The organism is Bradyrhizobium sp. 149 (assembly GCF_023073915.1).
Classification (GTDB): Bacteria; Pseudomonadota; Alphaproteobacteria; order Rhizobiales; family Xanthobacteraceae; genus Bradyrhizobium.
Map to the genome: position 1 here is coordinate 2,024,945 of NZ_JADPKK010000022.1, position 57,671 is coordinate 2,082,615.

General features: G+C 63.1%; 48 protein-coding genes and 1 tRNA gene (2 of these 49 running past the window's edge). 22 read left to right on the forward strand and 27 right to left on the reverse strand.

From position 1 onward, the window contains the following. Positions 1 to 1,343: the 3' portion of a KAP family NTPase gene (locus IVA88_RS27410; RefSeq protein ID WP_247500249.1), read on the forward strand. It extends 361 nt beyond the left edge of the window; 1,343 of the gene's 1,704 nt are visible here — the last part of the coding sequence; its start codon lies off the left edge, out of view; it ends in the stop codon at positions 1,341 to 1,343. 154 nt (positions 1,344 to 1,497) lie between these two features. Here the strand turns inward: IVA88_RS27410 and IVA88_RS27415 are convergent, their stop codons facing one another. The 3 genes from IVA88_RS27415 to IVA88_RS27425 all read right to left on the reverse strand — a co-directional run bounded on the left by IVA88_RS27415 (position 1,498) and on the right by IVA88_RS27425 (position 2,942). Beyond that, on the reverse strand, positions 1,498 to 1,872 hold the full coding sequence (locus IVA88_RS27415; protein ID WP_247500251.1) for a hypothetical protein: 375 nt from the start codon (positions 1,870 to 1,872) through the stop codon (positions 1,498 to 1,500). Continuing rightward, positions 1,862 to 2,410 (reverse strand): hypothetical protein, encoded by a 549-nt coding sequence (locus tag IVA88_RS27420; protein ID WP_247500252.1) that lies wholly within the window; start codon positions 2,408 to 2,410, stop codon positions 1,862 to 1,864. Before IVA88_RS27420 ends, IVA88_RS27415 begins: the two co-directional genes overlap by 11 nt. 455 nt (positions 2,411 to 2,865) lie before the next feature. Next, a tRNA-Met gene (locus IVA88_RS27425) sits at positions 2,866 to 2,942 on the reverse strand. Between the two features lie 313 nt (positions 2,943 to 3,255). On the opposite strand from IVA88_RS27425, the gene IVA88_RS27430 reads away from it, so the two are divergent. Then, complete coding sequence (locus IVA88_RS27430) at positions 3,256 to 4,725, forward strand: coniferyl aldehyde dehydrogenase (protein WP_247500254.1); 1,470 nt, start codon at positions 3,256 to 3,258, stop codon at positions 4,723 to 4,725. 152 nt (positions 4,726 to 4,877) lie between these two features. Here IVA88_RS27430 and IVA88_RS27435 read toward each other — a convergent pair whose 3' ends face one another. Beyond that, positions 4,878 to 5,639: an SDR family oxidoreductase gene (locus IVA88_RS27435; RefSeq protein WP_247500258.1), complete on the reverse strand. Its 762-nt coding sequence runs from the start codon at positions 5,637 to 5,639 to the stop codon at positions 4,878 to 4,880. 129 nt (positions 5,640 to 5,768) lie between these two features. Here IVA88_RS27435 and IVA88_RS27440 point away from each other — a divergent pair, with 129 nt between their 5' ends. After that, the gene (locus IVA88_RS27440; RefSeq protein ID WP_247500259.1) at positions 5,769 to 6,281 is read left to right on the forward strand and encodes a CvpA family protein; all 513 of its coding nucleotides are present in this window, start codon (positions 5,769 to 5,771) and stop codon (positions 6,279 to 6,281) included. 128 nt (positions 6,282 to 6,409) lie between these two features. Further along, positions 6,410 to 7,192: an SDR family oxidoreductase gene (locus IVA88_RS27445; RefSeq protein WP_247500260.1), complete on the forward strand. Its 783-nt coding sequence runs from the start codon at positions 6,410 to 6,412 to the stop codon at positions 7,190 to 7,192. 50 nt (positions 7,193 to 7,242) lie between these two features. Here IVA88_RS27445 and IVA88_RS27450 read toward each other — a convergent pair whose 3' ends face one another. Continuing rightward, entirely contained in the window at positions 7,243 to 7,719 is a 477-nt protein-coding gene (locus IVA88_RS27450) for a DUF3775 domain-containing protein (RefSeq protein ID WP_247500261.1), read from the reverse strand. A 124-nt stretch (positions 7,720 to 7,843) separates the two neighbouring features. Between IVA88_RS27450 and IVA88_RS27455 the strand changes: the two genes are divergently transcribed. The 8 genes from IVA88_RS27455 to IVA88_RS27490 all read left to right on the forward strand — a co-directional run bounded on the left by IVA88_RS27455 (position 7,844) and on the right by IVA88_RS27490 (position 15,638). After that, positions 7,844 to 8,692, forward strand: coding sequence for an MBL fold metallo-hydrolase (locus tag IVA88_RS27455; protein ID WP_247500262.1), 849 nt, complete (start codon positions 7,844 to 7,846; stop codon positions 8,690 to 8,692). Positions 8,693 to 8,821: 129 nt separating this feature from the next. Next, positions 8,822 to 9,664: a fumarylacetoacetate hydrolase family protein gene (locus tag IVA88_RS27460; RefSeq protein WP_247500263.1), complete on the forward strand. Its 843-nt coding sequence runs from the start codon at positions 8,822 to 8,824 to the stop codon at positions 9,662 to 9,664. A gap of 137 nt (positions 9,665 to 9,801) precedes the next feature. After that, positions 9,802 to 10,413 carry a glutathione S-transferase family protein gene (locus tag IVA88_RS27465; RefSeq protein ID WP_247500264.1) on the forward strand — a complete coding sequence of 204 codons (612 nt, stop codon included), beginning with the start codon at positions 9,802 to 9,804 and terminating at the stop codon, positions 10,411 to 10,413. A gap of 15 nt (positions 10,414 to 10,428) precedes the next feature. Next, positions 10,429 to 11,298, forward strand: a complete 870-nt coding sequence (locus IVA88_RS27470) for an MBL fold metallo-hydrolase (RefSeq protein ID WP_247500265.1) — start codon at positions 10,429 to 10,431, stop codon at positions 11,296 to 11,298. Positions 11,299 to 11,425: 127 nt separating this feature from the next. Further along, on the forward strand, positions 11,426 to 12,571 hold the full coding sequence (locus IVA88_RS27475) for an alpha/beta hydrolase (protein ID WP_247500266.1): 1,146 nt from the start codon (positions 11,426 to 11,428) through the stop codon (positions 12,569 to 12,571). 67 nt (positions 12,572 to 12,638) lie between these two features. Next, the gene (gene mbfA, locus IVA88_RS27480) at positions 12,639 to 13,610 is read left to right on the forward strand and encodes an iron exporter MbfA (protein ID WP_247500267.1); all 972 of its coding nucleotides are present in this window, start codon (positions 12,639 to 12,641) and stop codon (positions 13,608 to 13,610) included. Positions 13,611 to 13,758: 148 nt separating this feature from the next. Then, complete coding sequence (locus IVA88_RS27485; RefSeq protein WP_247500268.1) at positions 13,759 to 15,231, forward strand: amidase; 1,473 nt, start codon at positions 13,759 to 13,761, stop codon at positions 15,229 to 15,231. A 53-nt stretch (positions 15,232 to 15,284) separates the two neighbouring features. Next, on the forward strand, positions 15,285 to 15,638 hold the full coding sequence (locus tag IVA88_RS27490) for a nuclear transport factor 2 family protein (RefSeq protein ID WP_247500269.1): 354 nt from the start codon (positions 15,285 to 15,287) through the stop codon (positions 15,636 to 15,638). Positions 15,639 to 15,697: 59 nt separating this feature from the next. Here the strand turns inward: IVA88_RS27490 and IVA88_RS27495 are convergent, their stop codons facing one another. Further along, positions 15,698 to 16,180 carry a CinA family protein gene (locus IVA88_RS27495; RefSeq protein ID WP_247500270.1) on the reverse strand — a complete coding sequence of 161 codons (483 nt, stop codon included), beginning with the start codon at positions 16,178 to 16,180 and terminating at the stop codon, positions 15,698 to 15,700. Between the two features lie 168 nt (positions 16,181 to 16,348). Here IVA88_RS27495 and IVA88_RS27500 point away from each other — a divergent pair, with 168 nt between their 5' ends. The 4 genes from IVA88_RS27500 (at position 16,349) to IVA88_RS27515 (ending at position 20,565) form a co-directional block, all read left to right on the forward strand. Next, complete coding sequence (locus IVA88_RS27500) at positions 16,349 to 17,407, forward strand: amidohydrolase family protein (protein ID WP_247500271.1); 1,059 nt, start codon at positions 16,349 to 16,351, stop codon at positions 17,405 to 17,407. A gap of 24 nt (positions 17,408 to 17,431) precedes the next feature. Next, positions 17,432 to 18,541, forward strand: a complete 1,110-nt coding sequence (locus tag IVA88_RS27505; protein WP_247500272.1) for an amidohydrolase family protein — start codon at positions 17,432 to 17,434, stop codon at positions 18,539 to 18,541. After that, a complete protein-coding gene (locus IVA88_RS27510; RefSeq protein ID WP_028149261.1) occupies positions 18,541 to 18,954 on the forward strand; it encodes a Rieske (2Fe-2S) protein in 414 nt (137 codons plus the stop codon). The genes IVA88_RS27505 and IVA88_RS27510 overlap by 1 nt, the downstream gene beginning before the upstream one ends. Positions 18,955 to 19,479: 525 nt before the next feature. After that, a complete protein-coding gene (locus IVA88_RS27515; RefSeq protein WP_247500273.1) occupies positions 19,480 to 20,565 on the forward strand; it encodes an alpha/beta hydrolase in 1,086 nt (361 codons plus the stop codon). A 56-nt stretch (positions 20,566 to 20,621) separates the two neighbouring features. Here the strand turns inward: IVA88_RS27515 and IVA88_RS27520 are convergent, their stop codons facing one another. Further along, positions 20,622 to 21,101, reverse strand: a complete 480-nt coding sequence (locus IVA88_RS27520; protein ID WP_247500274.1) for a MarR family transcriptional regulator — start codon at positions 21,099 to 21,101, stop codon at positions 20,622 to 20,624. A gap of 504 nt (positions 21,102 to 21,605) precedes the next feature. Here IVA88_RS27520 and IVA88_RS27525 point away from each other — a divergent pair. Next, complete coding sequence (locus tag IVA88_RS27525; protein WP_247500275.1) at positions 21,606 to 23,189, forward strand: porin; 1,584 nt, start codon at positions 21,606 to 21,608, stop codon at positions 23,187 to 23,189. 141 nt (positions 23,190 to 23,330) lie between these two features. Here IVA88_RS27525 and IVA88_RS27530 read toward each other — a convergent pair whose 3' ends face one another. Together IVA88_RS27530 and IVA88_RS27535 are read right to left on the reverse strand one after the other, a co-directional pair. Next, on the reverse strand, positions 23,331 to 24,668 hold the full coding sequence (locus IVA88_RS27530) for an MFS transporter (protein WP_247500276.1): 1,338 nt from the start codon (positions 24,666 to 24,668) through the stop codon (positions 23,331 to 23,333). Between the two features lie 135 nt (positions 24,669 to 24,803). Further along, positions 24,804 to 25,703 carry a transcriptional regulator GcvA gene (locus tag IVA88_RS27535; protein ID WP_247500277.1) on the reverse strand — a complete coding sequence of 300 codons (900 nt, stop codon included), beginning with the start codon at positions 25,701 to 25,703 and terminating at the stop codon, positions 24,804 to 24,806. A gap of 110 nt (positions 25,704 to 25,813) precedes the next feature. On the opposite strand from IVA88_RS27535, the gene IVA88_RS27540 reads away from it, so the two are divergent. Both IVA88_RS27540 and IVA88_RS27545 read left to right on the forward strand, forming a co-directional pair. Then, positions 25,814 to 26,017 (forward strand): DUF1127 domain-containing protein, encoded by a 204-nt coding sequence (locus IVA88_RS27540; protein WP_247500278.1) that lies wholly within the window; start codon positions 25,814 to 25,816, stop codon positions 26,015 to 26,017. Between the two features lie 81 nt (positions 26,018 to 26,098). Then, positions 26,099 to 26,722 carry a GNAT family N-acetyltransferase gene (locus tag IVA88_RS27545; protein WP_247500279.1) on the forward strand — a complete coding sequence of 208 codons (624 nt, stop codon included), beginning with the start codon at positions 26,099 to 26,101 and terminating at the stop codon, positions 26,720 to 26,722. A 102-nt stretch (positions 26,723 to 26,824) separates the two neighbouring features. Here the strand turns inward: IVA88_RS27545 and IVA88_RS27550 are convergent, their stop codons facing one another. Both IVA88_RS27550 and IVA88_RS27555 read right to left on the reverse strand, forming a co-directional pair. Beyond that, positions 26,825 to 27,655 carry an enoyl-CoA hydratase gene (locus IVA88_RS27550; protein WP_247500280.1) on the reverse strand — a complete coding sequence of 277 codons (831 nt, stop codon included), beginning with the start codon at positions 27,653 to 27,655 and terminating at the stop codon, positions 26,825 to 26,827. Positions 27,656 to 27,778: 123 nt separating this feature from the next. Beyond that, complete coding sequence (locus tag IVA88_RS27555) at positions 27,779 to 28,480, reverse strand: SDR family NAD(P)-dependent oxidoreductase (RefSeq protein WP_247500281.1); 702 nt, start codon at positions 28,478 to 28,480, stop codon at positions 27,779 to 27,781. A 232-nt stretch (positions 28,481 to 28,712) separates the two neighbouring features. Between IVA88_RS27555 and IVA88_RS27560 the strand changes: the two genes are divergently transcribed. Together IVA88_RS27560 and IVA88_RS27565 are read left to right on the forward strand one after the other, a co-directional pair. Further along, entirely contained in the window at positions 28,713 to 30,497 is a 1,785-nt protein-coding gene (locus IVA88_RS27560; RefSeq protein ID WP_247500282.1) for an acyl-CoA dehydrogenase family protein, read from the forward strand. 44 nt (positions 30,498 to 30,541) lie between these two features. Beyond that, positions 30,542 to 31,630 (forward strand): Zn-dependent alcohol dehydrogenase, encoded by a 1,089-nt coding sequence (locus IVA88_RS27565; RefSeq protein WP_247500283.1) that lies wholly within the window; start codon positions 30,542 to 30,544, stop codon positions 31,628 to 31,630. A 29-nt stretch (positions 31,631 to 31,659) separates the two neighbouring features. Here the strand turns inward: IVA88_RS27565 and IVA88_RS27570 are convergent, their stop codons facing one another. From IVA88_RS27570 to IVA88_RS27635, 14 genes are all read right to left on the reverse strand, one after another. Further along, the gene (locus IVA88_RS27570) at positions 31,660 to 33,117 is read right to left on the reverse strand and encodes a hypothetical protein (protein WP_247500284.1); all 1,458 of its coding nucleotides are present in this window, start codon (positions 33,115 to 33,117) and stop codon (positions 31,660 to 31,662) included. Positions 33,118 to 33,451: 334 nt separating this feature from the next. Then, complete coding sequence (locus IVA88_RS27575; RefSeq protein ID WP_247500285.1) at positions 33,452 to 33,727, reverse strand: DUF1488 family protein; 276 nt, start codon at positions 33,725 to 33,727, stop codon at positions 33,452 to 33,454. A 156-nt stretch (positions 33,728 to 33,883) separates the two neighbouring features. Further along, the gene (locus IVA88_RS27580) at positions 33,884 to 34,489 is read right to left on the reverse strand and encodes a tetratricopeptide repeat protein (RefSeq protein WP_247500286.1); all 606 of its coding nucleotides are present in this window, start codon (positions 34,487 to 34,489) and stop codon (positions 33,884 to 33,886) included. 154 nt (positions 34,490 to 34,643) lie between these two features. Beyond that, positions 34,644 to 36,122 carry an AMP nucleosidase gene (locus IVA88_RS27585; protein WP_247500287.1) on the reverse strand — a complete coding sequence of 493 codons (1,479 nt, stop codon included), beginning with the start codon at positions 36,120 to 36,122 and terminating at the stop codon, positions 34,644 to 34,646. Positions 36,123 to 36,297: 175 nt separating this feature from the next. Then, positions 36,298 to 37,632, reverse strand: coding sequence for an HlyD family type I secretion periplasmic adaptor subunit (locus IVA88_RS27590; protein ID WP_247500288.1), 1,335 nt, complete (start codon positions 37,630 to 37,632; stop codon positions 36,298 to 36,300). After that, positions 37,629 to 39,374: a type I secretion system permease/ATPase gene (locus IVA88_RS27595; protein WP_247500289.1), complete on the reverse strand. Its 1,746-nt coding sequence runs from the start codon at positions 39,372 to 39,374 to the stop codon at positions 37,629 to 37,631. The genes IVA88_RS27590 and IVA88_RS27595 overlap by 4 nt, the downstream gene beginning before the upstream one ends. Positions 39,375 to 39,634: 260 nt before the next feature. Then, on the reverse strand, positions 39,635 to 39,904 hold the full coding sequence (locus tag IVA88_RS27600) for a GlsB/YeaQ/YmgE family stress response membrane protein (RefSeq protein WP_247500290.1): 270 nt from the start codon (positions 39,902 to 39,904) through the stop codon (positions 39,635 to 39,637). Between the two features lie 96 nt (positions 39,905 to 40,000). Next, a complete protein-coding gene (locus IVA88_RS27605) occupies positions 40,001 to 40,978 on the reverse strand; it encodes an ABC transporter ATP-binding protein (RefSeq protein ID WP_247500291.1) in 978 nt (325 codons plus the stop codon). Continuing rightward, on the reverse strand, positions 40,975 to 42,390 hold the full coding sequence (locus IVA88_RS27610; RefSeq protein ID WP_247500292.1) for an amidase: 1,416 nt from the start codon (positions 42,388 to 42,390) through the stop codon (positions 40,975 to 40,977). Before IVA88_RS27610 ends, IVA88_RS27605 begins: the two co-directional genes overlap by 4 nt. Continuing rightward, complete coding sequence (locus IVA88_RS27615; protein ID WP_247500293.1) at positions 42,387 to 42,584, reverse strand: hypothetical protein; 198 nt, start codon at positions 42,582 to 42,584, stop codon at positions 42,387 to 42,389. Before IVA88_RS27615 ends, IVA88_RS27610 begins: the two co-directional genes overlap by 4 nt. Continuing rightward, a complete protein-coding gene (locus IVA88_RS27620; protein WP_247500294.1) occupies positions 42,581 to 43,642 on the reverse strand; it encodes an ABC transporter ATP-binding protein in 1,062 nt (353 codons plus the stop codon). The genes IVA88_RS27615 and IVA88_RS27620 overlap by 4 nt, the downstream gene beginning before the upstream one ends. A 183-nt stretch (positions 43,643 to 43,825) precedes the next feature. Then, positions 43,826 to 44,728, reverse strand: coding sequence for an ABC transporter permease (locus tag IVA88_RS27625; protein WP_247500295.1), 903 nt, complete (start codon positions 44,726 to 44,728; stop codon positions 43,826 to 43,828). 2 nt (positions 44,729 to 44,730) lie between these two features. Next, positions 44,731 to 45,684, reverse strand: coding sequence for an ABC transporter permease (locus IVA88_RS27630; RefSeq protein WP_247500296.1), 954 nt, complete (start codon positions 45,682 to 45,684; stop codon positions 44,731 to 44,733). 194 nt (positions 45,685 to 45,878) lie between these two features. Next, on the reverse strand, positions 45,879 to 47,537 hold the full coding sequence (locus tag IVA88_RS27635; protein WP_247500297.1) for an ABC transporter substrate-binding protein: 1,659 nt from the start codon (positions 47,535 to 47,537) through the stop codon (positions 45,879 to 45,881). Positions 47,538 to 47,748: 211 nt separating this feature from the next. On the opposite strand from IVA88_RS27635, the gene IVA88_RS27640 reads away from it, so the two are divergent. Continuing rightward, entirely contained in the window at positions 47,749 to 49,344 is a 1,596-nt protein-coding gene (locus tag IVA88_RS27640; protein WP_247500298.1) for an ABC transporter substrate-binding protein, read from the forward strand. A gap of 95 nt (positions 49,345 to 49,439) precedes the next feature. Here the strand turns inward: IVA88_RS27640 and IVA88_RS27645 are convergent, their stop codons facing one another. Next, positions 49,440 to 51,671, reverse strand: coding sequence for an adenylate/guanylate cyclase domain-containing protein (locus IVA88_RS27645; protein ID WP_247500299.1), 2,232 nt, complete (start codon positions 51,669 to 51,671; stop codon positions 49,440 to 49,442). Positions 51,672 to 51,814: 143 nt separating this feature from the next. Continuing rightward, positions 51,815 to 57,671, reverse strand: the 3' portion of a protein-coding gene (locus IVA88_RS27650; RefSeq protein WP_247500300.1) for a VCBS domain-containing protein. Its footprint extends 3,140 nt past the window's final position; the window shows 5,857 of its 8,997 coding nt (coding positions 3,141–8,997); its start codon lies beyond the right edge, outside the window; the stop codon is at positions 51,815 to 51,817.

A 57,671-nucleotide genomic window follows, 5' to 3' on the forward strand; every position in this document is an offset into this window, starting at 1 on the left:
GTGATGCAACATCACTAGTATCTTTTATGACCATTCGCGATCAAATCATCTGCATTGACGATCTGGAGCGCAAAGGTCAAAAACTTGATATTAGCGACGTTCTCGGCCTGATTTCCTATCTAAGAGAACAACGTAACTGTAAGGTCGTTCTAATCCTCAATGATGAGAAACTGGACGGAGATGCAAAAAAGACGTTCGGCAACAATCTTGAGAAAGTCGTCGATATTTCCTTGGTCTATCGCCCGCCTGCGGTCGAAGCTGTCAAAATTGCAATTTCCGAAACCGATGACATCAGTAGGTTCATTGCCGAAAAGTGCGTAGCGCTTGGCATAACAAATATCCGAGTGATTAGGCGCATTGTACGATCTGTTCGCGACATCGAGCCAATGCTAAATGAATTTGATCCTGAAGTTTTCAGAATGGTTGTTGCGTCCATAGCTCTCTTCTGCTGGTCGCACGATCAACCGGAAGAAGCACCGCCTCTCGAATTTCTTGAAAATAGGACACGGGATAAGTTTGGTCTTCGGAAGCGCGCTGAAATCCCCCCAGCCGAAGCGGCATGGAATGCTCTTCTGGATTCCTATGCGTACACGTGGACCGACGAATTGGATGTTGAACTGATAGGAGGAATACGTGCTGGATACTTCGATCCGGATGAAATCAAAAAAAGGGCCGGCCTGCTGAACGAGAAGATACTGGCGACCAGAGCGGACGGGTCCTTCGAGTCAGCGTGGCGCCGTTATCACGACTCGTTTGGGAACGACGAACCCCAAGTACTCGACGAGTTGCGAGCATCCTTTATGAAGAACGTAAAGTATATCACTCCGACCAACTTGAGCGGTACGGTCTCGCTCTTCAAAGAGCTTGGGCGACCTGAAGATGCAAAGGAAATGCTGGAATTCTATATGTCAGAACGGAACGAGCCGCGCGATTTCTTTGATCTGGAGGATCACCCGTTCGGTGCCCATGTCGAGGACCTCGATGTTCGCTCAGCTTTCAAGCAGAAATTCGAGCACTTGGAAGAACAGCGAGATATTCCTGCGATGCTTCGAAGCTCAGACTGGAGCCAAGACACCATCGCTGCACTCTCAGTGCTTCCAGTCGCGGACTATTACAAAGCCTTCAAATCCACATCTGGGAGCGACCTACGCAAGATTCTATCTAACGTCTTCCAGTTCGACCGGGTTGTGAACGCATCGGAATCAATGCGCGAGATCGCTTCCCGGGCACGGCAGGCGTTAAAGCTAGTTGGAGAAGAGTCTGCGATCAATAAGCGTCGCGTTTCTCGCTATGGTGTCAAGTTCGACGATGCTGACGGCATGGACGACGTAGTTCCTGAGTGATTCCGTAGCGATCAAGGCCGATATTGGCGGGCGCAGAAAGTCGGGTCGACGCAACTGGCGCTGCCGGGCTGCGATTTGCGGCCTAGCAACCTTCGCACTGAATTCCACCGGGAAGCTACATTCAGTCGAAATTTGTTGAGCAGCGGCAGCGACCTCAGAATGGAGCTCTTAATTGAAGCAGAATTTCATCAATTATCTTATCTGCACCCGAGGCCTGCCTGCGTGCTAGTTCGAACAGATTTTCCATGGCTTTGAAAGGCGGGCTGGCCCCTTCCGGAAAAGGTCCACAAGAGTGGTAGAGTTCGACATCGCTGAATGACTCGGCGACCACGCCGTCTTCGTTAATAAGAGATATAACGAAATCGGGATCTCTTGAATTGCTTTCCGAAACTTTCGACAGCAGTAGCGAATAGTTCCGGAATGAAACCTGAAACGCGTCATCCGCAGCAGTCGGTTTCCATGTGACGTCACCTGCCTCTGTTCGCTCGACCAAAAGTCGGACCATTTCCCACTGCTTTTCAAGCGCCATTGTGGCTCACTCCGATCCTGGAGGCTTTTAGTTCGGCCAGAACCGTCAAAAGCCGATCGATATCTGACGATATCATAGCGTTTATCTTTGGCGTCTTTGGCAAGGTTTGTCCTGCAAGCGCTCGTTCAACCGTTGTTTCAATCGAGTAAAGGTTCGCAAGCGCTTCTTGAACAACGGTTTGCTGCATATCGGTCAGCATTAAGCTCGACGATCGCAAAATAACCAGCACCTTTCGAATTGACGCATACCGGTCGGGAAGGAGGGCCCAATTCGCTTGTCGGTGCAGACGTTTGATTTCTTCGAGAGTAGATATCGCAGTAGAAAAATCGACGACGGTATCAAGCAAACGTATGGCGTCTCGCGTCTCTCGCGCCGCTTTTTCAGCACGTTCCGCAGCACTCTTTGATCGCAGCATGCCAATAACGGTTACCGTAAAGCCGATCAGGGAGATCGAAATACCAGCAATACCGGTGATATCGCCAATACGGTTTGCTTCCATCCAGGAGAGAAAAGCAGCGTATTGACCAGCCGAACTCATCCAAAATCCCAATAACCGATGCGCTGTCCCGTGACGTCGGCCACAAGTGCTTCTTTGCGGCTAGGAGCCTGCCAGAACGATGCCATCATGAAGATCTAACTTTCCGCAGAGACAGCAAAAACGCAAGTGAGTCTATACGTCTACTGCACAGAGCAACTGTCAGTTGATGCCAAAGACCCTAAGGGGTCAGAGAGGCTTTGGTTCATTTGCGCTTGAGTGGCTCTGTTTCCTTCATCGTCCGTGCGCGAGCGCCCGAATAAGCCGTGCCAGCGCTTCCTGTGCTTAAGCCGATAGCTCTGCCAAAGTCTTTCGGATTTGCTTAGGAGGGCGCAACCGCGGCAAGGAAAGAAGCTTTTGCGCTACTGCATTCGTCGCCGCCTTATCGGCCGCCGGCTCAGGGTATAAGAACAAAAAGCCCTCGAAATCTGAATGATTTCAAGGGCTCAATGCTTACTTGGTTGCGGGGATAGGATTTGAACCTATGACCTTCAGGTTATGAGCCTGACGAGCTACCGGGCTGCTCCACCCCGCGTTAAACCGTGCTTTGCCTTCGTGAAAGTGCCGGGGACGGTGAATAAAGGGCCGGCGCTGCTCGCGTGGCTTGCTTCGTCCGTCCCAAAGGCTTCCTTGGAAGGCAACCCCGGGCAAAGCCCATTGGGTGCGGGCGGTATGTACCAACCCGGGGTGCCTTTGGAAAGGGCTGCGGGGACGTTTTTTTCGACTTTATGACAGCGGGCCGGGCCGGTTTCCGGCCCATTTGGCGCGCCCTTGCCAGAAGTTCCACAAAGGGCCAGCTTGCGCCGACAAAAACCAGGCAAAAACGCCACTTGAAGGGGGAGAACGCCATGGACCACGGCTTGGAGCGCTCCGTGGACCGATCCTTGGACAAATCCCCGACGAGCGGCCCGCTTCGGGCCCTCGAGGAAAACTTCCATGCCATGCTCGCGCGGTCACGGGCCGAGCCGGCGCCTGGCCTCGCCGACCGGCTCGACCGGCTGGCACGGCTGCGCGCCGTGGTCGCCGACAACGAGGAGCGCTTCCGGCAGGCGATCTCGGCCGATTTCGGCCACCGCTCGGCGGTCGAGACCACCATCGCCGAGACCATGATGGTGTTCTCCGAGATCCGTCATGCCACCAAGCACCTCAAGAACTGGATGGCGCCGCAGCGCATCGCCACCGCGCTGCAATTTTTGCCCGCGCGCAACCGGCTGCTGCCGCAGCCGCTCGGCGTTGTCGGCATTATCGCGCCCTGGAATTATCCGCTGCAGCTGACGCTCGCGCCCGCAATCGGCGCGCTCGCCGCCGGCAACCGTGTCATCATCAAGCCGAGCGAGTTCGTGCCGCACTTCGCAGGCCTGCTGAAGGAGACGGTCGCAGCGCGGTTCAATGCCGCGGAGTTGCTCGTCACCGGCGTCGAGGACGAGATCGCAAAGGCTTTCGCACACCTGCCGTTCGATCATCTCGTGTTCACCGGCTCGACCCGGGTCGGGCGGCTGGTGGCGGAGGCCGCGGGACGCAATCTGACGCCCGTCACGCTCGAGCTCGGCGGCAAGTCGCCGGCGATCATCGACGCCTCGGCCGATCTCGAAGAGGCCGCCGAGCGCATCGCCTACGGAAAGCTGCTCAACGCCGGGCAGACCTGCATCGCGCCGGATTACGTGCTGGTGCCCGAGCGCTCGTTGCAGGCCTTCGCCGAAAAAGTGCGTGCGCAGATGCGGCGCATGTTCGGCACCGATCCCTCGAACAAGGACTACACCTCCGTGATCTCCGACCGGCATTATGCGCGGCTGGAAAATCTCGTCGCGGATGCGGCAAGTCGCGGCGCAAAGATTTTGCAGCCGGCGAAGCCTGACGATCCGAACTGGAAGGCACACCGCAAATTCCCGCCGACGCTGATCGTCGGCGCGACCGAAGACATGGCGGCAATGCAGGAGGAGATCTTTGGACCGGTACTGCCGGTGCTCGGCTATCGCGATTTCGCCGACGCCATCGCCTTCGTCAATGCCCGCGACCGGCCGCTGGCGCTGTACTGGTTCGGCAAGGACCGCATCGCGCGCGACGAGGTGCTGGCGCGCACGGTGTCCGGCGGCGTCACCATCAACGACTGCCTGTTCCACTTCGCGCAAATCAACCAGCCGATGGGCGGCGTCGGCGCGTCCGGCACCGGCGCCTATCACGGCGAATGGGGCTTTCGCACCTTCAGCAAGCTGAAGCCGGTGTTCTATCGCTCGAAATTCAACCGCCTTGCCGACCTCTATCCGCCCTATGGCGGCAAGATCGCACGGCTGGAGAAGATGATGCGATTCATGTCGTAAGCACCCGTCATTGCGAGGACGGCGGAGCTAGACCCTCACCCCTCGATCATGCCGACGCTGATCGGCGGCAACACCAACGCGCCGACCATCATGATCGGCTAGAAGGCGGCGGATATGATCCGGGCGGAGATGCGTTAGCTCGACCTCGACAGCTAGTTCAACAAGAACCCGCCGTCCACCGTCACCACACTTCCCGTCATGTACCGCGAGGCCTTTGAGGCCAGCAGCAAAATCGCGCCGTCGAGATCGGACTCGGCGCCGATGCGGCGCTGGGGGATGCGCTTGGTCAGGCGCTCGCCCGGCGGCGTCGACCAGAACGCGTGGTTCATCTCGGTGTCGATGTAGCCGGGCGCCAGCGCGTTGATACGGATGTTTTGTCCCGCGAGCTCCAGTGCCATCGCCCTGGTCGCCTGGATGATGCCGGCCTTGGAGATAGCGTAAGGCGATACCGCCTTCAGCACGCCGGTGCCGAGCACGGAGGCGATGTTGACGATGTTGCCTTCCTGCTTGCGCGCGATCATGCGGCGCGCGATCTCGGTCGCAAGGAAATAGGCGCCCTTGAGATTGGCGCCGATCACGGCGTCCCAATCGGCCTCGGTCTGCTCGGTCGCGAGCTTTTCGATGGCGATGCCGGCATTGTTGATCAGCACCGTGACCGGGCCGAGCGCGGCTTCCGCGGCATCGATGGCCCCGGCGATCGATGCGGTGTCGGTGACGTCGAGCGCGACGGCGGCTGCGCGGCCGCCCTTGCCGCGGATCTCTTCTTCCAGACTCTTCAGCTTGTCGGTCTGCCGCGCCGCGAGCGCGACGGCCGCGCCATGCGCCGCCAGCACCCGGGCAAATTGCCGCCCCAGCCCCTGGCTCGCGCCTGTTACGAGGATGGTTTCCTGACTGACGTCGAACAGGTCTGACATGACACTTTCCTTGACGTGTTCTTTGGGGCGCGATCCCTGAGCTTTGGGCCATCAATACAGACGATTTTAACGATCTGAAACCGGAATGATCGGTTCTGCGTTCACTCGTTCCATGGCAGGGTCCCGCGCATGAACAGTTTCGATCTCGCCGTCTATGCGGTACTCGCGATCGCGATCGGCTTCGGCTTCAGGACCGGCCTGCTCGGCAGCGCCATGACGATCCTCGCCTATCTCCTCGCCGCCCCCATCGCCGTCGCGCTGATGCCGCTGATCGTCCCGCAAATCGCGGGCAATCCGAATTCGCCGCTGCTTCAGAACTGGATCTGGCTCTTCGGCATCTTCGTGGTGGTCGGCATGCTGTTCGGCCATATCGGCCGCATCGCGCTCAACGACACGATCGGCGAGACCGGCATCGGCGACCGGCTCGGCGGCGCCGCGCTCGGCGCCGTCAGGGTCGGCCTCGTCGCCACCACCTTGGTGCTGGTGTTCGACCAGATCGTGCCGGCCAACCGCCAGCCGCCCTTCCTCACCGGCTCGCATCTGCGGCCGCTGTTCTCGGCCGCGGGACAGATGGGCTTCAAGTCGCTGCCGCCGGACGCCGCCGCCGCGATCGACCGTCTCAAGCAGGAGCGGCGCATCTGATCAGGCGCATTTGCATCGCCGCGCAAGCGCGCATGCATTTTGATGCGAGCCCGTCCCTTATCAGCGGCGCCAAGGTTGGCTACAATAGCGGCTCTAAAAACCTGCATGACATTTACGGGAGTGAAACAGTGGATCTTGGGATCAAAGGTCGCCGCGCCATCGTCTGCGCATCCAGCAAAGGCCTCGGACGCGCCTGCGCCATCTCGCTGGCCGAGGCCGGCGTTCACGTCACGCTGACCGCGCGCGGCGCCGAGGCCCTGAAGAAGACGGCCGACGACATCCGCAAGGTCCATCCTGATGTGACGGTTACCGAGATCGTCGGCGACATCACGACCCCGGCGGGCCGCGAGGCGGTGCTGAAGGCCTGCCCCGAGCCCGATATCCTGATCAACAATGCCGGTGGACCGCCGCCCGGCGATTTCCGCAACTGGACCCGCGACGACTGGATCAAGGCGATCGACGCCAACATGCTGACCCCGATCGAGCTGATCAAGTCGACCGTGGATGGCATGATGGCGCGCAAGTTCGGCCGCATCGTCAACATCACCTCGGCCGCGGTGAAGGCGCCGATCGACATCCTCGGTCTCTCCAACGGCGCGCGCGCCGGCCTCACCGGCTTCATCGCCGGCCTGTCGCGCAAGACCGTAATCAACAACGTCACCATCAACGGCCTGCTGCCGGGCCCGTTCGAGACCGACCGTCTGACCGGTACCGCGAAGGCCGAGGCCGACAAGCGCGGCGTCACGGCGGAGCAGATCCTGACCGAGCGCGCCAAGCTCAACCCCGCCGGCCGCTTCGGCCAGCCCGACGAGTTCGGCTATGCCTGCGCATTCCTGTGCGGTGCCAAGGCGGGCTTCATCACCGGTCAGAATCTTTTGCTCGACGGCGGTGCCTTCCCGGGAACGCTGTAACGCCCCTTCGCTCTCTCCCCCGTCCTGCGGGGAGAGAGCTCACTGCGAGGTTACCGCTGCTTCGTGATCTCGTCCTCGTCCCGCTCGCTGGGATTGGAGGAATCGGCGGTGAGACGCTCGTCGGTCCAGTCGACGCCGAATTCCTCAAGCCCGTCGGCGAGCAGATCGCCCAGCATCGGCTCGCCGAGCAGATAATGCGCCGTTTCGCGACGGGGGCTGCGATACTCGGCGCGCGCCTCCACGGCGCGTGCGCGCAAATCGTTCCAGTCGTCGATCGTGCCGTCGCCGCGGCCGAGCCAAGTCAGCGTGACCAGGTCGATCTGCTCGTCCTCGTTCATGGCGACGATGAAACTTCCGAGTTCGTTGACAACCGGATCGGTGCCGTCGTCCTCGAGGACGTCGACCGCATCGTCATCCGTCGCATTCGAGCCGGAATCCGGATCGGAATCCGCCTGCTTGACGTCGAATTCACGCGCCTTCTCGATGATGAAGGCGACCTTCTCCGCGGAGATTGCAAGCTCTGGCATGGCTGGCCCTTTGGCTTTCCCTGGGTTCCCGCGTTAACGCCGCACCGCGTCAGATGATCCATTGCGCCAGATGGCGGAAAGTGGGCATGTTCCCTCCCAAAGCAAGAACGCGGGGATGCGCCCGATGCAGTGGAAAGTGGGCAAGGTCAAGATCACGAAACTCGTTGAAATGGAGACGGTCGGTTCAACCCGCTTCATCCTGCCGGCAGCGACCAACGATGAAATCCGGAAGCTGCCTTGGCTGATCCCGCATTTCGCCACCGAAGAAGGCCGGCTGAAGATGTCGATTCATTCGCTGGTGGTGGAAACCCCGACGCGCCGCATCGTGGTCGATACCGGCCTTGGCAACGACAAGCAGGGCCGCAACGTCCCGACCTGGAACAATCGCACCACGCCGTTCCTGGAGACGATGATTGCGGCAGGCTTTCCGCCTGACAGCATCGATACCGTGCTGTGCACGCATCTTCATGTCGATCATGTCGGCTGGAATACGAAACTGTCTGGCGGCAAATGGGTGCCGAGCTTCCCCAGGGCGCGCTATGTCTTCGGCCAGACCGAGTATGAGCATTGGCGCGACCACTCCAGCGAGCCGGACAAGCAGGCCGTCTTTGCCGATTCCGTGAAGCCGATCATCGATGCCGGCCGGGCCGAGTTGATCCCGAGCGACCTCCGACTAAGCGACGAGATCAGCATGATCCCGACCCCCGGCCACAGCCCCGGACATATGAGCATTTTGATCCAGTCGGACGGCGAACAAGGATTGCTGACGGGCGATGTCGCCCATCATCCCTGCCAGATGGCGCATCTCGGCTGGTCCTCGACCGCGGATTCGGATCAGAGACAATCGGCTGCGACGCGGCGCGAATTGTTCGGCCGCTTCGCCGAAACCCCGACGCTGGTGATCGGCGGGCATTTTTCGGCCGGGCATATCAAGCGAGATGGGGACGCGTTCCGGTTCGAGGCGCTGGGGTGATCTCCGTGTCCCGGACGCGCCATCCGAATTGCGGGCCTGCAATGCGCTCCTCTTTGAGCGGTTGAATTTCCCGCCGCCCTGTTCCATGAAGCTGTTCAACCGATCGGTCCATTCCAGGGAGAAACGAGAATGAAGCTTGTTCGTTATGGCGAGAAGGGTGCGGAAAAGCCCGGCCTGATCGACAAATCCGGCCAGTTGCGCGACCTGTCTGCGCATGTGAAGGACCTGACCGGCGAGGCCTATTCGCCCGACAGCCTGAAGAAGCTGGCGGCGCTCGATCCCGCCTCGCTGCCCGCCGTCTCCGGCAAGCCGCGGTTCGGCGCCCCCGTCACCGGCATATCGAAATTCGTGGCGATCGGCCTCAACTACAGCGACCATGCCAAGGAGACCGGCGCGGATATCCCGAGCGAGCCGATCATTTTCATGAAGGCCAACACCTCGCTGTCCGGCCCGAACGACGCTATCGAGAAGCCGCGCGGCTCGACCAAGCTCGACTGGGAAGTCGAGATCGCCGCGATCATCGGCACGCGCGCAAAATACGTCTCGGAAGCCGACGCGCTCAACCACGTCGCCGGCTACTGCGTCTGCAACGACGTCTCCGAGCGCGCCTTCCAGATCGAGCGCCTGGGTCAGTGGACCAAGGGCAAGTCGCACGACACGTTCGGTCCGCTCGGTCCCTGGCTCGCCACCAAGGACGAGATCAAGGACGTGCAGAACCTGCCGATGTGGCTCGACGTCAACGGTCAGCGCCGCCAGTCGGGCTCGACCAAGACCATGATCTTCTCGATGGCCAAGTGCATCTCCTATGTCTCGCAGTTCATGACGCTGCTGCCCGGCGACATCATCACCACGGGTACTCCGCCCGGTGTCGGCCTCGGCATGAAGCCGCCGACCTTCCTCAATGTCGGCGACGTCATCACGCTCGGCATCGAGGGTCTCGGCGAGCAACGCCAGGAGATCGTCGCGGCGTAAGGCGTTGCCCTCTCCCCGTCATTGCGAGGGGCGAAGCGACGAAGCAATCCAGGCTATTTCCAAGGAGACAGATTGGATTGCTTCGCTTCGCTCGCATGACGAAAACCAATTGCCGGTCACCCGTAGGACATTCCGCCATGAAGCTCACCTTCTCCCCCGCCTCGCCCTTCGCCCGCAAGGTGCGCATCGCCGCGATCGAGCTCGGGCTGATCGACAAGATCGAGCTGACGCCGGCGACCGTCGCGCCCGGCACGGCCAACGAGGACTATTCGCGCATCACACCGCTGAAAAAATTGCCGGTGCTGATCACCAATGACGGCGACGTCATTTTGGACTCTTACGTCATCGTCGAATATCTCAACGAGATGGCCGGCGGCAGCCTGATCCCCGACTACGGTCCGCGGCGCTGGAAGGCCAAGACCAATCATTCCCTGGTCAACGGCATGCTCGATTCCATGCTGCTGTGCCGCTACGAGAAGATGGTGCGGCCGCAGGGCCTGCAATGGCAGGCGTGGTCGGACGACCATTGGAACCGGGCCTGGACCGGCATGGCGCGCTTCGAGAACATGCCCGATGTCCTGAACGGCCCGTTCGACATCTCGCAGATCGGCCTCGTCTGCGTGCTCGGCTATGCCGATTTCCGCTTCGCCGATTGCGGCTGGCGCAAGGCCTATCCGAAGCTCGACGCCTTCCACCAGAAGATGCTGGAGCGGCCCTCCGTGAAGATCTCGGTACCGCCGGCCGCGTAAAGCACAGGAGTTCTCATGAGCCTGAAATACTCGGTCGGCGATCTCACCATCCACCGCGTCATCGAGCAGGAAACCTCGTTCGTGCCGGCACTGGAGATGTTGCCGGCGCTGACACCGGAGCTCCTGGCCGAGAACCGCGCGTGGATGAGGGAGGCGAAAGCCCTGGATGACAGCGACACATTGCTGCTGTGCTTTCAGTCCTACGTGATCAAGACCCCGCATCACACCGTTCTGGTCGACAGCTGCATCGGCAACGACAAGCCGCGGCCGCAGCGGCCGAAATGGAACATGAAGACCGACGACACTTATCTGAGCGGGCTCAACGCCGCCGGATTCTCCGTCGAAGACATCGACTTCGTGATGTGCACGCATCTGCATGTCGATCACGTCGGCTGGAATACGCGGCTGGAGAACGGCCGCTGGGTGCCGACGTTTCCGAAGGCGCGCTATGTCTTCGCCAAGCAGGAATTCGACCACTGGTCCGAGCAGAATGCGAAGGCGGAGATCGCCCCCTTCGTCGACAGCGTGCTGCCGGTGGTCGAGGCCAAACGCCACGAGCTCGTCGGCAACGATCACCAGATCGGCGATCACGTTCGTATCCTGCCGACGCCGGGCCACACGCCGGGCCATATCGCCATCACGATGGGCCGCGGCAAGGACGACGCCGTGTTCTCCGGCGATCTCATGCACTCGCCATTGCAGACGCTCTATCCGGAGCTGTCGATCAAGTTCGACGTCGACCAGGCCAGGGCGGCAACAACGCGCCGCAGCTTCCTGGAACGCTATTGCGACACCGACACGCTGTGCTGCACCGCGCATTTCCCCTCGCCGTCGGTGGGGAAGATCAGGCGCAAGGGCAGTGGCTTCGTCTGCGCGGCGGTTTAACGCATCGCAATCAACGCTCTCGGTTTTCGTCATGCCCGGGCTTGTCCCGGGCATCCACGTTCTTACAATCCACGGCATCAAAGAACGTGGATGGCCGGGACAAGCCCGGCCATGACGAGGAAACATCATGGCCGATCTCCCCGACATCCCGCTCCCCGACGGCATTCGCTCCCGCTATGTCGACGACATCAACGGCCTACACGTGCATGTGCTGGAGGCCGGCTTCGAGACCAAGGGCCGGCCCTGCATCCTGCTGCTGCACGGATTTCCGGAGCTTGCCTTCTCCTGGCGCAAGGTGATGCCGGCGCTTAGCTCGGCCGGCTATCACGTGATCGCCCCGGACCAGCGCGGCTATGGTCGGACGACGGGATGGAGCGCGGAGTACGATAGCGATCTGGAGCCCTTTTCGCTCTTCAACCTGGTGCGTGACGCGCTCGGGCTGGTGTCGGCGTTCGGCTACAGGCAGGTCGATGTGGTCGGACATGATTTCGGCAGCCCGGTCGCGGCCTGGTGCGCGCTGATGCGGCCGGACGTGTTTCGATCGGTGGCGATGATGAGCGCGCCGTTCGGCGGAGCGCCGCCGCTGCCGTTCAACACGGTCGACACGCCGGCAAAGCCACCGGCCGAAGATCCCGTGCATCGCGAGCTGGCTGCCTTGCCGCGTCCGCGCAAGCATTATCAGTGGTACTATGCGACGCGTCCGGCCAATGCCTACATGCACCTTGCGCCGCAAGGCGTGCATGATTTCCTGCGCGCCTACTATCATCACAAGAGCGCGGACTGGACCGACAACAAGCCATATCCGCTGAAAGCCTGGTCGGCGCACGAGCTGGCGAAGCTGCCGACCTATTATGTGATGGACCTGAACGAGACCATAGCCGAGACGGTCGCCAAGGAGATGCCCTCGCCGGCCGCAATCGCTGCCAATCAATGGCTGCCCGACCGCGACCTCGCCTACTACAGCGCCGAATATGGCCGCACCGGATTCCAGGGCGGCTTGCAATGGTATCGCTGCGGTACATCGGGTGCGTTCAACAGCCAGCTCCAATTGTTCTCCGGCCGCAGCATCGACGTCCCCTCCTGCTTCATCTCGGGCAAGCAGGATTGGGGCACCTACCAGCGCCCCGGCGTGTTCGAGGCGATGCAGGCGCGGACCTGCACGAAGCTGCTCGGTTGCCATCTCGTCGACGGCGCCGGGCACTGGGTGCAGCAGGAGCAGCCGGCCGAGGTGAGCCGCCTACTGCTCGATTTCCTGGCGAAGAGCCGCGCGTGATTTGACCCGGGAACTTCGGCGCCTTATACAGTTTAGAACTATTCTAAATTATAGAGACAGGGCCGCCGTGAAGAATTTTGCCGATCTGACCGAGCGCGAGGTGCTTGCGGTCGCGATCTCCTCCGAGGAGGAGGACAGCCGCATCTATATGAGCTTCGCCGAGGACCTGAAGGAGCGCTATCCGGATTCCGCCAAGATCTTCGAGCAAATGGCCGAGGAAGAGCGCGGCCATCGCCACATGCTGCTGGAAATATACGAGCAGCGCTTCGGTCCGCATTTGCCGCCGATCCGCCGCGAGGACGTCAAAGGCTTCCTGCGCCGCCGTCCGGTCTGGCTCACCAAGAACCTGCCGCTCGACACCATCCGCAGGGAAGTCGAGACCATGGAATTGCAGGCCGAGCGCTTTTACGTGAAGGCCGCCGAACAGGCGCAGGATGTCGGCGTGCGCCGCCTGCTCGGCGATCTGGCTGAAGCCGAAAAAGGCCACGAGGAGGTGGCGGCAAAGCTGACGGACCAGATCCTGAGTTCAGACGTACGCGCCGAGGAAGACCGCACCAACCGGCGCATGTTTGTGCTGCAATACGTGCAGCCAGGTCTCGCAGGCCTGATGGACGGATCGGTTTCGACGCTGGCGCCGCTGTTTGCCGCGGCCTTCGCCACGCATCAGAACTGGCAAACGTTTCTGGTCGGCCTCGCCGCCTCGATCGGTGCCGGCATCAGCATGGGTTTTGCGGAGGCGCTGTCCGACGACGGCTCGCTGACCGGACGCGGCTCGCCCTGGCTGCGCGGTCTCACCTGCGGCTTGATGACGACGCTCGGCGGGCTCGGGCACACCTTGCCTTATCTCGTCCCGGACAGCTGGCCGAACGCATTCTGGATCGCGACGGGAATCGCCGGCGTTGTCGTATTCTTCGAGTTGTGGGCGATCGCCTTTATCCGCTCACGCTACATGGACACGCCATTCCTCCAGGCCGTGTTCCAGATCGTGCTCGGCGGCGCGATCGTGCTGGCGGTGGGCATCCTGATCGGGGCGGCGTAACAGCCGCACTCTCTGTCATGTCCTGCAAGTATTTGGCCCCGACAGATCACTGACAGGTGTTCGGAGACATAGCTGACACATTAAACGGCGGTTGCGACGTTCGGCCAAACTGCGCATCATCCTCCGGCAATAAGAGCAGGAGAATGCGGTGGCCAAATCGCAATGGAGTTTCAAAAGCGCGGTCGAGCTGTCGGCCGCGTTGAGCGCAAAGAAGGTCTCCGCGGTCGAGCTTACACAGGATGCGATCGACCGCATCGAACGTCACGACGGCAAAATCAACGCGATCTGCGTCCGGGATTTTGATCGCGCGCTTGGCGCCGCGCGCGAGGCGGACGCCGCATTGGCGCGCGGCGAGCGAAAGCCGCTGCTTGGCCTGCCCATCACGGTGAAGGAATCCTACAACGTCGCCGGCCTGCCCACGACCTGGGGCTGGACGCCGCAGAAGGATTTCAAGCCGGCGGAGGACGCGCTGTCGATCACCCGGGTGAAGAACGCGGGTGGCGTCATCCTCGGCAAGTCCAACGTTCCCGTTGGGCTCGGAGATTGGCAGAGCTACAACGAAATCTACGGCACGACCAACAATCCGTTCGATCTCGGCCGCACGCCCGGTGGCTCGTCGGGCGGCTCGTCTGCGGCGCTCGCGGCAGGCTACGGACCGCTGTCGCTCGGGTCCGACATCGGCGGCTCGTTGCGCGTGCCCGCCTTCCATTGCGGGGTCTATGCGCACAAGCCGACCTACAATCTCTGTCCAACGCGTGGCCACACGCCGCCGCCATTCCCAGCCATCCCGATGGAGCGCGACATGGCCGTGATCGGTCCGATGGCGCGGAGTGCAGCCGATCTGCCCCTGCTCCTGGACGTGATGGCGGGCCCCGATCCGCTCGACCTGGGCATCGGATACAAGCTCGCGCTGCCCGAGGCGCGACACCGCGCGCTGAAGGATTTCCGCGTGCTGGTGATCGACAGCCATCCGTTGCTGCCTGCGAATGCCGACATCCGCAGCGCGATCGAGCAGCTGGCGGAACAACTCTCGCGCGCAGGTGCGAGCATAGCCCGCGAAAGCCCGCTGTTTCCCGACTTCACGGATGCCTCCCGCCTCTACATGCGCATGCTGATGAGCTTTCTCGGCGCCTTCCTTCCGCCGGACATTCTCGCCGGGGCGCGTGCCGGGGCGGCGCAGCTCTCGCCTGAGGACAAAAGCCTGTCTGCCGAGCGGCTGCGCGGCATCACCAGCACGCATCAGGCCTGGGTGTTCGACGAGGGCGCTCGCGCCGGCCTTCGCGCGCAATGGCGGCACTTGTTCAGGACATTCGATGCGGTGATCTGCCCGATCATGCCGACGCCGGCCTATCCGCATGATCATTCGCCGCAGCAGGAGGCACGCCGGATCAACATCGATGGCAAGGACTTCGCCTATCCGGATCAGCTTGCCTGGCCCGGCATCGCCACTCTGACGGGCCTGCCGGCAACGGCTATTCCGCTCGGCCTGTCGAAGGGCGGCCTGCCGATCGGCGTGCAAATCATCGGGCCCTTCCTCGAGGACCGCACGCCGCTGAAGCTCGCCGAGCTGATCGAACGCGAGTTCGGCGGGTTCGTGCCGCCGCCTTCATTCAATGACTAGTCCTTCTCGTCGTTGCGAGGAGCCCTTGCGACGAAACAACGGAGAGAAACCTCATGAGCAATGACCTCGAACAGCTCACGGCGCTCAACCGCGACTATGTCGCCTCCGTGCAGAATTGCGATATCAAGCGCTTCGACGAGATTTTGGCGCCGGAGTTCTACTGCTCCAATCCCGACAAGACGCTGGTCGATCGCGAGGCCTTCCTGAAGCAGACGGCGCGGCCGATTGCGATCCGGAACCTCAGGGAGCACGACGTCATCATCCGCATCATGGGCGATTTCGCCATCATCCACGCGGCGACGAGCTACACCACGGCGGACGGCCAGCAGGTCACCGGGCGCTATACCGATTGCTGGGCGAAGAAGAACGAGAACTGGCTGGCGGTGTCGGCGCACGTGTCGCGGTAAGAAGGCGCGTCACGCGACACATTTCGCCTGAATACCCAGATATTCGGGAGGCCGCGAGGTCACCGCTCCAAATTCTTCAGCAGCAATTTGAGCGCTGTCGCTGCGAACATCTGCATGTTGGCGAAGCGGTCATTGCTGCCGGTCTCCAGCGTCATCACCTCTGATGCCGGCCCGGCGACCGCCATGCAGCTGTGGCCCGCCGCGTCGCCGTAGCGATTTCCGGTGGGGCCGGTCGCACCCGTCTCGGACAGGCCCCAGTCGCAATCGAAGCGGCTGCGCATCTGCTCGGCCAGCAGTTGCGCGTACGGCTCCGACGAGGAACGAAAGCCCTTCATTCCTTCGTCCGAAATATCCATCAGCACGCGCCTGGCATCGCGGGTGTAGACCACGGCGCCGCCGAGGAAATAAGCGGACGCGCCGGGCACCGCGAGCAGGCTGGCCGAGATCAGGCCACCAGTCGAGGATTCCGCCACGGCAATGGTCTGCTTGCGCGCGATCAGTCTCGCTGCGACCTGTTCTGCAATGCCGACGAGCTCTTTCATTCCTTGACCCCTTATTGCTTCGCAACCGAGCTCAGCCTTTCTAGCATATGACACCGCCGTTGGCCGAGTTGCAGGCAACGGCCGGGCCTGCTTGAATGGCGCTCAAGATGCGGAGTGGCCAGGCGCTGCCCACGAGAAGACGTGACGAGGAAACGTGAAGGAGACGTCATGGCGTCCCTGATCGCCGGCGGGGTGGATTGCGATGTGCATCCGGCCGTGCCGCATTTGACCAGCCTGCTGCCGTACCTGAACGACTATTGGCGCGATCAGGTCACGACGCGCGGCATGGTCGATCTCATCTCGCAATCCTACCCGCAGAATTCGCCGATCACGTCGCGGCCCGACTGGCGCCCCGAAAACGGCAAGCCGGGGGAAAGCCTGGCGGACATGCAGCGGCATGTGCTCGACCCGTTCCAGCTCTCGCACGCCATCTGCAATCCGCTCTACGGCGTGCAGATGGTGTTTTCGGAAGATCTGCAGGCCGCCTTCTGCCGCGCGCTGAACGACTGGCTCGTGAAGGAATGGCTCGATCGCGATCCGCGGTTGCGCGGCTCGATTGTGATCCCCACCCAAAGCGTCGAGAAGGCCGTCGCCGAGATCGAGCGCTGTGCGACGGATCGCCGCTTCGTGCAGGTGCTGATGCTGGTGATGGGCGACACGCCGCTCGGCAAGCGCGCGCTGTGGCCGATCTATGAGGCGGCAGAACGGCTGGAACTGCCGATCGGCATTCATGCCGGTTCCGCCTATCACAATCCGCCGACCGCCGTCGGCTGGGGTTCGTACCACATCGAGGATTATGCCGGTCAGGCCCAGGCGTTCCAGACCCAGCTCACCAGCCTGATCGTCGAGGGCGTATTCGTCAAATATCCACGCTTGAAGATGGTGATGCTGGAATCCGGCGTCACCTGGATCTCCCCCTTTCTCTGGCGCCTGCACAAGTTCTGGCGCGGGGTGCGGATGGAGACGCCTTGGGTCGATCGCGCGCCGCTGGAGATTGTGCGCAGCAACATCCGCTTTTCGTTGCAGCCATTCGACGCGCCGCCGGATGAAGCGACATTAATTCGCCTGTTTGAGCATATGCAGTCGGATGAATTAGTCCTATTCTCCACCGACTATCCGCACTGGCAGTTCGACGGCCAGGAGGCGCTGCCCGCAGGTCTCACCCCCGATCTCGTGCGCAAGATCATGATCGATAATCCGCATGCAACCTATCCCCGCCTGACTTAGCCCGCTGCCAAAGGAGGCAAGGCGATGAATATTCAGTTCCGCGAAAGCTCCGAAGCCGCTTCCCCACTGACCGTCAAAACCGCAATCGCGGACTGCGACATCCACCCGGCACGCGCGACCCGCGCCGAACTCTATCCTTATCTCGCCAAACGCTGGCAGCATCATCTCGAGGTCTACGGCGTCCACGCCTATCAGGGCATGATGGAAGGGCCGCCCTACCCGAAGGCCCAGCCCAACGCCTCGCGCCGCGACGCCTATCCGCCGGAGGGCGGGCCGCAGGGCTCATCGCTGTCCTTCATGCAGAAGCAGCTGCTCGATCCCAACAAAGTGCAGCTCGGCGTGCTCAATCCGCTCAACACCGGGCAGGGCATCCGCAATCACGAGCTCTCGGCGGCGCTGTGCTCGGCGATCAACGACTGGCAGATCGACAAATGGACCAGCAAGGACAAGCGGCTGAAAGCGTCCATCGTCGTCGGCAATGAGGACGGCCTGTCGGCCGCAGCCGAAATCCGCGAGCGCGCGGGTGACAGGAATTTCGTGCAGGTGCTGCTGCTGAGCCGCAATGTCGAGCCGCTCGGCCAACGCCGCTACTGGCCGATCTATCAGGCCGCGGAAGAGGCCGGCCTTCCCGTCGGCGTCCACGCCTTCGGCTTCGGCGGCAACCCGATCACGCCGTCGGGCTGGCCTTCCTATTACATCGAGGAGATGGTCGGCCACTCGCAGTGCCAGCAATCGGCGCTCGCGAGCCTCGTGCTGGAGGGCGTGTTCGAGCGCTTCCCGAAATTGAAGATGGTGATGATCGAGGCCGGCTTCGGCTGGGCGCCATCACTGGCGTGGCGGCTCGACAAGGTCTGGCAGCGGCTCCGTAGCGAGGTGCCGCATGTCAAACGGCCGCCGTCGGAATATATCCGCGAGCAGGTATGGTGGACGACGCAGCCGATGGAGGATCCGGAGCGGCGCGAGGATCTGTTCGACGTCATCAAGTGGATCGGCTGGGACCGGTTGCTGTTCGCCACCGACTATCCGCATTGGGACTACGACGACCCCTCGCGCGTGCTGCCCGCGGGCGTCAGCGAGGATAATCGTGAGGCTTTCTATCTAGGCAATGCAAAGAAGCTGTACGGGATCAGTTGATGGCGCGGCATGTGATTGCCGCGGTCGATGAGCTTCCGCCCGGCACGCGAAAATTTCTGGAGATCGACGGGCGGCCCATCGCTGTCTTCAACATCAAGGGTGAATATTTTGGCCTGATGAACCGCTGCCCGCATCAGGGCGCGGCGCTGTGCGAGGGACCCTTGATCGGGCTCGCGCAATCGAAGGATCCGGGCGAGATCGAATACACCAAGCTCGGCGAGATCATTCGCTGCCCCTGGCATGGCTGGGAGTTCGACATCCGCACGGGCCAGTCCTACTGCGACCCCCGCCGCTTCCGCGTGAAAGCCTATCCGGCGCATGTCGAGCCGGGTGCAAGCGTGGTGAAGGGGCCGTATGTCGCCGAGACGATACCGGTGAAGGTCGAGAGCGATTACGTGGTGGTTGAGCTTTAGCTCTCACCGCGTCGGTCAAAGCGGGCATGACGTGCGCGAAAATCGGCGAAGCCCAAGGTGCGCCTGAATGCATCTTCTCGAGCTATGATTTGCTCATGACGGCAACCATGGATCGCACGCTGGGCGAATTGATCAAAAGCCTTGCTGGTTCAGGTTTTTTGCCTCCGCCGCTTAGTGGATCGCATGAGCCGACACAGCCATGCCTCCTCTGTCATCAAATGACAGCTATATTTTAATCGCCGCCGCAACAAAAAACTACAAAACCGGGACGCATAAAAGTGGCAGAGTGGGGCCGGGGCGCATGACTGTGATCAGCAACGGAGCTGAGACGTGACGATGAAGTTGAGCCGGCGTGAATTTTGTATCGAAACCGGTTCGTCTGGACTGCAGACCGTTTCGCCCAGTGTCTTCGCTATGCAAAGCGAAGCACGTCTGCGATCGCATCGAGCACGCATGCAGAGCGCTGCGCTGAACGCGAGGCCGGCAAGTCCGGGCAACCGCTGACGGCGCCGTTCGGAGACAGAGATGGAAGGGGATCATTGGCCTCACGGCGTGTGCGACGACGCCGGTCGAAGCCTGGCACGCCTGCGGAAGCGCGCGTCCGAATTTTTCGAAAACCTGTCGGTCGCAGACCTTGCGCGTGAGGCGCATCGGCATCTGTGGGTTTCGGACTGGTTGAGGATTGCAGACGATTACCGGATCTTCGCCGAGTCCGTGCGCGAAGATGATTCCGTTCAGATTGCGCGGGAAGCGTGGCTCTGCTCGCTGACGGCGTTTGAAGTCGCGAGGCGCTTGTCTTGCCCAAGCGATCTTGCGAGTACCGACCTCGCAGGCAAAATCGATGTCGGCCTGACGGGTTTCGAGGATGACGCCGGTCCGGCGATCGAGCGCGTGGAGATCGATGGCTTCGATCAGGGAGCGCTGTCTGGCTTGTTTCTGCCGGCGTTCCGTCATGGGGGGTCTTCCGCACCCGCGGTGATCTGCGTCGGTGACGAGGAAGTCACCATGGGCGCGACGATGAGCAGACTGTTGCCGGTCTCACTCTGCCGGAACATGTCACTCCTGCTCGTCAACACCTGCAATTCATCTGTGCCTCGCCGCTTCAAGCTGGAGCATGTCCTGCAATGCTGGGTGGACTATCTGGAGGCCCGCCCGGATGTCGATTCGCGGCGGATCGCCGTCCATGGCGAAGGGACGGGCGCCGGTCATGCGTCCCGCCTTGCCCTCGGTGATCGCAGGATAGCTGCCGCCGTGTGCGACGGCGGCCTGTTGAAGTCGGCCACGCGTCGAGCGTCACTACGCTGGATGACCGGCCTTGAGCAGACCGTGCATGAGGGGAGCTCGGCAGGTTCGCTGCTGCCATCGCGCCGAATACCCTGCCCGCTTCTCGTGGTCCCCGGGAGGCGCTCAATGGTCCGGGAACAAGATGCATTGGAGCTGCAAGCCGGCTATCGGCAGGCCGGAGCCGATTGCTCGATCGTCGTGCCGAACCGCATCCCGTCCCCATTGGGCGAGGTCGAGAATTTCATCGCTGTGGATAATTTCGTCTTCGAATGGCTCGACAGCAAGCTTGGAGCCGCTCGTCAGCTCGATGCCGTGGTCTACCTCTAGAGCATTATCGGTTCTGATTGAATCACAACCGAAGCTCCGCGCCGGACAGCAGACGATCAGGAAACGTCGATTTCCAGCAATCGTGCAGCCAGCCGGGCATTCTTGGCAATCACTGCAAGCGCAGCATTCAGATCAGCCAAGGTCTTCTCGTCGAGCTCGTTGAAGATCGTCGAATTCAACGCGAGCTTTCTCTTGGACAGCTTTTCGATCTCCGCGGTCGCCTTTGCCGTCAACGACATCAGGACGAAGCGCGCGTCGTCCGCTGCCGGCCGCCTTGACAGGAAGCCGCTCTTTTCGAGCGCCTTGGTCTGGTTGGTGACGAAGGCGGGGTGGACGCGCAGCTTGTTCGCGATATCGATTCCGGCGACGCCTCGCCCCTCGTCCAGTTCGGTGATGGCCATCAGGATCAGCCACTGCGGCTCGGTAATGCCCAGCAGTCCGGCCCAGCTGGTGTGGATGTCCTCCAGCTGGGAATGGATTTCGACGACGTTCCAGATGAAGTCCGTAATCGCCCTGTCGAGTTTCTTCTCGATCATGTGGCACCCTCCCCGTTTATCTTATGGCCCCTTCTTTAATGGGATATTCGGGAGGCGTCTCGAACATCGCGCACCGACGATAGTGGTAGATACCGCACAGTGGAAATCGTCCGCTGATTTAATGCTTGCAGAAAACAATTGATTAAATTATGTCATAGCCACTCGATTTTGCTGCTCTCGACATTCTCGATGGACAGCGATGTGAGACCTCCAAGAAGCCCTCGGGATGCCCCCCGAGGGCTTTTCTTGTTCGTTTATGCAGGCTCAACACCAAAACCGCCGCTGTTGCTCCCGAGCCACATCGCCCTCTGAACTTGCGATTCGCTAAATCAATAAATTGAGGCAATTGTTTTTATAAACTATATGTGAGGCCACGACGGAGGGGGGGCACCTCACTGTCGTTTCAGTCCGGACCTACGTGCGGATCTGAATTGAGCGAAATTGAGAGGGTAAAGCGGCTTCCTCCGGGAGCCGAGCCCCCTGAACCGACCTGGAGGTTTACTAATGAAGTTGACGAAAACACTCTTTCTTGGCTCGGCTGCCGGCCTGATGGCCGTCTCCGGAGCGTTCGCAGCCGATCTCCCCGTGAAGGCCAAAGCGGTCGAATACGTCAAGATCTGCTCGCTGTACGGCGCCGGTTTCTACTACATCCCGGGCACCGACACCTGCATCAAGCTCGGCGGTTACATGCGCGCTGACGCCGTGCTGGGCTCCAACTCGGACTTCAATCCGAACCAGAGCGGTACTGCCGGTGCTCGCAACCGCCTGATGAACTACTACACCTTCCGCGCTCGTGAAGACCTGAACATCGACACCCGCACCGCGACCGAGTACGGCGTTGTTCGTACCTTCTTCGATGGCGTCTTCACCTGGACGAGCGGCAACTACACTCCCACCGGTTCGGCAACGGGCGGCACCCAGTACAGCGGTACGCTCGGTCTGAACGCTGCGGGCACCGCCCTCGTCGGTTCGAATGGTAGCGGCAGCGTCAACGGCACCGACGGCAACACCTCGGCCGGTGCGCTCGGCGTGTACTACGCCTTCATCCAGTTCGCCGGCTTCACCATGGGTAAAGCCGTGTCGCAGTTCGACGCGCCCTGGACCAACTATCCCGGCAACATCACCGACAACCTTGTCGGCGGCAGCGGCACGGTCACTGGCGTCAACCAGTTCACCTACACCGCCGACTTCGGTCAGGGCATCACGGCAGCGTTCTCGGCTGAAGACGTCTCGACCTACTATCAGGCCGGCAACCTCAACATGACCGGCGCGACCGCGGGCGGCATGATCGGCGGCTCGTACGGCACCAACACCATCGGCGGCACCCGTTCGCCGAACCTCGTCGGTATGGTGCGTGTCGACCAGGCCTGGGGCCTGTTCCAGGCGTCGGTGGCTGCGCATGACAACCACGTCGGCTACTACGGCGCTTCCGAGACCACCGGCCACCCCGACGACAAGTGGGGTTGGGCTGTGCAGCTCGCTCTGTCGATCAAGAACATCCCGACTGGCGCGGGTGACACGATCAATATCCAGGGCGTCTACACCGACGGTGCGACCCGCTACAACTTCCAGAACCTGTCGGGCAGCAGCTACGCGCTGTACGGCAATTCGGGCGTTGCTGGCGCTTACGGCAGCCTCGGCTTCGCCAACGCTCCCGACACGGTGTTCGTGACCGGCAGCTCGCAGGAAACCGTCAAGACCTGGGGCTTCCGTGGCGCTTACACCCACAATTGGGATCCATACTGGAACTCGGCGCTCTACGGTGCCTACGCGCAGGCCCAGTTCGGCACGCTGGCCAAGACCACCCTCTGCGGCGCTGGCGGTGCTGGCGGCGTATTCGGTGGCTTGGCGGGTGTGACGGGTTGCAACCCGGACTTCGCGATCGGCCAGCTGGGTGTCGTCACCCGCTGGACCCCGGTCAAGAACCTGACGTTCTCGGCTGACGTCTCCTGGACCCATCTCGACCAGAAGTACTCCGGTACGGTTGGCCTCGTCCCGAACGTCGTGACCGCCAAGCCGGCCGCGGTTTACGAACTGAAGGACCAGGACTCGATCGCCATGATCCTCCGCGCTCAGCGCAACTGGTAAGATCTGTCGAACCACACAAAACGAACACCCGGCGGGAAACCGCCGGGTGTTTTTTTGCGCGGAGTGGGGCGTGAGGCCGGTCGTCGCGCACACAATGCCGACCGGGCCGGTAATCGTGCTCGGCCCGTCCGCTTCCGCCTGTTATCCGGCGTGACCGCCGACCGGCTCCGCCACCGCATCATATGTCGGCACCGCCTTGCCGCCGCCGCGATACACGACGGAGGCCGCGATGATGCCGAGGAAGGCCGCGAACATCAGCCAGAAACCGGGCGAGGCCTTGTCGCCGGTGTGCTCGATCAGCAGGGTCGAGGCGAACGGCGTGAAGGTGCCGAACAGCGCGGCCGCGAGCGCGAAGGCAAGCGAGAAACAGGTGGTGCGGACATGCGCCGGCACGATCTCGACCAACGCGCCGAGCATGGTGCCGCTGTAGACGCCGAAATAGAACGAGAACATCATCTCGACCGCGAGCAGCTTGCCGAAGGTCGGCGCCGCCACCAGCCAGTGCAGCGCCGGATAGGCCGTGACCAGCGACAGGCAGGCGACGGTGATCAGCACCGGCTTGCGGCCGATGCGGTCTGACAAGGCGCCGCCGACCGGATTCCAGAAGAAATTGGTCACGGCGACCAGCAGTGTCACCAGCAGCGCATCCTGCGACGACAGCTTCAGCACGGTCTTGCCGAAGGTCGGCGTGTACACCGTGACGAAGTAGAACGTCGTCGTGGTCAGGACCGCGATCATCATGCCGAGAAGGACGATGCGCCAATTGGCGAACGCGGAGGCGAATACCTCGCTTGCGCTCGGATGCTTCTTCATGGCGAGGAAGGCCGGCGTCTCCTCGAGCGTCCGCCGCAGGAAGAAGATCAGAGGAATGATCAGGCAGCCGACGAAGAACGGAATGCGCCAGCCCCAGGCGGCCACCGTGTCGGCCGGCATCACCTCGGAGAGGAGGTAGCCGAGGATCGAGGCGACGAAGATCGCGACCTGCTGGCTCGAGGACTGGAACGAGGTGTAGAAGCCGCGATTGCCGGGCGTCGAAATCTCCGACAAATAAACCGACACGCCGCCGAGCTCGACGCCGGCGGAGAAGCCTTGCAGCAGGCGGCCGATCAGCACGATGGCCGGCGCGGCGATGCCGATGGTCGCATAGCTCGGGCAGAATGCGATGACGACGGTGCCGACGGCCATGATGCCGAGCGTCACGATCAGGCCCTTGCGGCGGCCGATGCGGTCGATATAGGCGCCGAGCACGATCGCGCCGAAGGGACGCATCAACGCGCCGAGCCAGAACACGCCGAAGGTGTTGAGCAACGACGCGGTCTCGTTGCTGGACGGGAAGAACGCCTTGCCGATGGCGACGGCATAGAAGCCGAACAGGAAGAAGTCGAATTGCTCGAGGAAATTGCCGCTCGTTGCGCGCAGGATCGCGCCGATGCGCGACTTGATCTCGGGCGGATTGGTCGATGCTGCTGGTCCAGCCATGGCGTTACTCCCCTGAAGACGCGGCCGGACCGGAACTCACGGCAGGCGGCGGATTGCGACTGCGACAATCTGTCCTACCCCTCTCGCGCGGGGCGCGGCGAGTCAATCGATTTCACTGCAGAAGCTGATGATTTTTCAGGCTTTATTCTGCGTTGCAGCGAGCATCCAGTCGCGGAATGCGGCGAGCTTCGGCGCCTCGCGCCGGCCCTCCGGCGCGACCAGGTAGAAGCCGGCATCGGCCGGCAGCGCGATCTTGAAGGGAACCACGAGACGGCCCTTGGCGATGTCGTCCTGGACGTAGGAGGTTCGGCCCATCGCCACGCCGATGCCATCGATCGCGGCCTGGATGGTCATGAAGATCATGTCGAAGGTGATGCCGGGCTGCCTGGCGATATCAGCCGGCAGACCCGCCGCCGTCAGCCACAGCCGCCAGTCGTCGCTGTTGGCGTTGGAAGTGTGCAGCAGCATGTGGCTCTTGAGGTCCTCGGGACAGCGCAATGGCTTGTCGCCACGCAAGAGAGACGGGCTGCACACCGGAAACAGCTCGTCCGCCATCAGCCAGTCGGCGCGCAAACCCGGCCACTGGCCGCGCCCGTAGCGGATCGCGGCATCGACATTGTCGCGCTGGAAGTCGACGAGGCTGGTCGAGGTGGTGATGCGGACGTCGATGCCGGGATGGTGCTCCTGGAAATCGGTCAGCCGCGGCAGCAGCCATTTTGCGGCAAGCGAGGCCAGCGTCGAGACCGTCAGCACCTTGTCGTCGTCTTTGCGCAGCAGCCGGTCGGTGGCCAGGCGGAGGTCGTTGAAGGCGGCGCGGACGCCCGGCAAATAGTCGCGCGCCTCCGGGGTCAGTGCCAGCGCGCGGTTCTGCCTGACGAACAGGCGGATCCCAAGCTCCTCCTCGAGCCTGCGGATCTGATGGCTGATCGCGGTCTGGGTCACGTTCAGCTCCGCCGCAGCCAACGTAAAGCTGAGATGGCGCGCGGCGGCCTCAAACGCTCTCAATCCGTTCAAGGAAGGCAATCTGGCAGTCATCTGGCAGCAGGATGCATGACGTTATTTCATCCGAAAGGGTACAAATTGTCGTTTGTCGCAGCGCACCAGGAAGCAGATATTGCGGGTCAACTTAGCTCCAGGAGCTGAAAATGTCTACTTTGACCCAGAATTCGATGACAAATCATCATGTGCCAGGTCTGATCCAGCAGATCGGCGAGACCCTTCACGTCTGGCACGAGCGCTACCGGACCCGGCGGGAGCTCACCAACTGGTCCGCGCGTGACCTTCAGGACGTCGGGCTGTCCTGGAGCGATGTGGCCTATGAGGCCGACAAACCCTTCTGGCGGGCCTGAATGGCCGCCAGGCCGGCGCCGCCTGATCACAGGGGCGCCGGCGGTCCCTTGCCCCGGTCTCTTTCCCTTTGGGCTCGTGTCATGAGCACTCTCCGTCTGGAAGATCTGAAGCAATATTCGGACACGCTGCGAATCCGGCACGGCGAAGCGCTTCATGTTCGCTTCGTCGAGCCGCGCGACAGCGACGAGCTCCAGCACTATTTTCGCTCGCTCTCGGCGCGATCCCGCTACAACCGCTTCTTCGGCGCGATCAGCGAACTGCCGCAGGGCCTGCTTCGCGACTTCCTTCAGATCGGCGAGCGCGAACGTTTTTCCGTGGTCGCGACCATGATGGTCGACGGCTTCGACACCATCGTCGCCGAAGCGCGCTACGCGCTGCATGCCGAAACCGCGACGCTTGAATTCGGCCTCTCGGTTGCCGACCGTTGGCAGGGCCACGGCATCGCGAGCGCGCTCCTGAAGAACCTCGAATGCCGCGCGGCCGCGCTCGGTGCGGAGCACATGCGCGGCGACACGTTGCGCTCCAACGAGGGCATGATCTCGCTCGCGCGCAAATCCGGCTTCGCCTTCGTCAACCATCCTGATGACTGGAAGCTGGTGCGCTTCGACAAGGAGATCTCCGTCGCACCGAAAGACATTCCCTGCGCGAGCTGGCGTCTCGTCGCCCTTTCCCGCCAGGCCGATAGCCCCTCAGCCTCAGCCTGACACCACTCGAGCCCGGCCTGGCGACAACCAGAGCCGGGCTTTTTTTATTCGCGCCGTCGTCACAGGCTTCCGGGACTTCGCTCCGGTCCGGCCTACGGACTCTTACTTCCCCGTAAACACCGCTTTCCGCTTTTCGATGAACGCTTGCACCGCCTCCTTGTGATCGGCGGTCGTGGTCAGGCGGATCAGACGCTCGGCTTCGTGGTCGCGCGCGGTCTCGAAATCGAACAGCAGCGCCTCGTCGAGATTGTCCTTCATGTAGCGCAGCGCAAGGCGCGGACCTTCAGCGAGCGATTTCGCCAGCGCGAAAGCCTCCGCCTGCAATTTGTCGTCGGGCACCACGCGGTTGACGAGGCCGATGGCCTCGCACCTGACTGCATCGACCCGATCGCCGGTGAACAGTAGCTCGCGCGCCCGCGCGGTGCCGACGAGGCGCGTCAACAGCCACGCGATGCCATAGTCGCCACTGAGCGCAATGCGCGCATAGCCGGTGGCCACGAAGGCCGATTGCGCGGCAATGCGGATGTCGCAGGCCATGGCGATGGCGAGCCCCGCGCCGACCGCGGGCCCCGGCAGTGCCGCGATGGTCGGCTTGCGCACCGACACCAGCGCGCCGGTGAGCAGTCGCTGCCGCTCCTGGAGATCGGCGACGCGATCTTCCAGCGACATCTCCAACTTCTTCGGGTCGCGATGCGCGCCCATGCCCTTGACGTTGCCACCGGCGCAGAACGCTTCGCCGGCGCCGGTGATCAGCAGCGCGCCGATATCGGGGTTCTCGCCGCAGGAGCGGATCATCGTGCGCAGCGCCGGGGTCAGCGTGTCCGACAGCGAGTTACGCGCCTCGGGCCGGTTCAGCGTGATCAATGCGACGCGATCACGGATCACGCAGAGGAGTTCATTGGTGCCGGTGTCGATGGTGGTTTCCATGGTCATGTCGCTCCCTCTCTTTCGTCATTGCGAGCGAAGCGAAGCAAATCCAGAATCTTTCCGCGGGGACAGTCTGGATTGCTTCGTCGCTTCGCTCCTCGCAATGACGATGGTTGTGACGTTATCGCCTCAAAATTTCTCCACCCAGGGCCGCAGCTCGAGCTCCCAGCTCCAGGCGCTGCGCGGCTGCTGCAACACGTTCCAATAGCTCTCCGCGATGGCATCGGGATCGAGCATTGAACCCGGCTTTTCCGGTGCTTCAGTCCGCGCTGCGCTCTTGATGGCGCCGTCGATGACGAAATGCGCGACATGGATGCCTTGCGGCGACAATTCGCGTGCCATGCTCTGCGCGAGGCCGCGCAGGGCGAACTTGCCCATCGCGAACGAAGCCGACTGCGCATAGCCCTTGACGCTTGCCGAAGCGCCGGTGAACAGGATCGCGCCGTGCTTGTTCGGCAGCATGCGTTTTGCCGCCTGCTGCGCCACCAGGAAGCCGCCATAGGCGCTGATCGCGATCGCCTGCGCCACGTCAGCCGGAACGAGATCCACGAACGGCCCGCGCGTGCGACCGCTGGCGTTGTAGACGACCACGTCAGGCGTGCCGACCTCTCGTTCGACGAGGCCGAACAGGCGCTCGACCTCATCGGGCTCGGCGGCGTTGCAGGCATAGGCCTTGGCGCCGGTCTCGCTACAGAGCGCGCCAAGCTTCTCGATTTTTCGCGCGGCCAGTGCGACGCGGATGTCCTGGGCGGACAATAGCCGCGCCAATGAGGCGCTCAGGCCTTCGCCGGCGCCGACGATGAGGGCGATCTTGTAAGTCGGGTGTTCCATGGCGTGATCTCTCGAAGACGGGAAGCCGCTGATTTATGCATGATCCGAGCGCACAACCAGCCGGGACGATCACAATTCCGCAGAGCGAATTGCTCCCTCACGGCGATCATGCCTCCCTGACAATTTGCGGCTTTATCCGCTTTCGCGACTGGAGCATGATCGACATCATCCGAAGCGGCAAGCACCAAATCAGCGCAAATGTCCGCGAAGCGCGGAAACGAAGAGGACGACCATGCACAAGCCGGCCCCCGCGCAGCCAAAACAGGTCGCAGCCGCACCATCCGGATTGCTGGCTCCCGATACCACCGGCATGAATTTCTACCGCGCCGATCCCGCGGTCACCGACCTGCTGCGCATTCATCTGCCGGACACGCTATTCCGCCACATCGAGCCGCATCTCGACCGTCTCGGCGAACTCGCCGGTGGCCGTCTCGATGAGTGCGCGCGCCTCGCAGACCGGCACACGCCCATTCTGCACCAGCGCGACAAGTTCGGCCGTGATGTGCAGTGGATCGAATATCACCCGGCTTATCGCGAGTTGGAGAATGCGGCGTTCGGAGAATTCGGCATCCATGCGCTCTCGCTCCGCAATGGCATCATGGGCTGGCCCGACAAATACCCTGTAGTGGCCAAACACGCTTTCACCTTCCTGTTCAACCAGACCGAATTCGGCATGGGCTGTCCGATCAACGTCACCGACGGTTGTGCCAAGCTGCTGGCGAATTTCGGCAGCGAGGCGCTGAAGGCGAAATATCTGGATGGCCTGACCCAGACCGACATGAGCAAGCTGACCCAGGGCGGCCAGTTCATGACCGAGAAGGAAGGCGGCTCCGACGTCGGCACACTGACCACGACGGCCGTGCAGGAGGGCGACCGTTGGCGCCTCACCGGCGAAAAATGGTTCTGCTCGAACGCTGACGCCAAAATCGTGATGCTGCTGGCGCGCCCCGCAGGCGCCGGCCCCGGCACGCGCGGCGTCGGCCTGTTCCTGATGCCGCGCTTCCTCGACGACGGTTCGCAGAACCACTACCGGATCGTGCGCCTGAAGGACAAGCTCGGCACACGCTCGATGGCCTCAGGTGAGATCAAGCTGGAGGGCGCAATCGCCTATGCGGTCGGCAAGCTCGACCGCGGCTTCGTGCAGATGGCGGAGATGGTGAACTCGTCGCGGCTCTCGAATGGCGTCAAATCCACCGCGCTGATGCGCCGCGCCTATCATGATGCAATGACGGTTGCGAAGAACCGCGTGGTGTTCGGCAATCGCATCATCGACCTGCCGCTGGGCCGGCGCCAGATGCTGAAGATCATGCTGCCGGTCGAGCAGGCACTGTCGATGAGCTTTCTCACCGCCGATGCGCTCGATCGCGCCGAGGCCGGCAGCCAGGATGCGGCTGCGCTGCTTCGCATCCTGACCCCGATTCTGAAATTCCGCGCCACGCGCGATGCGCGAAAAGTCTGCGGCGATGCGCTCGAGATGCGCGGCGGCATCGGCTATATCGAGGAATTCGCCACGGCCCGTCTGCTGCGCGATGCGCATCTCGGCTCGGTCTGGGAAGGCACCGGCAACATCGTCGCCATCGATGCACTGCGACGCGCGGTCGGCCGTCACGGCGCCGAATCCGCGCTGGCGGCCGATCTGCACGCCCGGCTCGACGACAGCGCCTCCGTGCCGCAGGCCTGGCGCGACCACTTGCGCGGTCTCGTCGACCGCGCTGTCGGCTTCGCACGCGAAGTCGCGGGCAAGGCCGACAACGAATCCGATGCGCGGCGCGCCACCAGCCTGCTCTATCATGTCGCCAGTGCCGTCGCGCTCGCCTGGGAGGCGCACCGTATTCACGATATGCGCGGCGATGCGCGAAGGCTGTTGTTGTCGCGGCTGGTGATCGATCACCGGGTGTCGCCGAGCGATCCGTTCCGGCTGACGGAAAATGCCGTGCAGCAGAAGATCGCGACACTGCTGCTCGGCGATCGCGCAGCCAGCATGAGCGAGGTTGGCGAACTGGTTCTGGCGGCGTAGGCTGCACCGGCGTTCAAAGCAAAAAAAGCGATAGGGAGTGCTCGATGAAGGCCGCCGTCCTCCATGAAGTCAACCAGCCTCTGGTCATCGAGGATGTCAGCCTGCCGAAACCCGGCCCGCGCGAGGTCCTGATCCGGACCTCGGTCGCGGGTCTCTGCCATTCCGATCTGCACTTCATGGAAGGCCTTTATCCGCATCCGCTGCCCGCGGTGCTCGGGCACGAGTCGGCCGGTGTCGTCGAGCAGGTCGGCTCCGACGTGACTTATGTGAAGCCCGGCGATCATGTCGTCACCTGTCTTTCGGTGTTCTGCGGCACCTGCGACAATTGCACCACGGGCCGCACGGTGCTCTGCACCGACACCACGGTAAAGTTGTTGCCGGGGGTCTCCAACCGGATGCAATGGTCGCGACCTGAGAAGCTGCATCAGTTTCTCAACCTCTCGTCCTTCGCCGAGCAGATGCTGGTGCACGAGAACGCGATCGTCAAAATCCGCAAGGAGATGCCGCTCGATCTCGCCGCGCTGATCGGCTGCGGCGTCATCACCGGCTATGGCGCGGTCGTGAACACGGCGAAGGTGACGGCCGGCGAGACAGTGGCCGTGATCGGGTGCGGCGGTGTCGGCATGGCTGCGATCAACGGCGCGCAGATTGCGGGCGCCGGCCGCATCATTGCCATCGACACCAACCCGGCAAAACTCCAGCTCGCGACCAAGCTGGGGGCAACCGACATCATCAACCCGGCCGACGGCGACGTGGTGAAGCAGGTGCGCGATCTCACCAATGGCGGCGTGCATCACTCCTTCGAGGTGCTCGGCCGCAAGGAGACCGCCGAGCAGGCCTTCGCCATGCTCGCCTCGGGAGGCACGGCCACCATCGTCGGCATGATTCCGTTCGGTCAGAAGATCGAGCTGCACGGCTTCGACTTCCTGCGCGAGCGCAGGATTCAGGGCTCATCGATGGGCTCGAACCATTTTCGCGTCGACATGCCGCGGCTGGTGGATTTCTACCTGCGCGGCCGGCTGCACCTGGAAGACTGGATCTCGGCCAAGCTGAAGCTCTCCGAGATCAACGAAGGTTTTGCCGACATGAAAGCGGGCAAGACGCTGCGCAGCGTCATCATGTTTGACAGCTGATTGCTGGATGAGGCGGGACGCCCAGGATTTCATCCCGAAAAATCGAGGCCGGAGACACGCCGATCGCCGGCGAGTTGGGGTTGAGGCAACCGGTCCGGGCCGTCGGCCAAGTCGCCATGCGACTCTTTCAGGAGCAGCAGCGCCGCAGCTGTGACGAGACCCGTGGTGAGCAGGTACACGGGGGATATGTTCCAACCGGGCCCCTCGAAGACCAGGTAGGAGAACAATCCCGCGGTCGACACGATGAAGCCGAGCCAGGCAAGCCTCGGAAAGCGAAATCCGCGTCCGCCGCGCCAAAGATCAAGCACGAGGTAGAACACGAGAAGGCTGTTGCAGAGTGCCGCCGGCAGCACGCCCAGGACAATTCCACTTTCGAACGCGAGATAGGATAAGACGCCGTCGACCTGAGCAATCACCGCGACGGGCAAATAGCGCGGATTGAGGCAGGCCAGGGCGATGGACGCAAGTTCGAACGCGTAGAAATACCGCTCGTGCATCTTCGGGAGCAGGTACGGCATGAGCATGAGCGATACACAGGCGGCGAGCAGAATAAACTCCGGCCCTGCCCGACGAGAGCGCGCGATGAAGATCGACAAGGCGAGCCCACTCGCCGCCGCGAGCACCAGCCCGGCGACGATTCCGATCGCGTAAGGCGTTCCCCCAGCCAACACCCAGATGTTCGCTGCATTCATGGTGAGGCGATGGTAAGTGTGAGCTTGGTCCAGATAGACCCCGAACACGGAGATCAAGGATCTGCCGGCGACGAGAACCGGAATGGCAAGGACCATATAGATCCCGGGAATAGCGGCGAGCCATGCCACGTGCATCCTGCGGCGCAGAATCATACCGAGCACGAAGGGTCCCAGGAATACGCCCTGAGCCTTCACCGAAAAGGCCACCCCAAATGACACAATGCCATTTCGGTCCCGCATGAACAGCGCCACGGAAACCAGCGTGAAGAAGGTCCAGATCGAATCAACCTGTCCCCACACTGCGCCGTTGAAGATCACCGTCGGCGCAAGCCAAACAGCGCAGAAGGCCAGGGAGGCGCGCAATGGCACCTTTGTAGCTCGCCAGACGATCTGGGCCACAGCGATCGCGCAGCCTAACTCGAATACTGCCGAGATCGCTTTCACGAGGGAAAGTGGCTGGCCTAGCCAATCAAATCGGGCGGCAATCAGCAGGAGGTAGCTGTAAAACGGAGTATAGCCGGTAAAAGCTTCGGCCAGCCCACCAAGGCCGTGATCGCGAGCAAAGACATACCAGGGGATCGCATACTGAATGGCGTCCTCGGTGGCGTGCTTCCGGGCGAAGTAGCGGAGCGCAAGGCCCACAAGTCCGCATCCGATCGCGACCGCAATTGCAAGCCGCCAACTCTTTGCCAGCGTCTTGTCCGGGTCGCCGCCACGACCCGGCCCGCGGATCTCGTCGATTCCAACCATTTCTTTTGTCACGCAATCACTCATGCGGGATTTGTGCGTGACCATCGGCGACCACCGGAGGGGGCCATGAAATCAGAAACCGTTGGATTCCGGGATCCCGGACGCGGTTGGTTTTCTTTTGCGCTCCGTCAAACACTGAGGCAATCCAGGCTTCGCGCGCGTCCATAGTGACTTCTTTAAGATGGAAAAGCCTCTGAGGCTCCATGTTCGCGATCTAACCTCTACGGGTAATCAATTCATGGCTGTATAACGCCCCGCTTTGCATGTCTTAAGATTGCTGCGAAACGATTGTTTGGTTAGCGAATGCTTTAGAGGAACTAAAGCGCGATGAATTGCTCCGAGCAAGTTCCGGGGCGTGACGGCGGAGGATGGAGCGGCACTACCGCTGCAAATGTCGCGTAAAGATCCGCACCACATGACCCCTGACCCGCGGCGCCTCGTCGTAGAGGTCTGACGCGATCCGCTCGATGGTCTCGCGCAGGGACATGAACTGCGCCTGCCGCGCACTGCTTTCGGTGCCCTGCATGCCCGCAAGCTCGTCCATCGCGGCGTCACTGATCTGGCACTGCACGAGCTCGCTATCGCTCAGCATGGTGAAGCGAAAGGCAAGCCGTTCGAGATCATGGCCAATGATCTTGTCGCGCATGAGTGGCATCAGATTGTCCCGTTCGCCCCCGGACGGACAATGCTGAAAATCTGGCGCGTTGTCACCATGCGCGGGGTGCGTTAGCCGAACGCGTAGCCACCCTCTTGTCCCGAGCCGTCGCCCGAAATAGTGCGGATTACGCTTCGCTAACCCCGCCCTACGTTCTCAATAGATGAGAGCCGTGCCAGTAGGTTTGTCCAGCGCGATCGCCAGAGACTTGTACTCTTCGCAATCGCGGCCGCAGATCGTGGCGATACGACTTAGGTGATACATCGCCTGCTCGCGGTTGCCCTGCTCGAGCTGCCAGAGGCCGTAATACTGCCAGGTCAGCACGTGATTGGGGTCGGCCTTCAGCGCGCGCTCGTACCAGATCTGCGACTGCTTGTAGTCGCCGAGCTTGCGATAGGAGTAGCCGATGAGGTTGGCGACATTCGGATGATCGTCATGGTCCAGCGCTTTCAACTGCTCGATCGCAGCCGCGTAGTCGTTGCGCTGGTAGATCGTGTCATAGGCCACACGGTAGCCGGTCGCGAATGCAGGATCGTCGATGCGCGACTGGTTGTTTGGCTTCCTGCCTTTCTGGGTTGCCTTCGGGTTGGAACGTTTCGGGTAGGCTGGCTGCGCTTTCTGGTCCGAATAAGCGCCCGCATAGGGATCGGTGGAACTGGCGCCACCGCCGCCACCGCCGCCTCCGGCGGCCAGCACAGGTGAAGCGAACAACGCCGCTGCGAGCATTCCCGGCACGACAAATTTGATGGTCGCTGTGATCATTGCTGCCTCCTGTTTCCGCCAACCCAACCCCAGACGACGTGATAACCCTGCTCCGATGGCGATATTCCGGAATGCTTGCGTTCTCACGGAGACGTCAGCGTCGTGCATGCGACAGTCCTGCTGCCAGATCCTGCCGGCAGGTGGGAGGGACGCGCTACTGGAACGCGACTTCGGCGAAACTGCGAAGCTTTCGCGAATGCAGCCGCTCGGATTCCTGCTGCTTGAGCCGTTCCAGCGCCTTCAGGCCGATCTCGAGATGCTGACCGACGCGCCGGCGGTAGAATTCGCTGGCCATGCCCGCGAGCTTGATCTCGCCGTGCAGCGGCTTGTCAGAGACACACAGCAGCGTGCCGTAGGGGACGCGAAAACGGTAGCCGTTGGCGGCAATCGCGGCTGATTCCATATCGAGCGCAACTGCGCGCGATTGCGACAAGCGGCGAATGACATCGGGGCCGCTGATCTCCCAATTGCGGTTGTCGACGCTCGCGACGGTGCCGGTACGCATCAGGCGCTTGAGCTCGAAACCTTCGAGCCCGGTGACGTCCTCGACCGCCTCCTCGAGCGCCACCTGCATCTCCGCGAGCGCCGGGATCGGCACCCACAGCGGCAACTCTCGATCGAGCACATGGTCCTCGCGTACGTAACCATGCGCAAGGACGTAGTCGCCGAGCCGCTGTGTGTTGCGCAGGCCGGCGCAATGGCCGAGCATCAGCCAGGCATGGGGTCGCAGCACGGCAACATGGTCGGTGACGTTGCGCGCGTTGGACGGGCCGGTGCCGATGTTGATCAGGGTGATGCCGCGATAGCCGGGCGCGACCAGGTGAAAGGCCGGCATCTGCGGCGTGCGCGCGGGCGCAACGCCCGTCGTCGCGCCGCCGCTGCGCGTGATCACATTGCCAGGAGCGACGAAAGCTTCGAGGCCGGCCTCGCCCGCCTGAAGCCGCTGCTGGCAGAGCTGCGCGAAGGCGTCGACATAGAACTGGTAGTTGGTGAAGATCACGAAATTCTGGAAGTATTCAGGATCCGTGCCCGTGTAGTGGTAGAGCCGGCGCAGCGAGTAGTCGACGCGGGCCGCCCGAAACAGGGACAGCGGCTCAGGCGCGCCGGGCTGGAGCTCGAAAGTGCCGTCGGCGATGGCATCGTCCATGGTGGCCAGATCAGGCACGTCGAACGCATCGCGCAGCGATCGCGTGACGGCGGAATTCTCGCTGGTGGTGATGGCGGCTTCGATGTTGATGTCGCGGCGATAGGCGAAGTGAACGGGGATCGGTTCGCTGGACTCGCCGATTTCGACCGGGACGCCGTGGTTCTGAATCAACAGTCCGATCTGCTCGGTGAGATAAGTCCGGAACAGATCCGGGCGCGTCACGCTGGTCTCGTGCACCCCGGGCCGGGCGACGAAACCGTAGGCGAGACGCGAATCCAGCCGCGCATGCGTCGCGGTGGTGACACGGACAAAGGGATAGAAGGCCCGCACCCGCGTCGTGATTGCTTCGCCGTTGACGTAGGCTTCGAACCGGTCGCGCAGGAACTTTGTGTTGCGCTCGTAGATCTCTTCGAGGTGGGCGACGGCGAGGCCAGCGTCGGAGAAGGATTCGGTGGCGACGGAGGATGGGGTCTGGATGGATTGCATTGTTCGACGCCGGGTTGCTGGGGCTGGATCGAACTATAGCAAGAAAACTAAAGCAAGAAAGAAGCCGCCCGTCATTGCGAGCGTAGCGAAGCAATCCAGAAATCTTGCCGCGGAGGCAACCTGGATTGCTTCGCTACGCTCGCAATGACGAGGCGAGATGCCGCGCTTTCGCGCGTCACTTCTCCCGGAACGCCCGCATGAACTGGTCGTGCAGCGGCTTCATCAGATAGGACAGCATGGTGCGGTCGCCGGTCTGGACGAAGGCTTCCGCCGGCATGCCGGGGATCAGCTTGGAGTCACCCAGCTTGGCGACCTCTTCTGCGGACAGCGAAACGCGGATGGTGTAGTAGCTCTGACCGGTACGCTGGTCGGTTGTGACGTCGGGCGAGACGCGGCTGACGACGCCGTTGAGCTCCGGCGTGGTGCGCTGGTTGAAGGCGGAGAGGCGCAGCAACGTCTTCTGGCCGATCTGAAGCTTGTCGATATCGACCGGATTGACCTTGGCCTCGACCTGGAGATCGTCGGCCTGCGGCACGATCAGCATGAGGGCGTCGCCGGCGGTGACGACGCCACCGACGGTATGCACAGTCGATTGCAGCACCATGCCGTCCTGCGGCGCGCGGATGTCGACGCGGCGAAGTTGATCCTCGGCGGCGACCTTGCGTTCGATCATTTCGCCGATCTTGTCGTTGGTCTCGCGCAGATCCTTGGAGACCTCGCTGACCATGTCCTTGTCGACCTGGATGATCTGGAGCTCGGTCTCGGTGATCTTGCCCTTGGCCTGCGCCCGCGAGGCAATGTACTGCGCGCGCTCGCCGTTAAGGCGAGCGGAATCGCGCTCCAGCGTGGTCAGGCGCGAGATCTGCACCAGGTGCTTCTCATAGAGATCGCGGACGCCAACCAGCTCTTGCTGCACCAGCGAGATTTCCTTGTCCTTGGCGCGCTCCTGCGCAGAGAGTCCCCCGATCTCCTCGTTGAGCTGCTGGATGCGCTCGCGCAGCTGCGCCTTCTGGCCGGCGCGACCGTTGACGCGGACGTCGAACAGCTTGGTTTCGGCGGAGAGCAACGCCTTGACGTCGGCATCATTGCTGCGATCGAGCAGCGATTGCGGAAAGTCGATACTCTCGATACCGCGCTGCTCGGCCTGGAGCCGCGCCGCGCGTGCCAGCGCCGCATCGAGGTTCTTGGTGACGATGGCGAGGTTGGCCTTGGTGACGGTGTCGTCGAGCCGCACCACGACGTCGCCGGCCTTGACCACGTCACCGTCGTGGGCGCGCAGCTCGCCGACGACGCCGCCGGTCGGGTGCTGCACCTTCTTGACATTGGACTCCACCACGATCTGCCCCGGCGCGATCAGCGCGCCCGAGATTTGCACGGTCGACGCCCAGCCGCCGAGGCCGACCAGGAGCACCAGCACGATCCCGAGCCCGAGCATCAGGTGAAACCGGATCGACTCCCGCACGGTCCGCTTCGCGGCGGGCTTCGCGCCGCCAATGGCCATCGTGCTCATGCCTTGGCTCCGCCTTCGCTGACGATCTTGATCGGGGCCGGCGGCGTCACACGCGGCTGGAGCACCTGGGCGAGCACCTGCTCCTTCGGCCCGAAGGCCTGCATGCGGCCGTCGCGCAGCACCAGGATCTGGTCGACCGCTTCCACGCCGATCGGGCGGTGCGCCACCACGATGACGATGGCACCGCGCTCGCGCGCCGCACGGATAGCGCGGGTCAGCGCCTCGTCGCCTTCGGTGTCGAGATTGGAATTGGGCTCGTCGAGCACGACCAGGAAGGGGTTGCCGTAGAGCGCGCGCGCCAGGGCCACGCGCTGCGCCTGGCCGGCGGAGAGTGCCGTGCCCTGCTCGCCGACCTGGGTGTTGTAGCCCTCGCGCATCTTGATGATCATCTCGTGCACGCCGGCCTCTTTCGCCGCGGCGATGATGCCGTCGGAAGTGGCGTCGGGATCGAAGCGGCTGATGTTCTGCGCGATGGTGCCGGCGAACAATTCGACGTCCTGCGGCAGGTAGCCGATGTGGCGGCCAAGCATGTCCGACGACCATTGGTCGAGCGCCGCGCCGTCAAGCCGCACCTTGCCGCGGACCGGCTGCCAGACGCCGACCAGCGCGCGGATCAGCGACGACTTGCCGGAGCCGCTCGGTCCGATCACGCCGAGGCCGTTGCCGGCTTCGAGCGCAAAGGTGATGTCCTGCACGATGAGGCGCTGATCGCCCGGCGGCACCATGGCGATGCCTTCGACCGAGAGGCGGCTGGTGGGCGCCTGCAACTGGGTCGGCATCGTCTGCGCCGGCATCTGCTCTAGAAGGCGGGTGAGGCGGTGCCAGCTCTGACGTGCCGCGACAAAGGATTTCCAGTGCGCGATCGCAAGATCAACCGGCGCAAGCGCCCGTGCCGAGAGGATCGAGCCGGCGATGATGATGCCGGCGGTCGCCTCCTGGTGGATGACGAGATAGGCGCCGACCGCGAGCACGGCCGATTGCAGCATCATGCGCAGCACTTTTGCGACCGCGCCGAGACCGCCAGCGACGTCGCTCGCACGCTGATTGCCGTCGAGGTATTTTTCGTTAGCCTCGCTCCAACGCGCGTTCATCCGGCCGGCCATGCCCATCGACACCATGACTTCGGCGTTGCGGCGGCTGGCTTGGGCGAGATCGTTACGCTGGGCGGCAAGGCCCATTGCGTCCTTCGCCGGCTGACGGGACATGAACTCGGTGACCACCGTCAATCCGACCAGGATGACCGCGCCGACCAGCGCGGTGACGCCGATCATGACGTGGAAGGCAAAGCAGATGGCGAGATAGAGCGGCAGCCACGGCAGGTCGAAGAACGCGCTCGGCCCCATGCCGCCGAGGAAGGAGCGGACATTGTCGAGATCGCGCAGCGGCTGAAGCCCCTCGTTGCGGCTGCCAACCAGCAGCGGCAGACGCACGATGGTGTCGAACACGCGCTTGTTCAGGGCTTCGTCCAGCGCGGTGCCGACCCGCCCCAGGATCCGGTTGCGGATCATGTCGAGCACGCCCTGGGCCATGTAGAGGAAGCTGGCGAGGACGATCAGGCCGACCAGGGTCGGAATGCTGCGGCTCGGCAGCACCCGGTCGTAGACCTCCAGCATGAAGATCGACCCGGTCAGATAGAGCAGGTTGATCATGCAGCTCATCAAGCCGACGCCAACGAAGGCCGTGCGACAAGCGCGCAGCGCGTCACCGAGCTCTGAGCGGCGGACGCCGGGAACGGCTGCCATCAGTCTGATCTCTTTCGGGTGGGGGCCAAAGCCGCTGATTTCAAAGGCAAATTCAGGAGTAATTGACCCGGATTAACATCGCGTTTGCGCTCATCGCCCAACGCAGTCGAATATCCGGGACACCTGTGGCCCACATCACCCCCGACCGGCCTCGCACGCAAGTCCGGAATCTCACGTGCTTGCGGCTTTTTCTTGCAGACATGTCACCTCTCCCCGGGCGGGGAGAGGTCAAAAGTTGGATCAACTGAACTCAGGCGCCGCTAGAACCGGCCGCCGCCGCGCACCAGCCGCACTACCAGCAGCAGGATGACGGCGCCGATCGCGGAATAGACGATCTCGGATATCAGCCCGCTGCCGATGTGAATGCCGAGCTTCGGGAACAGGAAGCTTGCCACCAGCGCGCCGGCGATGCCGACCACGATGTCGCCGATGATGCCGAACCCGGTTCCGCGCACCACCTTGCCGGCCAGCCAACCAGCCACCAGGCCGACGAACAGGATGACAAGCAGGCCTTCATTGGAAATGTGCATAAGTGAGGTCCCTCTCCGTGAACGGTTCCATGGAAGCGGAACCGGGATGAATGAGGTGTGAATGCTGCTCCCCGCTGCCGGCTTGCGGTCCAAATATCACGCCGGCGCAGTGACCGGCTCCGCCAGCACGCATCGTGCTGCCCGGCCCGGCCCGACCTCCACATTCGCAGGCAGTTGCTCCACACAGCGCGGCTGGGCCACGGCGCAGCGGGGAGCAAAGGAGCAGTTGTGGGGTTTCTGGCCAAGCGACGGCGGGGTGCCGGGGATGGTCTCGAGCCGCTGTCCCCGCTTTGCGCCATGGACGGTCGAGGCGAGCAAGCCCCTGGCATAGGGATGCACCGGCGAGCGGACGATGTCGCGAAGCGTGCCCTGCTCCACAATCTGGCCGGCATACATCACGGCGACCCGGTCGCAAATTTCGATGGCGACGCCGATGTCGTGGGTGACGAAGATGACCGACATGCCGAACTCGCGCTGCAGCTCGCGCAACAGCAGCAAGATCTGGATCTGCACGGTGGCATCGAGCGCGGTGGTCGGCTCGTCCGCCAGCAGGATTTTCGGCCGGCAGGCGAGCGCAAGCGCGATCATCGCGCGCTGGCGCATGCCGCCGGACATCTCGTGCGGATAGGCGTCCAACCGCCGCTTGGCCGAGGGGATGCGCACGACGTCGAGCATTTCCAGCGCCCGCGCCCTGCCCTCCGCGTGGCTTTTGCCTTCGTGGCGCACGACGCTTTCGGCGATCTGCGCGCCGATGGTGTAGACCGGGTCGAGCGCGAGCGCGGGCTCCTGAAAGATCATCGACGCGGTCTGGCCGCGGAACGATGAGAGTTCCTCGTCGTTCATGGCGAGCACGTCGCGGCCCATGACGTTGACCTTGCCTGCGATCTGGGTGCGCTTCTTCGGCAACAACCGCATCAGCGCACGCAAGGTCACGCTCTTGCCCGAACCGGATTCGCCAAGTAGGCCCAGCACCTCGCCGTCGTCGAGCGAAAGGCTGAGATCGTTCACGGCATAGACCGTGCGCTCGCCGGTGAAGCGGATGTTGAGGCCTGAGATCTCGACGAGCTTTGTCATGACGGCAGTTTCGGGACCCGGTCGTGGTAATCGGTGGCGCGCTGGAATGCGGCGCCGATCGTGAGCAAGGTCGCCTCGTCGAACGACCGGCCGATCAGCTGCATGCCGATCGGCAGGCCACTTGTGGTGAAGCCCGAGGGCACCGTGAGCGACGGCAGGCCGAGGTAGTTCACTGGGCGGGTGAACAGCGTCAGCCGCTGCAACAGCGCCGGCGCGTTCGGTCCGCCGCCGACATCGCTCTCCGTGATCGTCGGGGCCGGCACCGGGGACGCCGGCGCGATCACTGCGTCGACGCCTGATGTCGCAGCGTTGTGCGCGGCGAGCGCAGGTCCGCGCCAGCGCATTGCCTCGAGGTAGGTGATGGCGGGGACCGCGAGCCCGTTCTGAAGCCGCATCAGCACCTGCGGGCCATAATCCTGCGGCCGCTCGATCATCCAGCGCTTGTGGAAGGCGGCGGCTTCGGCCGCAAGCACGAGCAGGTTGGCTGCGGACAATTGCCGCTGGTCGGGCAGCTCGACCGTGACGATGTCGGCGCGCTCGCGCTTGAGCACCGCGATGGTCTCGTCCAGCACGCGCGCGACCTCGCCGTCGAGATCATCGACATAGTAGGACGCAGGCACGCCTATCTTGAGGCCCTTCAGCGAGCCCTTGGTCGCGCCGACATAGTCAGACAGCGGCTCATGGCTGCAGGTCGAATCCTCGGGATCAGGGCCGGCCATCAACGCCAGCAGCAGCGCGCAATCCTCGGCGGTGCGGGCGAGCGGGCCGACCGTGTCGAGCGACTGCGACAGCGGCATCGCGCCGGCGCGGCTGACGCGGCCGACGGTGGTCTTCAATCCCGTGACGCCGCAGAAATGCGCGGGCATGCGGATCGAGCCGCCGGTGTCGGAGCCGAGCGCGGCATAGGTCAATCGCGCAGCGACCGCCGAGCCCGAGCCCGACGACGAGCCGCCAGTGATGTGCGCGACGTTCCAGGGATTGCGAACCGGACCGTAATGGGCGTTATGGCCGGTCGGGCCATAGGCGAATTCGGCGAGATGCAGCGTGCCGAGGCGAACCTGGCCAGCGTCCTTCAGCCGCTGCAAGGCGGTGGAGGTGACGGTCGGCACGAAATCCCGGCGGATCAGCGAGCCGCAGGTCGCGACGTGGCCGGCATCGTAATACATATCCTTGTGCGCGAGCGGCACGCCATGCAGCGGGCCGCGGACTTCGCCCTTGGCGAGCTCCGCATCGGCGGCATCGGCTGCCTTCAGAGCCGCCTCCGACTCGATCGACATGAAGGCATTGAGATGCGGCTGCCACTGTGCAATGCGATGCAGCAGCGCACGCGTCACTTCATGCGAGGACACCTGCTTCATCGCGATCGCGCGCGCGACCTCGGTGAGCGTCATCAATTCCGGTTCGGTGCTCATTTCGAGACCGTCGCAATCTGCGCGATCGGATAGAGCGCGGGCTCGAGATCGAACGGCAACGTGCCGGTAATGGCAGCAAAGCCTTCGAAGGCCGGTCCGATGGAATTGGAGATGCGCGTCGCAATCTCGTCGTCGACGGGAACGCCGGCGATTTGTGCCGTCGCCTTGATCTCTTTTGCCGTTGGCCTCGTCATAACGTTTCCTCCTTCGGCGCGCGGCTATGGCCTGAATCCGGAATCGCCATGTAGCACGCGGCCTCGTGGCCCATTCTATCGAGCGCGGTGAGTTTTGGTGTCCCATTTGCGCAGAGCGGCTCCGCAAACGGGCAACGGGTGTGAAAGCGGCAGCCTGAGGGCGGATCTATCGGATTGGGCGGATCGCCCGTGATCGGCGGCGTCTCGGTACGACGGTCCGGATCCGAGGACGGCATCGCAGCAAGAAGTGCGCGCGTATAAGGATGTGCCGGCCGGTCCCAGACCTGGTCGACCGGGCCGAGTTCGACGACCTCGCCGAGATACATCACCAGCACGCGATCGCTGATGTAGCGGACGACGTTGAGATCGTGGCTGATGAAGAGATAGGTCAGGCCGAACTCGCGCTTGAGATCGGCGAGCAGATTGAGCACCTGGGCTTCGACGGACTTGTCGAGCGCGGAGACCGCTTCATCGAGGATCACCAGTCGCGGCGATAGCGCCAGCGCACGCGCGATGTTGACGCGCTGGCGCTGGCCGCCGGAGATCTCGTGAGGATAGCGGTTGGCGAAGTTAGCGGGAACCAGGCCCACCTTGCCGAGCAGCTCGCGCGCCAGGGCGCGGGCGACGCCGTCGGCCATGCCGTGCACCTTCGGGCCGAAGGCGATCGATTCTTCGATGGTCAGGCGCGGATTGAGCGAGGCGTAGGAATCCTGGAACACCATCTGCATGCCGCGGCGCAGTTCGCGCAAGGACAGCGACTGACCGACGCTCATGCCGTCATAGATGATGTCGCCGGTATCGCGCGGCATCAGATGCATCAGCAGCCGCGCCGTGGTCGACTTGCCGCAGCCGGACTCGCCGACGATGCCGACGGTCTCGCCCTTGGCGATCGAGAAGGAGACATTGTCGACGGCACGCACGGTGCGCTTTGCGGCGAACAGGCCGCCTCGCACCGGAAAATGCTTGGTCAGGCCGCTGACCTGGAGCAGCGGCTGGGCGAGGCCGCCGAGGTCTTCGATCGGCTCCAGCATTGCGATGGACGTGTTGGTTTCGCTCATGGCCGCGGCCTCCCACCTCTCCCCATCGGGGAGAGATCGCGCCGAAGGCGCGGGTGAGGGGGAGCGGCAAACTCGGTGCAGCGCAACCCCTCACCCGGATTGCATCTGGCGATGCAATCCGACCTCTCCCTATGGGAGAGGTGCGGCACCGGCGTCGCTGCGATCACCTTCTCACTCATTGCGTCAATTCCTGATGTCCATGGCGCTACGCAGCCCGTCCGAGAGCAGGTTGAAGCAGATCGAGACCGCGAAGATCATCGCGCCGGGGAGCGCGGCGACCCAGGGGTTGACGTAGATCGCGGTCCGCAAGGTATTCAGCATCAGGCCCCATTCCGGCTCCGGCGGTTTGGTGCCGAGGCCGAGGAAGGACAGGCCTGCCGCCAGGATCATCGAGACCGAGATCAGGCTGGTCGCGTAGACGAAGATCGAACCGAGCACATTGCCGAGGATATGGACGCGCATGATGGTGAACGGTCCCGCGCCCGAGGCGCGCGCGGCATCGACGAAGTCCATGTTGCGCACGCCGGTGGTGACGCTTTCGGCGACGCGCGTGATCTGCGGCACGAACACGACGGTCAACGACACGATGGAATTGAGAATGCCCGCGCCCAGCGCACCGGAGATCGCGATCGCCAGCAGCACGGACGGAAAGGCATAGAAAACGTCGATCGTACGCATGATCGCGGTGTTGAGCTTGCCGCCGACATAGCCGGCTACGAGGCCGAGCGAGGTGCCGATGCAGAAGGCAAGGATCACGGGCAAAATGCCTATGAGGAGCGACAGCCGCCCGCCATAGATCAGCCGCGCCAGCATGTCGCGGCCGAGCTCGTCGGTCCCGAGCGGGTACCCAGTTGTGCCGATGTGGCGCAGGCGCCGGATCATCGAGCCCTTGTAGGGATCTTCCAGACCCAGCCAGGGCGCAACGATCGCGGACAGGAAGATCAGCAGCAGGACCAGCGCGCAGGCCATGCTGACCTTGTCGCGCCGGATACGGCGGCCGACGGTCGCCCAATAACCGCGCGCCTTGGTCGCAGGCGCGGCCTGGAGCGCGGCATCGCTGGTGACGGACAACGGAAGCTCGCGCATCGCTAGCCCCGCTTGATGCGCGGATCGATCGCGGCTTGCGCGATGTCGACCAGCAGATTGAGGAAGACGAAGAACAGCGCCAGGATCAGGATCGTGCCCTGGAGCAGCGGCAGGTCGCGCTGGAAGATCGCCGAGTTGAGCAGGAAGCCCGAGCCCGGCCAGGAGAACACGGTCTCGATCAGGATCGAGCCGCCGAGCATGTAACCGAGCTGAAGTCCCATCACGGCAAGCGCAGTGGGCGCGGCGTTCTTGATGACGTGGCGGAACACGCCGCGCTCATGCAGGCCCTTGGCACGCAGCGCCTCGACGAAGTCCTGGCTGAGGATGTCGCCGGTCAGCGCGCGCACCGTGCGGGTGACGATGCCCATCGGGATCACCGAGGTCGTGATTGCCGGCAGCACCAGATATTGCAAATGCGCCCAGTCCCAGGCCCAGGCGGCGGAGCCGCCGGGTCCGGCGCCGACGGCGGGCAACCAGTTCAGCTGGACCGAGAAGATGATGACGAGCACCATGCCGAGCCAGTAATGCGGCACGGAAACGCCGGCGATGGCAAAGGAGGTCGCGAGCTTGTCGATCCAGGTCTCGCGGAAATAGCCGGCGATCAGGCCGAGCAGGACGCCCATGGTGAAGCCGATGATCGCGGCGGCAATCGCGAGCGTGACGGTGTTGCTGACCGCGCGCATGACTTCGGCGAGCACCGGGCGGCCCGTGGCGATGGAATTTCCGAGGTCGCCATGAAGCGCGCGGAGCAGCCACAGCCCGAACTGCACCGGCAGCGGGCGATCAAAACCATAGGCGGTACGGAGCTGCGCGGCGAGCTCCTGCGAGGCATCGGCCGGCAGCACGGCGACGAGCGGATCGCCCGGCGCAATGTGTACGAGCAGAAAACACACCAGCGCGACGCTGATGACGATCGGGATGACGTAGACGATGCGTCTGGCGATATAGGCGAGCACGTCGGATACTTTCTTCCCTTCTCCCCTTGCGGGAGAAGGTGGCGCGAAGCGCCGGATGAGGGGTTGTTTCCGCGGATGATAGTGCGTCAGTTGAGAGGTCCGCATTCGCGGAGAGAGACCCCTCACCCGGCTTCGCTAAAGCGAAGCCACCCTCTCCCACAAGGGGAGAGGGTGCAGCGTGCGTGTGGCGCGAACTACTGCAATGACACCAGCGAGAAGTCGATGAACCAGCTCTTCGGCTGCACGACGCCCGTGACCTTCGGGCTGATCGCGCGGGGGCCGACGTCGTGGGCGACGTAGAGGAAGGCCGCGTCGTCGACCGAGGCCGCGTGCAGTTCGGCGAGCGCGGCGTCACGCGCGGCGGGATCGAAGGTCTGCCGCGCCTTCTTCACCAGCTCGTCGAATTTGGGATTGTTGATGAAACCCCAATTGTTCGAGACCGGCGGCGCCATGCCCGACTGCAGGAAGCGCACCAGCGCGAAGAACGGATCCATCGCCGCATAGGTGACATTGGTCGCGTTCGAGCCGTTAGCGCTGGGATCCTTGGCACCGCGGCGCCAGTTGGTGAACAGCGTATTCCACTCGATGACGTCGAGCTGCACGTCGAAATAGCATTCGGCCAGCGCCTGCTGGAGATATTCGTTCATGGGGAGCGGCTGCATCTGGCCCGAGCCCGACGCCGAAGTCTGGGTCTTCACCGTCAACTTCTTGTTCGGGCCAAATCCGGCCTCCTGCATCAGCTTCTGCGCGGCGGCCTTGTCGTACTTGATCTCGAAGGCCGGCTTTCCCCGCCAGGGATGGCCGGCCTCGAACGTACCGGTCGCTGGCACCATCAGCCCTGCGAGCAGGCCGTCCTTAAGGCCTTCGCGATCGACGCAGAGATTAGCGGCCTTGCGCACGCGAATGTCGTTCCAGGGCGAGCCCTCGACGCGCGAGAACTGCCACGGCCAGACGTGCGGCTGCTCGTTGGCGTAGAGCTTGAAGCCGCGCTGCTTCAATTCAGGCAGCGCGTCCGGCGCCGGCGCCTCGACCCAATCGACCTGCCCGGAGAGCAGCGCCGCGGTGCGCGCGTTCGCCTCCGGCATCGGCAGCAGCACCATCTTGTCGACCTTGGGCACGCGGTCCTTGTTCCAGTAGGCCGCGTTCTTGACCAGCTCGAGCCGCTCGCGCGCCGTGAAGCCCGCCATCTTCCACGGGCCGGTGCCCGAAGCGTCCTTGGCGAACGCGGTCCATGCGGCCTGCGATTTGGCCTTGGCATCGGCGCCCTCCGCCTTGTCGTAGAAGGCCTGCCACTTCGCCGGGCTCGCCATGAAAAGATTGGTGAGGTTGATCGGCAGGAAGCTGTCGGGCTCCTTGGTGGTGAGCTCGACTGTCATGTCGTCGATCTTCTTCGCGGAGGCCAGCGTCGGCATGCGCGAGGCCGTGACGCCGACCTGGCTGGCGTCGAATTGCGGCGCGTCCTGCTTCAGCACCTTGTCGACGTTCCACACCACGGCGTCCGCATTGAACGGCGAGCCGTCATGGAAGGTCACGCCGGGGCGCAGCTTGAAAGTCCATTTGGTCTTGTCGGCATCGTCGACCTTCCACTCGGTGGCAAGGCCGGGGATCACCACGCTTGCCTTGTCGGCCGATGACAGATCCCAGCCGGTGAGCGCGTCGTACATGGTGAGGCCGGTGAAGCGGTTGCCTTCAAAGCCCTGATCGGGCTGGCCCAGCGTGCGCGGAATATCGGCGGCGGTCATGGCGATGCGCAGCACGGTTTCGGCACTGGCGACGCGCGGCCACGCAGCCGCGCTGCCGAGCGCCAGCAGCGCGATCAGCGCCGCGCGGGTCTTGTTTTTCTTGATCAGCATTGCCTCAGTCCTTTTCCGGCTTCGATGACTAATTTTGATGCAATCGTATGCAATGGCTATGCCAATGGGGAAACTTATTCTGCAGATTGCCCCTGCGACGACAAGTCCTTGTGATTGGACGTCCGCAAAGGCACCTCGCTGCCTATTCTGGCATCAACATTGCAGGTTTGGCTCCGGTTCTCTCTTGAAGTCTTCCTTGGAGCTTTGGCCCATGCGCATGCGACTGTCGACCTGTCTCGCCGTGCTTGCACTCGCGGTGTCCGCGATCCCGGCGGGCGCCGAAACGGTGCTGCGCTACGGCATCTCGATGGCGGACATCCCGCTGACGACCGGCCAGCCCGATCGCGGCGCCGGCGCCTATCAGTTCACGGCCTACACCATCTACGATCCGCTCGTGGCGTGGGAGATGGACGTCGCCGACCGGCCGGGAAAGCTGGTGCCGGGACTCGCAACCGAGTGGAAAGTCGATGACGAGAACAAGACCAAGTGGCGCTTCACCTTGCGCAAGGGCGTGAAGTTTCACGACGGCAGCGAGTTCGATGCCGATGCTGTCATCTGGAATCTGGACAAGGTGCTCAACGACAAGGCACCGCAATTCGACAAGCGCCAGAGCGCGCAGGTCAAGACCCGCCTGCCTTCCGTCGCGAGCTACGCCAAGATCGACGACTCCACGGTGGAAATCACCACCAAGACGGTCGACTCATTCTTTCCCTATCAGATGCTGTGGTTCCTGGTGTCGAGTCCAACGCAATACGAAAAGCTCGGCAAGGATTGGGACAAGTTCGCGAGCCAGCCATCCGGCACCGGCCCGTTCAAATTGACCAAACTGGTGCCGCGCGAGCTCGCCGAGCTCACGAAGAATCCGGATTACTGGAACAAGAAGCGCATTCCCAAGGTCGACAAGCTCGTGCTGGTGCCGATGCCGGAAGCGCTGACGCGCACCAATGCGCTGCTCGCCGGGCAGGTCGATTTGATCGAGACGCCGGCGCCGGACGCCGTGCCGCAGCTCAAGGCGGCCGGCATGAAGCTTGTCGACAACGTCACGCCGCATGTCTGGAATTATCATCTGAGCGTGCTGCCGGGTTCGCCCTGGACCGACATCCGCTTGCGCAAGGCGCTGAACCTCGCGATCGACCGCGAAGCGGTGGTCGGCCTGATGAACGGCCTTGCAAAGCCCGCCAAGGGCCAGGTCGATCCGTCGAGCCCGTGGTTCGGCAAGCCGAGCTTCGAGCTGAAATACGACGTCGCCGCCGCCAAGAAGCTGGTCGAGGAAGCCGGCTACTCCAAGGCAAAACCGTTGAAGGCGACCTTCATCATCGCGCAGGGCGGCACGGGCCAGATGCTGTCGCTGCCGATGAACGAATTCCTGCAGCAGAGCTTTAAGGAGATCGGCATCGACATCGATTTCAAGGTGGTCGAGCTCGAGACGTTATACACGCATTGGCGCAAGGGCGCGGCCGACGAGATGAACGCCGGCATCACCGCCAACAACATCGCCTACGTCACCTCCGACCCGCTCTACGCCATCGTCCGCTTCTTCCATTCCAGCCAGATCGCGCCAGTCGGCGTCAACTGGGGCGGCTACAAGAACCCGAAGGTCGACGCGCTGATCGACGAGGCCAAGCAGACTTTTGACAGCACGAAGCAGGACGAGCTGCTGGCGCAGGCGCATGCATTGATCGTCGACGATGCCACGCTGGTGTGGGTCGTGCACGATACCAACCCGCATGCGCTGTCGTCCAAGGTCAAGCAGTTCGTCCAGGCGCAGCACTGGTTCCAGGATCTGACGACGATCGGGGCGGAATGAGGAGCAGCCTGCTAGGTCGAACACCGCTGCCGTCCCGGCGCAGGCCGGGCCTGCGCCGGGACGACTTGGGGGTTTGGCCGCGAGCAAGCGCTCCCCTACTTCGTCAGTAGCGCATATGCCCCGGTCCAGCCCTCGGCCGGCGGATTGACCTGGAATTCCTTGATGCGCACTTCGTAGAGCTTGAACAGCTTTTCCAGCGTGTCGGCATCCTCGCTCCTGCGGCCGCGCTCGATCGCATCCAGTGCGCCCTGCCAGTCGCGGCTGCGATAGCAGCCGAGCATTTCGATGGTGACGTTGCGCAGGCGCTGGAAGGTGCCCGAATGCATCACGTCCGCGCGGCCGGCGATGGCGTAGATCACTTCCGGCTCGGTCTTGCCCTTGACCATGATGAAGTCGAGCTCGAGAATTGCGAACTTGTCCTTGGCGGCGAGCGCGGTGCGCGAGCCAACGATGATCGGAAAGCCGTATTCTTTCGACTGGCCTTCCAGGCGCGACGCCAGGTTGACGCTGTCGCCGAGCACCGAATAGTTCTTCTTCAGGTCGGAGCCCATGTTGCCGACCACGCCGATACCGGTGTTGAGACCGATACCGACGTTGAGCGGGATGTAGACGTGGCCGCCATCGACGGCTTCCTGCTCGCGCTCCTTGTTGACGGCGTCGATCCTCTCCAGCATCTGGATCGCGGCCTCACAGGCGTTGACCTCGTGCTCGGCATCGTCAAGCGGCGCGTTCCAGAACGCCATGATGGCGTCGCCCATGTATTTGTCGATATAGCCCTTCTGATCGATGATCACGTCGGTCAGCGGGGTCAGAAAACGGTTCATCAGCGCGATCAGGCCCTGCGGATCGTGCTTGTAGGTTTCCGATATGGTGGTGAAGCCGCGCACGTCGGAGAACATGATCGTCATCTCGCGCTCCTCGCCGCCGAGGACGAGCTTTTCCGGTGACTGCGCGAGCTGCTCAACCAGCACCGGCGACATGTATTGCGCGAACATGCCGCGGATCTGCACGCGCTGCCGCTGCTCGCGCACGAAGCTCGCGAAGATCAGCGTCAGATAGATCGCGGTGGTCGAGAGCAGCGGATAGGTGAAATCGATCAGATAGCGGTATTGCACGTAAAAGAACCAAGACACTCCGATCAGGATCGCGGCGAAGGTCGCGCCGGCAAGCACGAGGCGGACCGGTCCGAGGTTCGGCGTGAAGATGATGACGAGCAAGCCGATGATGAGCGCGGCGAGCAGCTCGACGCCGAGCGCGTAGTTCGGCTGGGATATTACCGCGCCGCTCAGCACGCTCTCCAGCACCTGGGCGTGGATCTCGACGCCGGGCATGGTCGAGGACACCGGCGTGGTCTTGAGGTCGTTCAACCCGCCCGCGGAGGTGCCGATCAGGACCAGCTTGCCGGCGATCTTGCCCGGCGACACGCTATTGTCGAGCACATCGGCCGCAGAGACGTAGATCGAGGGGTCCGGGCGGGCGTAATGCATCCACAGCTGGCCGTTCTTGTCGGTCGGGATCTCCAGGCCCTTGAGGCGGATCGCGAGGATACCGCTCCGGTCGGTCTTGACCAGCAGCGTCGGCGTGCCGGTGGCGACGCGCAGCATCTCCAGGCTCAGCGAGGGCATGATGTTGCCCTGCGCCCTCAGGATCATCGGCACGCGGCGGATCAGGCCATCGCGCTCGGGTCTGATCGAGAACAGGCCGCGTCCGGCTGCGACCTTCTCGATCACAGGCACGTTGCGCAACAAGCCCGGGAATTCGAACATGAAGCGTTCAGACCCGTCCTCCCCGAGCGTCGCGACGCCGGTGAATGGAAGCGACTTATCGAGTTCTGACAAGATTTCTGGAAGGCCGGTCTCGCCGAGGATCACGCGCGAGCGCTTGATCGCTTCGGAGAGGATCTGGTCGTTGCTCGGCAGCTCGCGCAGCTTGGCGCGAGTGGCGTCGTCCAGAGAGCGCATCTGGCTCGCGACCAGATCCGGATTGAGCCGATCGGCCTCCGAGAACACGACGTCGAAGCCGATTGCGACCGCGCCGTGACTGGTGAGGTTCTGGATCAGGTCGGCGATCCGTGTCCGCGGCCACGGCCACTGGCCGAGCTTGGCGAGGCTCTTGTCGTCGATGTCGACGATGGTGACCGGCCGCGCCGTCTTGTGGCGCGGATCGATCAACTGAAACATGTCGAAGGTGCGCAGCCGCAGTTCCTGGATCGGCGGCGGATCCCAGAGGCGAGCGCCGGCAAACACGACCAGCAGCGCAAGGCACATCAGCCGCGCAAACCCGAACTTCCGCGCAAACCACCGCCGCAGGATCTTGAGACGTTTCATTTCAGTAGGACTTCCTGCCCTGCCTCACGCCGTGCACACCGATCATGCAGCGCGGGCGCGTGATTGGCTATTCCCCGGAGGGGTAGGATTATGGATTTTTGCCGCGGGCAAGATGCGAGCCGGCCGTCGGGCCCAGGCATTCACTAGGCGTGGAAGATGAAATCGCTGGCCTTGAGGTTTCCGGCAATCATGTTCTTCAAAAGGATCGATTCCTGCTCCGTCACCGACGCGCTGATCTGATGGCTGAAGGTGACCAGGGTATCGCCGGACGGTTGGGTGATCGTGAGATTGCTCACGGAGCCGACGTCCGAGAACTGGCGCAGGTCGATCCTGTCCAGACCCGACACGAAATCGGTGATGGTGTGCTGGGCATTGTCCCCGGTCGAGCCTGGCGCGAACACGAACTGATCCTTGCCGCCGCCGCCGGTCAGCGTGTCGCCAGTCTGGGTCGCGAAAATGACGTCCTTGCCGCTGGTGCCTTGCAAGGTGATGCCCTGGCTGGTGTCGCCGGCCTCGTTGAAGATGAAGTGGACGGTATCGTAGCGACCGGTGGTCGTATCCGTCACCTTCAGCGTGATCTGGTCGGTATCCGGCGGCGTACCGCCGGGATGGTAGGTGATACCGTTCGCCAGGCCGGCATTGATGGCACTGAGCGAGCCGGACGTTGGCGACAGATCGACACTGCTATTGGTCAGAGGCAACGGCGCAGTCGACGCCACGACCGTGAAGGCATGGGCCGAGGCGCCGGCGTCGGCCTCGATGACCGCCAAGTCGATGATCGTGTCGGTGTTGCCGCTGTTGTGCGTGACGTGGAAGCTGGTGGTGTCGATAACCGGACCGCCGTAGACGTTGATCGCCACGTCGCTCGTCACAGTCTTCGTATCGGTCAGAAGGTCGTTCAGGCCGTTTGCTGCATCTGTCACGGTCACGCCGACATGCAGGTTGAACTCGCCCTGGTACCCGACGGGCGCGGTCATTGTCAGTCTAGGCGTGGCGAGGGATCCGATATCCGCCGCATCTATCAGCCAGTGGCCGGCATCCGCACCGGCGCCGAGATGGCCAATCGAGAAGGTCGCGCCAGCCGGATAGCCCGAGAGCTTGATCAGAAGCGTCTCGGAACCATCGGTGTCGGTAATCGCCGCGGTGATGGCCGGCAGCTTGATCGGATTGCCTTCCGAGCCAAACCCTGGCACCGTGAAGACGCGCGCCTCGACATCGTGGCCTCCCACGCCCGGGGAGAACCAGGTCGAGACGATCTTGCCGTCGGTCGTCACGGCGGTCGGGCTGGACCGATCGGCCAGGAAGACCTGGTCGCCGGCTGTGGTCTCGTTGATGACGAAAGACGAACCGACCGAATGCAGCGATGCATCGAAGCGCTGGCCGAGAAGACCGAGGCTCCCGGGGACGTCATGGCCTTGATAGGTAACCAGGAAGCCTCCGTCGGGCAGGGCCTGCAGTGTATCGGTGGTTGCATCCGAGATGCTCACCTCGCTGCCGATCGGAGCACCGGTCGAACTGAAGTGTCTCAGCACGAGCGCGTTCGCATCGTAATAGGAGACGACGATCGACCCGTCCTTCAGGACAGTGAGCTCGCCGCCATACTGATCGCCAGCGGTATGAGTGTTGACCTGCACCTCGCCGCCGAGCTTGTTGCCTTGCGCGTCGAACCGCTGGAAGTAGACGCCCCAGCCGTCCCCGTCCTGACCATAGGAATGCCACGAGGCCACGAAGCCGCCGTCGGCTGTCCCGGCGACGGAGTCGCCCTGCTGCTGGCTGGCAGTCGTGGTGTTAATCAGGAGAGGCCCGGACGTCGCGGTGCCGCTGGCATCGTAGACGACCGCATAGGTGCCGGACGTGCTGCTGTCGGATGCGACGTAGGTGATGACGAAGCCGCCGTTCGACAGCGCGGCGAGCGTGGCATTCTCGCCATAGCCGCTGAGAGAGACCTCGCCGCCCGCCGGTGAACCCGAGCTATCATAGCGCTGCAGGTGGATGGTCGCTCCATTGTTGCTGCCTGAGGTCCAACTCGCGACGAACCCACCGCCTTCAAGCCCGACCACATAGGGGCTCGACTGATCCCCCGCCGTCGCCGTGTTGACGCGGAACTCACCGCCAACCTTTGCGCCGGAGTTGTCATAGTGCTGCGCGTAGATCCCGGTGCCGTCGCCGTCCTGCCCCTGCGACACCCAGGCGATGACGTAGCCGCCGTCCGAGAGCGCGCCGACCGCGCTGTAGGTCTGATCGTTCGCCGAGGTGGTGTTGACCAGGAACTCTCCTGCATCGGCGATCGGCGTATGATTAATGCTGACCGTGGGCGAATCGGCCACGGGGTTCACTTCCGTGCTGAGCGTAGCCGCCTGGGCCGACACGCTGGAGCCGATGCCGGGAGACGTGATGTCGACCAGGACGGGCGTCATGACGTTGGCGCCATAGGTGTCGTCCAGCGCGTGCACGTCGAGGCTGCCCGGCGTGCCGCTGTAATTCGCGGCCGGCACGAAGCGGATCAGCGTGTCGGTGGCAAGCACGAGTGCGCTGATGTTACTGACGCCGGAGATATCGACCCACTGATTGCTGCCGGCAATTTCGTACTGCCAGACGCCCTGCGCCGCCGTGGCATGGGAGGCGGTGATGGCAACGGCCTTGAAGCTCGCGCCGGCATCGGCATCGTGGAAGCCGGCAAAGAGCGTGCCTACGGTGGATCCGGCAGGTGCGCTGGTATCTTCGTTGATCGCGCTGAGTGTCGCGTTATTCAGCGTCGGCGCGTCGTTCTTGCCGGCGATGGTGATCGTGACGTCGGCCGTCTTCTGCTGGCCCTGGTGGTCATCGAGCGTGACGGTCGAGACCACTGTCGCGGTCTGGCCTTCGGCGAGGAAATCCAGCGAACTGTCAGCGATCGAATAGTTCCAGGTGACCATGCCGTTGTTCTTGCCGGTGGTCTGGAGCGACAGCGCGTACTCGAGCGCGTTGGTCTGGTCCGTCGTGAGGAACCCGGAGAGGTTGGTGGTGTGATCGGCGCCTGTCCAACTCACCGTCTGACCCGTGATGGAAGCGGTCGGCCGATCGGTGAGATCGACGTCCTTGAAGTCGATCGAGCCGGTCGCCGCAGTGGGCGTCGGGTCGAGCGCCGAGGAGCCGGTGGTGTTCGCAAGCTCTGGAACGATGGCGGTCAACGTCGCCCCGGCCGCGGTGAAGGCGGGCGCAGCGTCGGCCGCGTTGAACGTAATCAGCGTGCCGCCATGGCCGTCGCTGCTGCCGGCGAAATGAGCATTGCTGTAATCAGCGCCGGTGAGCTTCAACGTGATCGTGTGGTTGTGGGCGTCGCTCACGACAAGCTCGCCGGTCGCGGCATTATAGGTCGCCGACGTGCCGTCATCATAGACGATGCTCGACAGGTCAATCGTATCGTTCGCGGACAATGCCGCGATCGATCCGCTGAAGGTCGACGTATCGATCTGAAGATGGGCGCCGTCGCCGTCGAGCGTGATTGTCTGCGTGACTGTACCGTCGAGCTTCAGCAACGCGCCGACATCGACGGTGACCGAGCCCGAGCCCGACAGCGAGCCGAACAGCGTCAGTGCCCCAGTGTGGACCTCGATGCTGCCGGTATTGGCAATGATGCCCGAAATCGACGCGGTGCCCCAGCTGTCGATGTCCTTGTAATTTTCGATACTCAGCCCGGTCCCGGAGATCGAGGCGCCATGCAGATCGATGGCGCCGTGGTTGACGATCGATGACGCATTGCCAAAGACGCCCGAGCCGGCGACCGTCCAGGTGCCGCCCAGCTCGTTGTTGAACGCCGCGGTAGCAACCGAGATATTGCCGTTGATGTGGCCCGCATTGTTGATCGTAATGGCGCCGCCGGTCTCGACGATGGCGTAGGTCGTGGACGTCACGGCGGAGGCGACTGCGGGTCCGATCGTTCCTGTGGCGAAATTGTCGATCAGCGCGGAGCCGCCGGCCGTGTTCTCCTGGATGAAGATCGCCGCGTGGGCGCTCGGGGCCACGATCGATCCGGTATTGGTGATATGGGTCGAGCCGGTCGCGCCCACCTCGTTCTGCGTCACGCTGATCCCGGCGAGGCTCGTGCTGGTGATACCGCCATGATTGATGATGGTGACGTCGCCGCTGCCGTTGGCAAGGGCGGCTAGGCCGACCGTGCCGGTGGCCGAGCCGTTGTTGGTAACCTTGACGTCGCCGCCGCCGTGATCGAAGGCGCCGATCGCGATGCCCGCGGCAGCAGTGATCGAGGACGTCGCGCCGGTCGTGACCGTGAGGTTGCCGGCACCCCAGGTGAACGCCTCGATGCCGTAGCCCGCATCGGCGATGATCGTCGCATCGCTCGTGACGGTGACGTCGCCCTTGACCGCGCTCGAGAACGTGCCGGTCCCGCCGGGCTTGTAACCGGCGATGATCCCGCCGGGAATGGTGCCATCGTTATTCGAGCTTGAGCCGGAATGGATGATGCCGTGTGCCTCGACCGAGATCGTGCTGCCCACGCTGCTCGCGATCGCAGTCGCATAATTGACCGCCACGATACCGGAGCTGCCCGAAGTGATGCTGTCACCACTTGCCATGGTGACGCTGATGTCGCCCGCATCGATGCTGTAGGCCAAAATGCCGTAGCTTGTCGTGCCGGTCACTGACGCACCGGCACCGAGCGTCACGCTGACGTCGCCGGTACCGCCGCTGAGCGCCTGCGCCCTGATCCCGTCCTCCGCGCCGACGACCGTGGTGTCGGCCGCATCGTTCACCGTGACGTTGCCGTTTCCGTAATTGTAGGCGTGAATACCGTAGCCGGCCGCGGCGGTGATATTGGCGTGGTTGTTAATGAGGACCGAGCCGTTGACACCGGTATTGGCTGCGGCCCCGGTCGTGGCGCCGCTGTAGCCGGCCTGGATACCGGCAGGCGCATTGCCGCTCTGGTTCAAGCTGCTGCCGGAATTGATCGTGCCGTAGGCATTGACCGTGATGGTGCTGCCGGATGCTGCGCCGAGCGAGGTCGTCCGGTTGACGGCGACAATGCCGGAGCTGCCCGAGGTGACGAGGCTGCCAGCTGCCGTCGTGATGGTCTCGCTGCCGGCGCCATAGCTGCGCGCCCGGATGCCGTAGATCAAGCTGCCCGTGATGTTGCCGCCGGCCGCGACGGTGATGTTCCCGTCACCGTGTGTGGTGGCATCGATGCCGTAGTCGCCGCCGGCGGCGCCGCCGAGCTGCGTGATCGAGATGCTGCCAGTGTTGGCCGTGCTCATTTTTTCGACGAGAACACCGGCCGATCCCGCGCCCGCGCCGGTCGCCACGCCGGTGACGTTATTGACCGTGATGGCGCCAGCGCCGGTCGCGCTGTCGCGCAGCCAGATGCCGTGGCCGGCGAGGCCCTTGATGTCGCCGGTCGCCGTAAGCGAGATGCCGCCGGTGCCGTTCTGGGTGACGACCAGGCCGTTGGCCGCGCCGGTCAGCGCGCCGGTCGGCGTGAGAACGATGTTGGCGGGCGCAGCAGATGTGCCGCCCGACGCGGTGAAGTCGAGTGCGTCGCCGCTCGTTGTCGTGATGTCGGCCGCGCCCTTGATCGTGAACGTACCGGCTTTCGTCGATTGGCCGGCAATGGTGCCGGTGAAGCTCTGGCCCGCCACCTTGTCGAGCTGGAGCGTGTCGGTGCCACCGGCGAAGGTCACGGTCTGCGCCGTCGCCCCTGCGAGCTCCAGCGTCGCGCCGTTGTCGATGGTCAGTGAGCCGATGCCGCTAAGGCCGCCTGCGAGATTGAGCGTGCCGGCCTGAACTTCAATGGCACCGGTGTTGGTGACGGCGGCCGTGACGGTGTTGGGACCGGAGACGCTGTAGAGATTGCCGGCATTGCTCAGGCTGCCGCCGTTGATCGAGACGTCGGTCAGATAGAGCTTCGAGTGTCCGTCGACCGTGACCGTCCCGGCGCCGCTGTTGGTGACAGTCAGATTCGTCAGCTTCAGCGTGCCATAATTGATCGCCTTGAGATCCGCGGTGTTG

Bases quoted from the DNA above. Each gene is read 5' to 3' on its own strand.
- IVA88_RS27615 (WP_247500293.1), bottom strand. From the start codon at position 42,584: ATGACGAGGCCAACGGCAAAAGAGATCAAGGCGACGGCACAAATCGCC.
- IVA88_RS27550 (WP_247500280.1), bottom strand. From the start codon at position 27,655: ATGACCATGGAAACCACCATCGACACCGGCACCAATGAACTCCTCTGC.
- IVA88_RS27510 (WP_028149261.1), top strand. From the start codon at position 18,541: ATGGCGCGGCATGTGATTGCCGCGGTCGATGAGCTTCCGCCCGGCACG.
- IVA88_RS27440 (WP_247500259.1), top strand. From the start codon at position 5,769: ATGAACAGTTTCGATCTCGCCGTCTATGCGGTACTCGCGATCGCGATC.
- IVA88_RS27495 (WP_247500270.1), bottom strand. From the start codon at position 16,180: ATGAAAGAGCTCGTCGGCATTGCAGAACAGGTCGCAGCGAGACTGATC.
- IVA88_RS27430 (WP_247500254.1), top strand. From the start codon at position 3,256: ATGGACCACGGCTTGGAGCGCTCCGTGGACCGATCCTTGGACAAATCC.
- IVA88_RS27645 (WP_247500299.1), bottom strand. From the start codon at position 51,671: ATGAAACGTCTCAAGATCCTGCGGCGGTGGTTTGCGCGGAAGTTCGGG.
- IVA88_RS27565 (WP_247500283.1), top strand. From the start codon at position 30,542: ATGAAGGCCGCCGTCCTCCATGAAGTCAACCAGCCTCTGGTCATCGAG.
- IVA88_RS27530 (WP_247500276.1), bottom strand. From the start codon at position 24,668: ATGGCTGGACCAGCAGCATCGACCAATCCGCCCGAGATCAAGTCGCGC.
- IVA88_RS27470 (WP_247500265.1), top strand. From the start codon at position 10,429: ATGAGCCTGAAATACTCGGTCGGCGATCTCACCATCCACCGCGTCATC.
- IVA88_RS27415 (WP_247500251.1), bottom strand. From the start codon at position 1,872: ATGGCGCTTGAAAAGCAGTGGGAAATGGTCCGACTTTTGGTCGAGCGA.
- IVA88_RS27500 (WP_247500271.1), top strand. From the start codon at position 16,349: ATGGCGTCCCTGATCGCCGGCGGGGTGGATTGCGATGTGCATCCGGCC.
- IVA88_RS27560 (WP_247500282.1), top strand. From the start codon at position 28,713: ATGCACAAGCCGGCCCCCGCGCAGCCAAAACAGGTCGCAGCCGCACCA.
- IVA88_RS27610 (WP_247500292.1), bottom strand. From the start codon at position 42,390: ATGAGCACCGAACCGGAATTGATGACGCTCACCGAGGTCGCGCGCGCG.
- IVA88_RS27420 (WP_247500252.1), bottom strand. From the start codon at position 2,410: ATGAGTTCGGCTGGTCAATACGCTGCTTTTCTCTCCTGGATGGAAGCA.
- IVA88_RS27465 (WP_247500264.1), top strand. From the start codon at position 9,802: ATGAAGCTCACCTTCTCCCCCGCCTCGCCCTTCGCCCGCAAGGTGCGC.
- IVA88_RS27450 (WP_247500261.1), bottom strand. From the start codon at position 7,719: ATGCCAGAGCTTGCAATCTCCGCGGAGAAGGTCGCCTTCATCATCGAG.
- IVA88_RS27475 (WP_247500266.1), top strand. From the start codon at position 11,426: ATGGCCGATCTCCCCGACATCCCGCTCCCCGACGGCATTCGCTCCCGC.
- IVA88_RS27620 (WP_247500294.1), bottom strand. From the start codon at position 43,642: ATGAGCGAAACCAACACGTCCATCGCAATGCTGGAGCCGATCGAAGAC.
- IVA88_RS27575 (WP_247500285.1), bottom strand. From the start codon at position 33,727: ATGCCACTCATGCGCGACAAGATCATTGGCCATGATCTCGAACGGCTT.
- IVA88_RS27435 (WP_247500258.1), bottom strand. From the start codon at position 5,639: ATGTCAGACCTGTTCGACGTCAGTCAGGAAACCATCCTCGTAACAGGC.
- IVA88_RS27525 (WP_247500275.1), top strand. From the start codon at position 21,606: ATGAAGTTGACGAAAACACTCTTTCTTGGCTCGGCTGCCGGCCTGATG.
- IVA88_RS27555 (WP_247500281.1), bottom strand. From the start codon at position 28,480: ATGGAACACCCGACTTACAAGATCGCCCTCATCGTCGGCGCCGGCGAA.
- IVA88_RS27460 (WP_247500263.1), top strand. From the start codon at position 8,822: ATGAAGCTTGTTCGTTATGGCGAGAAGGGTGCGGAAAAGCCCGGCCTG.
- IVA88_RS27520 (WP_247500274.1), bottom strand. From the start codon at position 21,101: ATGATCGAGAAGAAACTCGACAGGGCGATTACGGACTTCATCTGGAAC.
- IVA88_RS27595 (WP_247500289.1), bottom strand. From the start codon at position 39,374: ATGGCAGCCGTTCCCGGCGTCCGCCGCTCAGAGCTCGGTGACGCGCTG.
- IVA88_RS27535 (WP_247500277.1), bottom strand. From the start codon at position 25,703: ATGACTGCCAGATTGCCTTCCTTGAACGGATTGAGAGCGTTTGAGGCC.
- IVA88_RS27505 (WP_247500272.1), top strand. From the start codon at position 17,432: ATGAATATTCAGTTCCGCGAAAGCTCCGAAGCCGCTTCCCCACTGACC.
- IVA88_RS27545 (WP_247500279.1), top strand. From the start codon at position 26,099: ATGAGCACTCTCCGTCTGGAAGATCTGAAGCAATATTCGGACACGCTG.
- IVA88_RS27605 (WP_247500291.1), bottom strand. From the start codon at position 40,978: ATGACAAAGCTCGTCGAGATCTCAGGCCTCAACATCCGCTTCACCGGC.
- IVA88_RS27635 (WP_247500297.1), bottom strand. From the start codon at position 47,537: ATGCTGATCAAGAAAAACAAGACCCGCGCGGCGCTGATCGCGCTGCTG.
- IVA88_RS27540 (WP_247500278.1), top strand. From the start codon at position 25,814: ATGTCTACTTTGACCCAGAATTCGATGACAAATCATCATGTGCCAGGT.
- IVA88_RS27455 (WP_247500262.1), top strand. From the start codon at position 7,844: ATGCAGTGGAAAGTGGGCAAGGTCAAGATCACGAAACTCGTTGAAATG.
- IVA88_RS27590 (WP_247500288.1), bottom strand. From the start codon at position 37,632: ATGAGCACGATGGCCATTGGCGGCGCGAAGCCCGCCGCGAAGCGGACC.
- IVA88_RS27640 (WP_247500298.1), top strand. From the start codon at position 47,749: ATGCGCATGCGACTGTCGACCTGTCTCGCCGTGCTTGCACTCGCGGTG.
- IVA88_RS27580 (WP_247500286.1), bottom strand. From the start codon at position 34,489: ATGATCACAGCGACCATCAAATTTGTCGTGCCGGGAATGCTCGCAGCG.
- IVA88_RS27585 (WP_247500287.1), bottom strand. From the start codon at position 36,122: ATGCAATCCATCCAGACCCCATCCTCCGTCGCCACCGAATCCTTCTCC.
- IVA88_RS27515 (WP_247500273.1), top strand. From the start codon at position 19,480: ATGGAAGGGGATCATTGGCCTCACGGCGTGTGCGACGACGCCGGTCGA.
- IVA88_RS27490 (WP_247500269.1), top strand. From the start codon at position 15,285: ATGAGCAATGACCTCGAACAGCTCACGGCGCTCAACCGCGACTATGTC.
- IVA88_RS27625 (WP_247500295.1), bottom strand. From the start codon at position 44,728: ATGCGCGAGCTTCCGTTGTCCGTCACCAGCGATGCCGCGCTCCAGGCC.
- IVA88_RS27600 (WP_247500290.1), bottom strand. From the start codon at position 39,904: ATGCACATTTCCAATGAAGGCCTGCTTGTCATCCTGTTCGTCGGCCTG.
- IVA88_RS27570 (WP_247500284.1), bottom strand. From the start codon at position 33,117: ATGGTCACGCACAAATCCCGCATGAGTGATTGCGTGACAAAAGAAATG.